The sequence below is a fragment of the Romboutsia lituseburensis DSM 797 genome (assembly GCF_900103615.1).
GTDB lineage: Bacteria > Bacillota > Clostridia > Peptostreptococcales > Peptostreptococcaceae > Romboutsia_F > Romboutsia_F lituseburensis.
The window spans coordinates 60,349-118,019 of sequence record NZ_FNGW01000008.1; the positions used below are offsets into that span (position 1 = coordinate 60,349).

Genomic DNA, 57,671 nt, shown 5'->3' on the forward strand with positions numbered 1-57,671 from the left:
CATGAGCCTGCACATGCTGGATTTATAGGTAACGGAATGTTAGATGCAGCAGTATGTGGTGATGTATTCGCATCTCCCTCTCAAATACAAGTTTATCAAGCTATTAAAGCTACAGCTAGTGAAAAAGGTACTTTACTAGTAATAAAAAATTATAGTGGAGATATGATGAACTTTAAAAATGCTGCACATTTAGCTAGTGAAGATGGAATTAAAGTAGATTATGTAAAAGTAGATGATGATATAGCAGTAGAAGATAGTTTATATACTGTAGGTAGAAGAGGTGTAGCTGGTACAGTTTTAGTACATAAAATAGCAGGAGCTGCAGCTCAAAGAGGAATGTCGTTAGAGGAAGTAAAAACAGTAGCTCAAAAGGCTATAGATAATGTTAGAAGTTTAGGATTTGGATTAACATCATGTACAGTTCCTGCAAAGGGAACACCAACTTTTGATATAGCAGAAGATGAAATGGAATTTGGAGTAGGTATACATGGTGAGCCTGGAATAAAAAGAGAAAAAATAGCTACAGCAGATGAACTTTCAAAAAGAATAGTGGAAGCTATAGTTAATGATATGAAGTTAAACACAGAATCTAATGAAGAAGTTGCATTACTTATAAATGGATTTGGGTCAACACCATTACAAGAGTTATACTTATTAAATAATTCTGTGGTAAGTGAAATAGCAAAAAGAAATATAAAAATATGCAGAATATTTGTTGGAAACTATATGACAAGTATAGATATGGCGGGTGCATCTGTATCAATTATGAAACTAGATGATGAGCTTAAAGAATTATTAAATGATAAGAGTGATACTCCAGCATTTAAAGTAGATGGACCTGTTGAAGAAGTGAAATACACAGAATTAGAAAATAATGATAAAGAAGAACAAGTATCATACAATGTTGAAACTGATGAAAAATTTGCTAAGATAAACAATGAAAAATTAAGCTTAGAAAATATGATATACATAGTAGACAAAATGAGTGAAGTTATAATCAAAAACGAAGTTCCATTTTGTGAATTAGACTCTCATGCTGGAGATGGAGATTTTGGTATGAGTGTTGCTAAAGGATTTAAACAATTAAAGAGAGAATGGAAAGAAATATTATCAACTGAAAATCTGAATATTGGTAAATTTTTAGAATTATGCTCTATGGTTATAATGGAGCATTGTGGAGGTGCTTCAGGTCCAATATGGGGATCAGCATTTAGAGCAGCTGGAAAATCAGTTGAAGATAAGATGGAATTAAATATAGTAGATTTTGCTAATATGTTACAAGCTTCGGTTAATGGAATACAAGCAACAGGAGAGCGTTCATTTGGTAGAGGTGCAGTAGTGGGAGACAAAACACTAATAGATGCATTAGTTCCATGTGCAGATTCTTGGACAAGTAGTGCTAGTCAAAATGATAATTTTGAAGTTGCTTTTGAAAAGGGTGCTAAAGAAGCTGTAAAAGGTGCTAAATCAACAGAAGATATAGTTGCTCGTATGGGAAGAGCGGGTACTGTTGGAGATAGAAGTTTAGGATATCCAGATGCAGGAGCACATGGTTTAGGTGTTATATTCACTGAAATATCAAACTCTATAAATATATAATTATATAAAAAAACTCAAGGTGTATATTTAATAACGCCTTGAGTTTTTTGTTATTTCCAAGAAATTTGAGCATCTTTTCTCGGAGTAGTTCTTTGATATTTAACGCTAGGATATCCAACAACCATACAAGTTACAATTTTTTGATTTTCTTCTAAGCCTAAGAATTCCATGATTTTTTTGTTACCTTCAGCAGCTTTTGTGAAAAATCCACTGAAGAATGTACCAAGCCCTAATGCATTAGTCATAAGTTCCATATTTGAAGAAGCTAAACTAGCATTTATAGGATTATCAGAAACTACAAGAATTACAGCTGGAGCATTAAAGAATAAATTATCTCTACCAGTTGGGTTTGATTTGAACTCTTCATACATTCTTACCCACATCTGTGCATATCTTTTATATTTCATTGTTTCTGGTGTTAAGTTATCAAGCATGTATTTACCCATGTTACTTAGTCTTTCTAAAGACATTTCTTTAAGCTCTTCCACGTTATCTTTAACTACTACATAAGATACATCTTGTGAATTTGTTGCTGTTTGAGTAAATCTACCAGCTTCTATAATTTTAGTAAGTTTTTCAACTTCTACATCTTGCTTTTTAAAATGTCTTACACTTCTTCTAAATTTAATAAAGTTTAATAAATTATCAGGATCAATAGAGAAATCATCACTATTATAGTTTTTTACTTCGTCCATATCATAGTCATCAGTTGATACTGCATTTTTAGGACAAATTGCTATACAGTGGCCACATTTAAAACAAGCAACATTATTAATTTTAGCTTTTCCATCTATAAGCTCGATATCTCTTACAATACAATCCTTAACACATAAAGAACAACCTATACAAAGGTCTTTATTAACTTTCATCATAACTAATACTCCTTTTATTTTTATTTATATATTAGATTTTAATTTCTATTTCTGTAATTTAATAAATTTGATATACTAATAAGTAAAATTCATAATTAAATGTAAAAATATTTATTGTGAATGATAGTAATTATAGCACCTTTGTAAAAAAGATGTCTAATTGAAAAAAATCATAGATCGATAACTTTTAGTTATAGTTTTATTTTATAAATAGGAGGATACAATGAATTTACAGCAACTAGAATATTTTAAAGTAATAGCTGAAACTGAAAATTTTACTACAGCATCTAAGTTACTACTAGTTACTCAACCGGCATTAAGTAAATCAATATCAAAGCTAGAAGAAGAATTAAATGTTCCTTTATTTGAAAAAAGAGGAAGAAATGTTAAATTAACTAGATATGGAAAAATATTTTTAGTTCATGCAGAGAGAGCATTACTTGAAATTGGAAAGGGAATAAAAGAATTAGATGAGATGGCTAGTGAGAATATAGATAAAATATCTATATCATCTACATCTAGAGTAGGAGCTTATTTTATGAATTTTATAATTAGTGATTTTCTAAATGAGAATCCTAATACAAAATTCCAGTTTAACCAACAATCTATAATGGAAATAATAGATGATTTAAATAATAGAAAAATTGATATTGGTTTTTATGATAACCATACGGAAGCAATTTTAGATAGTAGCATAGAGTGTATTCCAATAAAAAAAGAAGAATATATACTCATAGTTCCCAAAAATCATGTTTTAGCAGATAGAAAAATTATATCATTAAAGGAACTAGAAAATGAGTCATTTATTGCATTTTGTGAAAGTAGTAAAGATAAGATTCTTTCTTATAAAGACATGTTAGGTTATACTCCTAAAATATCAATTGAGCCTAAAGGCGCAAATATAGGAAGTGCAGTTGAGGGGCTAGTTTCTGCCGGAGCAGGTATATCTATAGTACCAAATTCCCCAACTATTAATACAAATTTATTATCAAAAATAAGCATAAAGGAACCTATTAAAGAAAGAGTAATATATATGAGTTTTTTAAAAAGTGAATATGTATCTCCTATAATAAAGTTATTTAGAGATTATATATTAAAACATATTGATAATAATTAGATGATGATAATATATAAAATATAAAAATAATAAGGAGTAAAAATTTTACTTTTTACTCCTTATTATTTTTAGTAGAGAGGTTAATGTAAAGACAAATATTAGCCTGCTACAATAGATGCTATAAATAGAGCCAATCCCATACCTAAAATAAACCAAAGTTGAGTAAATGAAAATCCTAATATTCCTAAAAACAAACCTATAAAACCAACTATAAACTTACTATAATTAACAGGACCATTCTTCAATATAAACACTCTCCTTTATAGGATAAAAACAGTTTTTAATGTATTTAATTAATTTTATATAAAACTAACTATTATTATATATGCATAAGATAGACTGAAAGGTTCTATAGACATAGGTTTTATAAGTGGTTACAAAAAAGTACCTAATTGAGGGGATGATTTATGTCTGATATATTAATAGACATAAACTATATAAAAAGGGAGATTAAGAGTATGTCAAAAAAAATAAAAACAAGTGAATTATAATTCACTTGTTTTTATTTTTTATTTTGTAGAAGTTATTTCAGCTGACTTTATTGTATTTTCAGGATATTCATAGATGTATCCTTTTAATTCTATATCATAATTACACAAAGGGTTTTTACACACAACATAAGATAAAAATTCATATTGATTTTCTAAGTCAGAAGAACTTTTATTAAGACTTAATTCTTTAAGTTCATCTAATCTTAGATCATATAAACAGCTATGTTCACATTTAGGACAAGTAATATTAAAGTTATGATTTATAGGAGTCTTTAAACTCATAAAAATATACCTCCGAGTTTATAATTTTAATTGTAATTTAGCATATAAATATATTTCCCTATATTAAAGTATAAAATCCATAAATAGATAAATTTAAAATTTAATATGTTACTTCAAAATAAGATTTTTCATAGTATATAGTAAATATCATTAAAAATATATTTGCGATAACAATAGGAGGAATTAAAATATGAAAATTAATTTACAAAAAATAGTTCCTAACTTTACATGTTCAGAAGATATAGATACTTTAAAATACTTCAAACAGTTTAATGTCTATGAGACAATAAATTGCAACAAAGAGATATGTAAAAATATAAATTATAAAAATCACTCATGTGAAACAGCATGTCCTAGTGAACTATTTTATAGAATGCATAAAATAGAATACACCTGTCCTAAGTTAAATGTAATATCTACAAAGATAGTAAATACAATAGAAGGCACATCTCTAGAAGGTCAAAATTTAACTGGTAAAAAACTAATAATTATAGGTGATGTAAAACTTAGCTTAATTATAATGTACTCTGATGAATGTAATAATTGTAATAAACTTATAAGAGAGGTAACTATTCCATTTAGCACATTTATTATAATACCTAAATGTTTATGTACAAACGAAATAAACTTAAAATATCTAATAGAAGATGTAAGTATAGCTCGTTTATGTAGTGATAAAATTTTGGTGAGTATTACTTTATTGATGCAATATATTGATGAATATTAAATATCTATATAAAGGTGAAAAGGTGATTTTATGAAAATAATAAACGAATGCAGAATAGATTATAAATATAGATTTTCACCACAAAGTCCTGAAATAAGAAAAACTATTTTTAGTAATATTGTATCAACCCAAGTTATAAAAGATACATTAGAAATAATCAAAAGTGTTAATAAACAATTAACATTTCCATTTGATGTATTAACGTATACTATTTTTATTTATAACATAACTAATCTAGATATAGAAAATATATTCTTTAAAGATAACATACCCCAAAATACAAGATTTATTGAAAATTCAATAACTATAAACAATATAAAATTGGAGTGTGAGAACCCACAAGTAGGATTTTTTATAGGTAATTTAGAAGGTGGAGGAATAATAAAAGTAGCATTTAAAGTATTAGTACTTCCAACATGTTTTTGTAACTTAATAGAAAATTACTCTACAATCGAATATGATTATATATACAATGTAGAGAAACCTCCTTATAGAGCAAATAAAATGAGCAATAAGGTAATAAGTAGATGTGAAAAAAGAGTATTTAAGCAAATACTAGTTGAAGAAAACATAGAAACTTGTAATGACATATGTTTTATAGAAAATTATAGATACAATTTACAAATAATTGAAACAAAACTTATAAACCAAATAAACTCTAATTTGGGTACGCTTTTGGTTATTGGAAAACTTTCATATGAAATAAATTATATATCTGATGAATGTACTAGATATATTGATGATGTATTTGGATTTTCTGCGTGCATGATAGTTCCAATAGGCATTTCTTTAGAAAGTAAGGAATATATAAAATATGATATAGAAGAACTATCTATAAACTTAATAAACTCAAATAATATATTTTTAAGTATGAGCTTATTATTATATTATTAAAAACATCGATTACACAGTGTATAATCGATGTTTTTTATTTAAACCAAGTTAAAATGGATTAGGATCTATATTTAAAACTGTTTTTTCAGGATAAGGTGTAGTTTTTGATTTAGCTGTAACTGTAAAATCGTATCTAACACCTAAAGACTGTCCAATAGGAATAGTAGCCGTAATTTTTATTACTTTAGAAGTATTAGGTGCTAAATTTGCCATTGATGATAAGTCCGCTTGATAAAGTGTATTCGCTGGAATATCTGTTATTTTAATATCATCAATATATAAGCTATAAGGAATAGCAACTTTTTGTATTATCAAAGTAAAATCATCATATCCGCCACCAGTATTTTTAAAATAATCAAGAATTACAGCAGTGTTACCTGGAGGTGTAACATAGAACGAAGTTGATTCATTTATTTTATATAATGGATCAGGTAATAAAGAAACACCAGGAGGTAAAATGCATATTAAGATATTACTTTTTTCACCTGAATATACTTTAGTAGGAGAAATATCATTATAGTATGAAACAGCTGTTGCTTGTGTGTTTATAGAAGTTCCAGATCTTAAATTAGATTGAGGTATTACTGTGAAAGTTATATATCCAGATACAGATGGACCTAATAAAGGTACTGTGATTATTATTTTTTTAGAAGTTATATTATAAGTTGCATTACATAAAACCATTGTATCTATAGAATAAAATAAAAAGTTATTATCTATAGGAATTTCTATAGTACCATTTAATAAATTAATTATACTGTTGTTTTGGAATGTTAATTTAAACTGCATTATAGAATTAGTATTTATATTTGCTGTTTGTGTATATATAGTGGATGTTGTTTTATCTGTGGCACTTAGAGCCATTACTAGATTAGGGTGATTTATGGTTATAGTTAAACTTTTACTAATAGTATTAAAACTTCCACTTTGAACCTGCTGGTATAAGCATTGGAACGTATTTGTCTGTGTTGATGTTGTGGCATTGACACTTTTATTAGCATTGCTTATTTTAGCTGTCATCACATATGAAATAGTTTGAGTAGATAATCTAGCATCAACTGTTCCTTCTGTAGGGAAGGTAATCGTATTTGATGAAACCGTAGGAGTAATAAGAGACCCGTTTCTGTAAGTCGGCCCTAAATATACTTGACCTCCACTTGGCAGTATATCTTTTCCGTATAATCCATAGGCTATTGTACCTTGAGGGACAGTAATAGTAAGGGTATAGGTTACAGATGATCCTACTTTAAACGTATCAGGGAAATTTGTCTTTGTAATACTTATAGCTAATGATGATAAAGTAACAGAAGCACTTTTATTTAAATTGCTATATTGAAAGTTGCTGGAACTTGCATTATACACTTGTGAGTAAGGATTAGTATTAGTAGCAGTAGTAGTTATACTAACTCCAGGAGCTAAGACAGAACTTATAGTTACTTTATACGTTAAAGTTAGAGATTGACCTGGTGATAACTTATTTATATAAACAACTATATTGTTACCCTGAACAGTTGGCGTATTATAGCTACCTGAGCCAGAAACATTTATACTATTTTGATCAAGTGTAAACCATGTAGAGGATAAAGTGTCATTAAGAGTAAAATCAAAAGCATCTGTTTCAGTACCAAGGTTATTTGAATTACTTATTGTAACTGTATAAGTATAAATTTCATTTGCTTGGATTGCGCTTTTATTAGGGCCAGATACAGATTTTGTCAATGATAAGTTAGGAGTACCTATATTAATAGTTACTTGTGAACGGTTACTATAAGCATATCCGTAGGTATTTATCCCTTTTAATTTCATTAAATTTGAATTTTGGGATGACGAACCGAGAAGAGCTATAGGAACCTTGAAGTTAATAGTGCCTGATGATAGTCCTGGTAAATCACCATAGTAAAAATCTACTCCATGAGGACTAATTAATTGTGGTGGATTAATAGGTGTAATACCTGTATATAAATAATTTAAGTTATTTATAGGATCTGCTGATAAAGGGAAAAAATCATCTATATAAACTTGTTTTTGTATGGCCTTTAATGTAGATGCATTGTAAGTTAGTGTATATTCAGCCAAATCTCCTGGAGCTAAAGCATTTATTGATTTAGGTGTTCCATCTTTGTAATATCCTTTTATAAATTGTTTAGTTATAGTTCCAACACCTATACTAGAACTTACACTAGCGTTATCTGTAACTTGAGTTAGTGGTCCTATAAGTGTTCCTAAAATATCGGTAGTAGCTAAAAATGGATCAGAAGCAACTACAGGTAAATTTAAAGATTGACTATCTTTTTTGTATCTATAATAACTATCAACTTTAGCATTTATAGTAATTGTTTTTGTGGAATTTTGAGTAGCTAAAGAAAAATTATAAGTTAGGTAATAGCCTTGAAGCGTTGGGTCATCTACAACTGAAGTTGGTGTAGAGGAGCTAGATATATAAAATATTCCATCGGGTAAAAAATAGTGAACTACTATATCTTGAATATTATAGTATTGTCCTACTTTATATACATAAGTGTAAGTAAAGCTTGTTTGAACATCTATTGTAGATTTACTTGTAGACGTAGTGATAATTAAATCCATAGCAGCAAAACTAGTACTACTGTCTGAATTTGATGTAATCAAAGGATCAGCTGATGACATATTAATTAGCATATTTAAAATAGTTCCATGTACTATGAAGTTACCTTGATTGTTATTATACTTATTCCATATAGCATAATTAAATGTTAATGTTGTATTACTACTTATAGAGAGATTGATATTACCATAATAAATTTGAGTATAAATTTTACCATTAATATTTACTGTGCTTATAGTAGGGGAAGTAAACTTAGAAGCATCCGTGCCGGATACTGTAATATTTCCAATGTATCTTATACCATCTTCTAATAATATTGATATATTTACAGCAGAGGTTGAAATTGAGTTGTTAGAAAATTTACAAGTAGCTGTATTCACCTGAGTATAATCATTTAAAGAAAGTGAAGTCCCAGCGCCTTTTAAAACTTTACCAGCAGTTGTTATAGTACTAGTAAATCGAACCGTTACATAAGTCATAGAGATTTGCTGTGTAATTACTTCATTTCCTATATCATAAATTCCTCTAGGCATTGTGTCTACTTGACATCCTACACTTATTCCAGAAAAATTATATCCAAATGGAATAGTGCTTCCATTTTTAAACTTGGTATTGCACTTTATTGTAATACTAAATTTAAAGTTTATTTCCAGAGGTGCAAGATCTTTTAGATTTACCCATGAATAAGTAATACTGTTATCTGCATTAGTTACACTAGATGTTTGAGGAATAGTAGATGTTGAAAGTACTAATCCATCAGGTAATGTTAAGGTAATTCCTAAATTATATAATCTTTGGATAGAACTTAGATTTTTAATACTTATATCAAAAGAAGAAGTATTTCCTATTATAATAGGTATATTCTGAGTTTTATCGATGCTCATAGTTAATATGCTAGAGGGCATAGTATCACTCCTTAAAAGTTTATTGATACATTATATTAAAATAATTTATATTGTGTTACGTCTAGATTAGACAAATTTTTTATACTAATAAAAATTTAGGAACCAAAAAAAAATATTTTACTATTATATATTAAGGCCTTTTAATCAAAGACCGAGAATTGTTAAATTTAATAAATAGGAGGAAATAACGTGGCACTAACACAGCGTTTCTCAGCAATTGATAAAGCAATTTTAGTAGCTACCGGAAACAGTTTAGTAGTATGCGGTAGCACAACTGCCCCTGCAGTGAATACTTCTGATATTATAAAAATAGATGGAACAACGACTAGAGATTGGACTGAATCAGGTAGTACAGCTAATTTAAATATATTAGCAAATAGTACAATTCTTTATGCTGAACTTGTATGGTATTCTACAGTATACAGTAATGTATCAGGGGCTTTAGACCTTAGAAGTATACAAGACAATCCGATAACATTTACCACTTCAAAAGGAAATTTTCAAATAACCCCTCAATATTCAGAAAGTTATACTGGACTATCAGGAACTATAGATAGATACAGGGCAGCTGATGTAACAAGCTATATTCAATCTGCTTTATCAGGAAGCTATACAGTATCAAATGTTCCTATAAGTGTACCTAGTACAGGGCTAAGTAATTCAAGAGCTGGATGGTCACTATCAGTTATATATAGAAATAATGCATTTAAACCTCAAAAGGTTATTTATAACTCGGGTATATCTGTAGCAACACCAAATACACCACTACAAACGACTTTAACAGGATTTACAACTTCATCAGACCAATCAAGCTTAAAAGGTAACGTATTTTTGGCTTGTGCTAATGGCGGTCCTATAGATGGCATAGAAACTGTAATGGCAGGTCCATCATTTGCTCAACTTAGTAATATTGGTAATGTTGTAAATAGTCCGAATCCTAATCCAGGAACATCACCAAACAACCCAGGGAATAATTTCTTCTCAGGGGCAATAAATGTAGCAGATCCGTTAAATTCTAGCAATGGTCTTTTAAATATAAACGGTACTAATGGAAATAATAATAATGATGGATTCGTACCTACCCAAAAGTTAGGTGCAAGGAATAAATGGGATATAACAAATGTAGATATATCTAACACATTAGTTACAAATCAAACATTGCTAGCAGGTCAAATTACTGAAGGTCAGACAGGTGATGGGGTTCAGCTAGTAGCTCTAGGAGCTCAAGTTTTAGCGAAGGCTCCAAATATAATAGCAACATTAGATTCTTATGATATAGATGGTGACAATGAGTACAATGTAGAAGTAGGAGAGCCATTAGTTTATGCTATTCATATAAAAAATGATGGAGATGTACCAGCAAACAATGTAATAGCATCAGCAGCACTAAATTCATCTACTACATTTGTACCTGGTTCAGTTACGATAAATGGAGTATCAAATCCTACAGCTGATATACAAAATGGAATAAATACTGGAACAATTGCTGCAAAAGGTATTGTAACTGTATTATTTACAGTAATGGTAAACTCAGTACCATCTGGAGGATTAATGTACCAATCAGTAAATTATAATTATCAGTTTGTTTCAGGATTAGACACTATTACAAACTACGGTCAAACTAACACTGTAGAAGTTATAGTACAGGATGGAAAGCTTAAAATAATAAAATCAGCATCAAAAACTACAATGAATATAAATGATATTGTAGACTATACAATAAACATAACTAACATTGGAACAGAAATCGCTAAGAATTTATTCTTCCAAGATAAAATAGATCCAAGTTCTTCATTTGTATCTGGAACTGTAGTTATAGATGGAACAGCTTATCTTGATTATGATCCTGTAGCAGGATTTTCTTTACCTGATTTACCTGTTGGAGGTAGCACTCAAATAGTATTTAAGTTTAAAGTTAATTCATTGCCTGCATCAACAAAAGTAAATAATATAAGCTGTATAACATTTTCATATATATTCAATCAATATGGATATTCTAGAGAAAAAACAACGTTTAGTAATTCTACAGTTATACAAGTTCAATATATAGATATAATAGGTGAAAGATGTAATAACAATAATTATCCAAATGTAGGGGATACAGTAACTTACACTTTAAGCTTAACTAATATTGGGAATGAGCCAGCACCAGATATTCAAGTAATAGAGCCGCCAATACCTGGAGCTACATTTGTAAGTGGAAGTGTCAAAATCAATGGAACTATAAAGCCAACTTTAAATCCATTTGATGGATTTATACTACCAGATCCTATAGGTCCTCAACAAACTACAAATGTAGAATATAAAGTTTTAGTCAATAGTATTAACCCTGCTGACTTGATAGAAAATATAGCTCAAGTTCCATTTAAATATCAAATATCACCAGGTGGGACTGTTATAGAATCAGAAAAAGATTCTAATAAGGTTGATACAGTTGCAAACTATGTATGTATGAATGTTACTAAGTGTGTAGATAAACAATATGCTGAGATAGGAAATACGTTATACTACAAAATAGAAATAAGTAATAGTGGTAATATTAATGCTATAAATACGGTATTTTTAGATACGATACAACCAGAAGCATCATTTGTACCAGGATCAGTAGCTATTAACGGTATCTCATATCCATCATATGACCCAAATCAAGGGTTCACATTGGGAACTATATGCTATGGAGATATAATAGAAGTTACATTCCAAGCAAAAGTTAATACTCTTCCAAATCCAAATATAATATACAATAAATCTAACTTAGTATATAGCTATAAGCCAGATCCTAATGGAAGTACTTTGACAAATACTATATATAGTAATACAGTTCAAACAACTATAAATAAAGCTCAATATACAGTAGTTAAAAGTGTAGATAAAACATATGCACAAGTAGGAGATGCACTTGTTTATACAACAACTATACAAAATACAGGAACAGTACCTTTAACTAATATGAAGTTTGTAGATTTTTTAGGCATATATCTAGAGTTCTATCAAGGTAGCTTATATATAAATGGTATAAATTATCCTAACCTTACACCAAATATACAATTCCCTATAGATGATATGCAACCTGGAGAGACAACAACTATAGTATTTGGAGCTACAATAAAAGATAATCCACCAGTTGGATATATACCAAATACGTCAGAAGTAACAATGACATATAAACAAAGTCCTGATAGCCCAGTAATAACTAAAACCATATACTCTAATACAGTAATAACATATGACCCATATGCACAAATAAATTTAGTAAAAACTGCAGATAAATCATATGCAGCAGTTGGAGAGACTTTAACTTATTCATTTACAGCTACGAATACAGGAAATACAGCAGCAATTAATACATTATTTGCTGATATAATACAATCAGAAGCATCATTTGTACCAGGATCTGTATTAGTAAATGGAGTAAGTAAACCAGATTATAATCCACAGACAGGATTTACGCTAGGTACAATGCAAATGGGCCAGGTAGTAACTATAGAGTTTAAAGTAACTGTAAATTCGTTACCAGTTCCTAACACTATTAAAAATAACGCAACAATATCATTTATCTACTATGTAGATCCTACTCAACAGCCAGTAACTAAGACATCAACAAGTAACACAGTAACAACAGTCATCAATAGTTATTCAGCTACCTTAACAAAATCAGTAGATAAAATGTATGCTACAATAGGTGATGTATTACATTATACAGTGACAGCAACTAATACAGGTACAATACCTCTAACAAATGTTAATTTTAAAGATATAATACAAAATGGAGCTACATTTGTATCAGGTTCGGTAGTAGTAGATGGAACAAGCTATCCAAACTATAATCCTAATACAGGCTTTACTATAAGTAATGTATTACCAGGTGGAAATGTTGTTGTAATGTTTAGTGCAACAGTAACTAGTGTTCCAGTTCCGCCAAAAATTGATAATACAGCTAATATTACCTTCAAGTATCAATTAAGTCCAACTTCACCTTATATAGATGGTAGTCTAACAAGTAATACAGTAACCACTAATATAAACAAAATGGCGGTTACTAATACAAAGAGTGTAAACAAGGCTTATGCAACTGTAGGAGATACTTTAACTTATACTTCAGTAATAGCTAATAATGGTAACGTAAATATATCAAATACTCAATTTATAGATACTGTTCCAGAACATACAACATTTGTAGCAGGAACGGTCAAAATAGATGGAACATCTTACTCAGATTATGATCCTAATTTAGGTTTCACAGTAGGAGTAATAACTCCAGGATCACATGTAACAGTTACTTTTGATGTAACAGTAGATAGTGTACCAAGCAATGGATATATAACAAATACATCTATCTTAAACTATCAATATAAGATAGACCCAAATGGCCCATATATATTAGGTAGTTCGACAAGTAACACTGTTACAACTTATATAAACTTAGGTGATTTAACAGTAACTAAATCAGCTGATAGAAGTGTAGTTAGATTAACTAATGTAATCACTTATAGTTTTGTAATAAATAATACTGGTAATACAGTTTTAAAAAATCTATTATTTAAAGATACGATTCAATCTGAATCTTCATTTAATACAGGTACAGTTTATGTAAATGGTATAAATAAACCAAATTATAATCCTAATACAGGATTTAGTTTAGATGATATACCTGTAGGTCAACAGGCTGTAGTTAGTTTCCAAGTAACAGCTAACACATTACCAACTGATAATAAATTACTAAATAAAGCAGATGTAACATATTCATATTATGTTGATCCTAATGGAAACCCTACAACTAAAACTAAAACATCTAATACAACTACAGTTTATGTTTATGACACTATAGTATCTGCTAATAAATCTGTAGATAAAACATTAGCTAAAATAGGAGATACATTAAACTTTACTATTACTATAAAGAATGAAGGAAATACTTCTGCACAACATGTATTCTTTGAAGATATATTAGATTCTCATATATCGTTTGTACCAGATTCTGTATATATAAATCAAGTTCAAATGCAAGGCTATAATCCAAATACAGGATTTGATTTAGATGATATTATAGCAGGAGCAACTACAACTGTAAGTTTTGCAGCTACAATATTAAGCAGACCAAGTGATAATATAATATACAACTATGCAACTATTGCTTATGATTATACTGTAGGTCAAGAAATAATAACTGCAGCTATAAATACAAATACAACTCAAACATATGTTGCAGCAGGTGAATTAACAGTTAATAAATCAGTAGATAAGTTATATGCAACAGTAGGAGATAATATAGCGTATACAGTAGTAGTAAAAAATACTGGATCAGTAAATGCCACTAATATAACTTTCAAAGATTTAATACCACAATCAACATCATTCAACACAGGTACAGTGGCAATTGACGGAACACCACAGCCAACATTTAATCCAAATACAGGATTTGCTTTAAGCGACTTAATACCAAACCAATATCATACAATAACATTTAGTATTCATGTTGATTCATTACCTCAAAGCGAAAAAGTAGAAAATACAGCAGATATAACTTTCACTTATAAATTAACTCCAACAGATAATCCTGTAACTATAACAACTAATTCAAATACTGTAACTACTATTATAAAAATAGGAATTTTAACAGCAACTAAATTAGTAGATAAAGCATATGCAACTATAGGAGATACTTTAAATTATACAATAAATATAATAAATTCAGGAAATGCTAACTGTTTTGATGTATTCTTTAGAGATATAGTACAATCAAATGCTAGTTTTATAGCAGGATCAGTAAAAATCAATGGAGTAACTTATGTTGATTATGATCCAAATACAGGATTTAATTTAAATGATATAACTGGATATGGTAATTCTACAGTAACATTTGCAGTAAAAGTTTTAACATTACCGACAGATTACACTATATATAACCATGCAACAGGAAGTTATAAGTATTATGTAGATCCAGCTAATCAACCAGTTGTTAAGGAAGGTACAACTAATACTGTAACTACAATAATAAATGTAGGTTCATTAACAGCTACTAAATCAGTTAGCAAAGCGTATGCTACAATAGATGATGTATTAACTTATACAGTAAATGTTGTAAATACAGGAAATACACTTGCTAAAAATGTAAACTTTAGAGACGTTATACCAAATGGATTGACTTTTGTAAATGGATCAGTAACTATAAATGGTGTAAATTATCCAACTTATGATCCTTATTCAAGTTTCTCTTTAGGAAATATAGTATCTGGAGATACAGTAATTGTAAAATTCAATGCTGCAGTAACTTCATTACCAGTACCATCACTAGTAAGCAATACTGCAAATCTATCATTTGTATATCGTATAGATCCAAATGGATCAGATATACCTGCTCAAGTTAATTCAAATACAGTAACTACACAAATTAATGTAGGATCAATATCTCTTAATAAGAGTGTAGACAAATCATACGCTACAATGGGAGATACATTGACTTATACAGTTGTTGTTACAAACAATGGAAATGTAAGAGCTGATAATGTAATATTTACAGATAGTTTACAAACTGATGTAACATTTAATGAGGGATCTGTAAAAGTAAATGGAACAACATATCCAGACTATAATCCAAATTTAGGATTTAGTTTAGGAAATATAGATCCATTAGATCATGTAACAGTAGTGTTTACAGTTAATATAATAGATTCTCCAACTCATCAATCAGTATTAAACTATGCAGTAGGAACATTCTCTTATAAGGTAGATCCAAATGGTCAATATTATAGTAAATCAACTCAATCAAATACAGTATCAACTATAATAGTAATGCCTAAATTAACAGCAACTAAAACAGTAGATAAAATGTATGCAACATTACAAGATATCTTAAGTTACGGTATTTTGATTAAAAATGATGGTAATACAACTATATCACAACTATTCTTTACAGACTTCTTATCAAATGGTGCAGTATTTAAATCAGGAACTGTAATAATAGATGGTGTAAGTTACCCAAATTATGACCCAATACAAGGATTTAACTTACCAAATAATCTTATAGCTGGAAATACTTGTTTAGTACAATTCCAAGCTACAGTAGCTACACTTCCATCACCACCACAGATAACAAACTATGCTGTATCAAATGGGTTATATCGTATAGACCCTCAAGGTTCAACATATCCGATAACTGCAACATCAAACACAGTAACTACTAATATAAATGTTGGTAGCTTATCAAACACAAAAACAGTAGATAAAATGTATGCTAAAGTTAATGATACAGTAACGTATACTTCAACAATAATAAATACAGGTAATGTAAATGCAACTAGTTTATTCTTTACAGATATATTACAATCTGCTTTAACTTATATATCAGGAACTGTAAGTATAAATGGTATAGTATATCCAGCATTAGATCCAACTGTTGGATTTGAATTATCTAATTTAGCACCAGGTCAAACTGTTACTGTTGCATTTAATGCAAAGATAAACTCATTACCAACACCAGCATATGTAACAAATAATTCTAATATTCAGTTTAGTTATAAGATAGATCCTAGTGGAGCTGTAATAACTAAAGATCAATTGAGTAATACAGTAACAACAAATGTAGTATTAGGTAAAATAACAGTTGTTAAGTCTGTAGATAAGCCAATAGCTACTATAGGAGATGAATTAACTTATACAGTTACTTTAACTAACGTAGGAAATGTTATAGATAGTAAAGTATTCTTCCAGGATACACCATCAACTGGTGTAACATTTAAACCAGGAAGTGTAAAAGTTAATAATGTAAGTCAGCCGACTTATAATCCAACTGTTGGATTTAGTTTAGGAGATATAGGTATAGGTAATGTGGTAACAGTATCATTTGTTGTAACTGTTGTATCCGTTCCTTCAACTAATCAAGTAACAAACCAAGCAGTTATAACATTTGAGTATGTAGTAGATCCAAAACAGCCACCATATAGTGATACAACTTATTCAAATACTGTAACAACTAACATTGCATATGGTAGTTTAAATGTAACTAAGTCTGTAAATAAAAAATACGCAACTATAGGAGAACAACTAACGTATACTGTTACAATAGTCAATACAGGTAACATTGATGCTACTAATGTTGTATTTTTAGATCAAACACCTCATAATTCAGTATTTGTATTAGGTTCAGTAACTATAAATGGAGTATCATATCCAGACTATAACCCATCTGCTGGATTTAATTTAAATACAATGACACCAGGTCAAATTATAACAGTAGTTTATAAAGTTCAAGTTGTAGATTTATGCTAGAGTTAAAATAAGCTATTAGAAAAGAGATCCCTTAATATTTTAAGGGATCTTTTACATATATTCGGAGATATATAAATTTGATTATACTCAAAATACGTTTATAAAGATAACTCTATAGGATATATTAAAAAGTAATATCATGGATATGATATAATGTACAAAATGGTATAGAGTATAAACTAATTTATTTTGGAGGATAGATATGGATAAAAAATTTTTTGATTATTATGATTCACCAGTTGGTATTTTAGAGATATGCACAACAGAAAATGAGTTGATTTCAGTTTTATACGTAGATGAAAGAAAAAAATCTTCAGAACATCCTCAGATTTTGAAAGAGGTTATAAAACAATTAGATGAATACTTTACAGGATCTAGAAAGGATTTTGATATAAAGTTCAAACTAAAAGGAACTGAATTTCAAAAGAAGGTATGGACTGCCTTAACTGACATACCATATGGTGAAACTGTTTCATATAAAAATATTGCTACTAAAATAGGAAATGAAAAAGCAGTAAGAGCAGTAGGAAGTGCTAATGGAAAAAATATTATAAATATAATTGTTCCTTGTCATCGAGTAATTGGAGCTAATAAAAGTTTAACTGGATATGGTGGCGGACTTCATAGAAAATCATGGCTTTTAAAACACGAGGGAAGTATAGAATAATTAAATAAATTAGGAGAAGCTTAAAGTATGAGTTTAGCTATAAAAAACATTGATGAAAGTAATAGAGAAGAAATCCTAAAGTTAAAAGTATCTAAATCACAAGAGAGTTTTATAGAAACTATAAAAGAATGTTTAGATGAAGCAAGTGAAGACTCAAAATGGAGAACGGTTGGAGTATATGATAAAGACACAGCAGTTGGTTTTGCTATGTATGCTTTATTTTTAGATGAAGGTAAAAATGGACGAGTATGGCTAGACAGATTTTTAATCTCACAAGAACATCAAGGCAAAGGCTATGGTGAGAATGGTATTAAGCTTTTAATAAAACAATTATACGATGAATATGGATATAAAAAAATATATTTAAGCGTATATGATATAAATAAAAAAGCTATAGCTTTATATAAAAAAATAGGATTTGATTTTAATGGAGAAGTAGATTTAAAAGGTGAAAAAGTAATGGTTATAAATTTAGATAATACGGATAATTAAAAATACATATGTTTATATATGTATTTTTTTGATTATATTATTAATCAATTCAATTGAATGAGTATATCTTAATTTGAATTTCATGATATAATAAATAAAATTGTAAGATATTGAATTAATATGAGGTGATCTAATGAATATAGAAAAATTTGAAAGTTATCAAGAACAAATACAAAGGACAAGAAGTTTTAATGAAACAGAGCTTGCTAATTATACATTGGGATTAGTTTGTGAAGCTGGAGAATTTGGCGATTTGATAAAAAAGCACCTATTCCATGGTCATGAATTAGATGAAGAAAAAGTAAAATCTGAATTAGGAGATGTGCTTTGGTATCTAGGAAATATATGTAATATACTAGATATAAAATTAGAAGATATTGCATCTGGAAATATTCAAAAACTAAAAAATAGATATCCAAATGGATTTTCTGAGCAAGACAGCATAAATAGAGCAGAGTAAAAAATAAAGGATTTATTGCATCAATAAGGAATAAGGTTATAGATAAGTAGATTATTTTAATAATGGAGGTATTTAATTTATGAAAGTAACATTACCACAAACAGCTATTGAAGTGTTAAAAGGAATATTAAATGAAAATGAAGATAAACCTAAAAATATAAGAGTTTATTTTGCAGGATTTGGATGTAGTGGGGCATTTTTCGCGGTAGCTTTAGATGAAAAAAAAGATACTGATTTAGAATATGAAACAAATGGATTAAAGTTTATAATGGATAAGGCTGAGTATGAAGAATATGGAGATATTACTATAGATGACACAGGACATGGTTTCTTAATTAGTGTAGAAAATATGCCTAAAGGTGGCTGCAGCTGTGATGGAGGTTGTACAGGGTGCGATAATTAAAACAATATGATAAAGTTTATTAAGAATACTTAGTTTTATACTAGTATTCTTTTATTTTGTTTAAAATAAGTATACAAAACTCTACGGTACGTTTATTGAATACTTTTACTAATTAGTTTAAATTAATATAAAGAGGTGATAACAATGGACTGTAATAAAATTGGTAAATTAATATTAGAACTTAGAAAAGAAAAGGATATGACACAAAAACAAATTGCAGACTTATTAAATATTAGTGATAAAACCATAAGTAAATGGGAAAGAGGTCTAGGATGCCCAGATATTTCTTTACTTCCAGAATTATCACAAGTACTAGGTGTGAGTATTGATGGAATTTTATCAGGTGAAATAAATTTAAATGAATTAGTAGGAGGAAATATGAATAAATTAAAATTTTATGTATGTCCACAGTGTAATAATTTAGTTACATCTACAGGAGATGTTGGAATTACATGCTGTGGTAAAAAATTAGATGCTTTAGTAGCTAAAAAATCAGATGAAAAGCATATACTTAATATTGAACCAGTAGAGGATGAACTATATGTAACATCTGAACATGAAATGAAAAAGGAACACTATATTTCATTTGCGGCATATGTCAAAGGTGATAGAGCATTTATAGTAAAACAATATCCAGAATGGAACTTACAATTTAGATTTAAAAAGCAAGGTCATGGTAAGCTATATTACTATTGCACAGAACACGGTTTATTTTATACTATAATATAATGATAAAATACTATAAATGTATGCATTTATAGTATTTTTTTGTTTTTTTATATCAAAAAATTAAATATAAGTTGGAATATTAAAAAATTTAATTATATCTATATACAAGTATTAAAATGGAGTTTAAAATATACTTATTGGAAAAATTGCGATTTTAAGTTACTGATATTTATAAAAGAGTCGTAAAATCAACTTTAAAGTGTTAGGTGATTATAATGAACAAGAAAAAAATAGCAATTTTTACTACAATTATTTATGTAATTGTTTTGGGGAGTGGATTATATTTATATAGTTGGTTTGCTGGAAACAAAGTTGATGAAATTGAAAAATTATTAGTATCACTAATATCACAAATTATGGCTGTAATATGTATAGTATATATAGTTAATAAGCATTATGGCTGGAAAAACGTAGGTTTTAGAAGAATAAAATTAAAAAATACAATATGGTTTTTTCCATACATAGCGATATTAGTACCCATGGTTTGGGAATTTTTAATAAACACTTTTAAAAATGCTGCATCATTTAGTGCTTCTACATGGGCAGGATTGTTTATTACATTTTTAGGTGCTTTATCAGTAGGTTTTTCAGAAGAAGTTATATTTAGAGGCATATATTTAGAGAGTTTTAAATCAGATAAAACAGTTATTAAAGCAATGATAATAAGTTATTTAGGATTTTCGGTTTTTCATATCGTAAATTTATTTTTAGGAAATTCATTTGCACAGGTATTTATAACAATTATAGTTTCAAGTCTATTAGGATTCTCATTTATTGCATTAGCTATTAAATTAGAAAGTATATGGTTAAATATAATTTTTCATACAACTTGGAATTTTATCTTGATTTCATCTCAGACATTAAACTTTTCGGTTTCTAAGACATCAGGTCTCATAAGTGAAGTAAATATTTTAGTAGGGAGTATTTTATGGCTTATGATAATAAAAAAAGAAAAAACAAAAACAAAAACAAAAAACAAAAAAACTACAGTGTAAGGGGACTGTAGTTTTTTATTTGGGGGAGATAGGTTTACTTTTTTCCGTTCATATTTTGAGTATGGTCCAATTATATATTTTATATACAAGAATTATAAAAAATTATAGTTAAATATTAATATAATTGGGTATTTATTAAAATAGTGTAGTACTTTAGCTCAAATAGTTAGCTAAGCATAAGATTTGATTTTATAGTTTTTGGCTGGATGATTATATTTAATTTAAATATATACCATTCAGTCACTTTTTTTAATTTGAATTTTTAAGATTAGTATATTATTTTATATTTTGATTAAGATAGAAAATAATCATAGAAATAAATAATAAATGTTAATAGCAAATATATATAGATTAGATTACTTACTATAAAATAAAATTTATTATAAAAATAAAATTTAAAAAAAATTATTTTTGCATGTATGAAAAATAATATAAACATATAATAAAAAAATTTTATAAAAAATAAAATTTATAATATAGATTATTTTGTAGAAATATAATATATTTAAATAGTCATCGATAGGAACGGACACAGACAGTTATATATAGACAGCAAGTATCGACAAACAAAAGACATAATTGATAGTCATAAAAAAGAGGAGATATCAGAACTCCTCTTCCCTAAACAACAACAAATAATAAGGATATATTATCTACCCCCTTGCAGATAATATTAAATTCCAACCCCAATTAAAAAGACTGTTGCGGAAGCAGTCTTTATTTTTTTTCTTAAATTAAAATTTTGGCGGTGTAACTGAAAACATAATTTTAGCACATTTCTCAGATGTATTAACCCATTTATGATTCATGTTAGGTAATATTCTTACACTATCTCCACTTTGTAGATTAATAATTTCAGTATCTAAATGTAAATCAACACATCCATCTAATATTACAGCAACTTCTTCCCCTTCATGATTCATAAGTTCATTAGACGTAGACGCATTTATTGGGAGTTCTAAAAGCATACTTTGAATAACACCATTAGAGCTAGGTGATAAAAGTTCATATGATAAATTGTTATTCTCAGGAAACGTAAGTTTAACTCTATTTTCTTTTCTGATAACTAAATTATCGCTACATTTATCTTCTTTAAAAAAGTTATATAAAGGTATATCAAGACCCTTAGAAATCATTTTTAAAGTATTTATAGATGGATTAGATAAACCACGCTCTATCTGACTAAGTAGAGAAGATGTAACTCCTACTATTTCAGATAGTTCTTTTATAGATAAATTTTTTTTATTTCTATATTCATAAATTTTTTCACCAATATTTATGTCATGCATTAAGATACCTCCGGATATAATAAGTATTGTTTAACATTTACATTATAGCAATACTAAGATAAATTTCAAGGCAATAAAGAATTGTAAATTAATTAAAATTTAATTGTATTTAATAAAAACGATTAAAATTAAATATTTGTTAACGAAAAATATTGACTTAGTAAATTTAAAATGTTATAAATTAAGTATAAGTTAATAAATAAATAATAAATTAAATTACATTAAATGTAAAAATGATGAATAAATAATAATTAAATCTAGAAAGGAAGAATAGATATGAAATTAAATGAATTATCTACACCTAACTTTATATTAAATTTAGATGCTTTAGAAAATAACCTAAAGGTAGTACAAGATTTATGTAATAAAAATAATAAACAACTATGGCCTATGACAAAAACTCATAAGTCTACTAAATTAGCTAAAATGCAAATAGAATACGGAGCAAAAGGGTTATTAGTTGGGACAATAGATGAAGCAGAGGCTTTTGTTAATGGAGGAGTAGAGGGTATAACTTTTCCATATCCAATATCAAATATAGCTAATATAAAAAGAGCAATAGAACTTACAAAAAAGGCTAGAATCATACTTAGTTTTGACAACGTAGATGCAGCTAAGGCTTGGAATGATGAGTTAAGTAAACAAAATATTACATTAGAATATTTTATATTAATAAATTCAGGTCTTAATAGATTAGGTGTTAAGCCAGAAGACGTAGCTTCTTTAGCTAAAGAGTTAAAACAATTTAATAATTTAAAATTAATAGGAATAAGTACTCATCCAGGCCATGTATATGGTGTTATGTCAGCAGAGGAAGTATCACCTATATCTAAACAAGAAATAGAAGTTATGTCAAAATCAAAGAGACTATTAATAGAAAATGGATTTGATGTAGAGTTTGTTGCCACTGGAAGTACACCAACATTCTTTGATGTAGTAGATAATGAAGTATTTGATATATTAAGACCAGGAAATTATCCATTCTATGATAATATACAATTATCTTTAGATATATGTAAAGAAGAAGACTGTTCTTTAACAGCTCTTGGAACAATAATATCTAGACCTAGTAAAAATTTATTTATAGTTGATGTTGGAAGTAAGTGCTTAGGCTTAGATAAAGGAGCTCATGGTAGTGCTTTAATAACTGGATTTGGAAAAGTTAAAGGACATGAAAATTTAAATGTAATAGGACTTTCTGAAGAAGTTGGAAAGATAGAAATAGTTGGAAATACAGATCTGAAAGTTGGAGATAAAATAGAAATAATACCAAACCATTCTTGCTCTTGTGCAAATATGACTAGTTATGTTGTAGGATATAGAGGAGATGAAGTAGTAGAAATAATAGATATAGATGTTAGAGGTAATTCAAAAAAGCCACTGCTATAATTTTTAGTTCATCCTTAAAAACACATAGGCTTATATAAAAATTAAGGCTAGTTTATAATTTATAAACTAGCCTTTTTATCTAATCAAATTTTATTGTTTTACGCTAATCAATCCTCTAACTTTATTTAAAAACTTATCCCATACAAGTGCTATTGATATGAATTGAACAGGTACCATAACTAAGCTTTTTATTATACGAGTTGGTAATAAAGCCATATATCCTTTGCCCATTAATATAGAAAGCCATAGTGTGTCTAGAACTAGATTAAGTAATAGACATACAATTAAAGTAGAACTAAGTATTCTTAATGGAGATTTAGATTTATTATATAATAGTGCGCCATAAGTGAATCCTGTAAGGAACGCAGTTAATGTAAATCCAGGGAAGTATGTTCCACTAGGGAATAAAACAAATCCTAACAAATCAGATATAGTAGCACCAATTCCTCCAATCCAAGGACCAAATAAAATACCCATAATGGCTATTGGTAGAAATCCAAACCCTATTCTAACTATAGGTGTCTGGATAGATAAAAATCTTGTAAGAATTACTTGTAAAGCTATTAGTAGACCAAGTTGTGTGAGCATTTTTGAATTAAAATTTTTACTTTTTTCTTTACTCATAAAAACCACCTCATCATTAGAATTTATCACATATAGGCATTTTTCATGATATATACATAGTTGTAAATTACAAGCGTATATGTAAGTTATTTATACAAAAATTATAGCATAATAGCTATTAATTTTCATAAATTTATCAAATGATTGAATTTTCTAACAAGTATGTATTAGAAATCAATTTTATTTACATGTAAAATAAAAATATTAAATAGAATTAGTTATTTATAATATATATTTAAATTAGTGAAAAGAGTGTATAAATGAGTGATTATGATAATTATTATCATTTACAAAGAATAGTTTTTGTGCTATAATTAAAGTAATCCAAAATATAAGTGGTGTTAGTGGATATTTAAACTATTGCACTCTTAATTTACTAAATATAATTATACTTCTTAAATTGAAGACCACGGTATATATCGTGGTTTTTAATTTTAAACAAAATGATAATGAAATTCATTTACAATATTAAAAAAATATGATATATTAAAAATAGGCTTAAAATTATCGCGGCAAATTTTCTGATTTTAGAGGAGATGATAATTATGGCAAAAATGATGGGACCAAGATTTAAACAATGTAGAAGATTAGGATTAAATGTATGTGGACATCCTAAAGCAATGGATAGAGCTGTAAAAGGCACATCTAGAGCTGACAGAAAGCTTTCACCTTATGGAGTACAATTATTAGAGAAGCAAAGGTTAAAAGCTTACTATGGTGTACTAGAAAAGCAATTTGCTAATTATGTTAAAAAGGCAATGAAATCTAAAAATTCTACAGGAGAAGTACTAATTCAAATGTTAGAATGTAGGCTGGATAACTTAGTTTACAGACTAGGATTAGCTAGTTCAATAAGACAAGCTCGTCAAATGGTTGTGCATGGACATATATTAGTCAATGGAAAAAAAGTTGATAGACCTTCATATGAGATAACTGTAGGAGATGTTATTTCATTAAGAGAAAAATCACACAAGAATACAATGTTTAAGGAAGGTTTTCAACTAAATGCTATTAGCCAATATCCTTACTTAAATAAGGATGTAGAAAATTTTTCTGGGACTCTTTTAAGAAAACCTGAAAGAAATGAAGTACCAATAGAGATCGATGATATCTTAGTGGTTGAATACTATTCAAAATAATCTAATTAAAAGCAACCATATGCTAATAGGTATATGGTTACTTTTGTATATATAGTAAAAATAAAAAGATATTTATTATGATAATTTGGGATAGTATATTAATAAAAAGTTTAAAACAACTATATAGTAGGATATAATATATAATTGTAAATAAAAAATAAGATGTGGTAAGGTGTGTTATAAATGGATGAATTAATAAAAGCGATTGATACAATAACAAATGACGAAATTATAAGATTAGTTATAAGTAATAAAAAAAATAAAGAAATAGAATACAATAAGATAAATTTCATTTTAAAAGAAAAAAATAAAAAACAGTATTATCAAATAGAAAAATATACTGATAAGCAAGTGTTTCATGAAAATATAGATAAAGAGTTAATAAATACAAAGATAATTGAACATATGAAAGATGACTATAAACAATTATCAGCTTGGTCAAATGACAACACTTTCGATTTAAAGGTATCTAAAAAAGGAAAAATATTTTTAGGTAAAAAGAAATCGGACAATAAAAAATTTGCAAACAAAAGCCATAATAAAGAAAAAAATTATATACTTAAAGAAGGTACTATAATTCAACCTCTTATAGATTTAGGTGTATTTACAAAAGAAGGAAAAGTTGTTAACTCAAAATATGATAAATATAAGCAAATAAATAGATTTATAGAAATAATAGATGATGAAATTAGAAAAAATAATCAAGAAGAGCTTACTATATTAGATTTTGGATGTGGAAAATCATATCTTACATTTGTACTTTATTATTACTTTGTAGAGATAAAAAAAATAAATGTAAAGATGATAGGATTAGATTTAAAACCAGATGTAATTAAGAAATGTAATGATATAGCCAAAAGATATAACTATGAAAATTTAAAATTTGAATTAGGTGATATAAATGGATATAAATTTACAGATAAGGTAGACATGGTAATAACTCTACATGCTTGTGATACAGCAACAGATTATGCTTTATACAATGCAATTAAATGGAATACAAAAATGATATTTTCTGTACCATGCTGTCAACATGAATTTAATAGCCAAATGAAATCAGATAATTTATCTCTATTAACTAAGTATGGTATTGTTCAAGAGAGGGTTGCAGCTCTTATGACCGATGCAGTGAGAGCAAACTTATTAGAATATTTAGGATATAAAACTCAGCTTTTAGAATTTATAGATATATCTCATTCTCCTAAGAATATATTAATAAGAGCTTCTAAGTCTGGAGTGACAAAAGAGAAGAGAGAAAAAGCATTAAATGAAGTTAATAATTTAATTAAAGAATTTAATTTAGATCCTACTTTATTAAAATTATTAAAAAATGATAATTTAATATAAATTATATTATGAAAACATTCTATTTTTAGAATGTTTTTTTATGTTTATTTTAAAGAAAATAATAAAATTTAGTTGGCAATGTACGGAAAATAAACTTATATGGATTTATAAAAATAAGTTGAAATATGAAACAACTTTTAAAAACATTTTAGGTTAGAGGGTGATGTTATTTCTAGGCAAATAGAAAATCCAAAAGAAATTATATTTAAGGTATCGAAAGAAATTGCTTATAGGGAAGGTATTTCTGGTATAAATATGAGAAAAGTAGCTTCTCAGTGTGAACTATCGCTAGGAACTATATATAATTATTACACTACTAAGGTTGATATAATATTTGATATAATAGAAGATCTTTGGAATGAGTGCTTTGGTGAAATCGATAAAATTTATAATTCAAAAGAAGGCTTTTTTAAACAAACGGAATTTTTATATTTTCATACATTACAGTATTTAAATAAATTTGAAAATAATTGGATAAAGGATTTAAATATCTTAACTTCAAATGATAAAGAAAAAGCCAAAGAAAGAGAATGTGAGCTAGTACAGAAGTTTACGCAAATTTTAAAACATTTAATAGAAATAAATAAAAATGATTTAAATATAGAAGTTTTTAATAAGTTTAGTGAAGATAAAATTTTAGAGTTTATTTCATATGAATTTTTTATTATGTTAAAAAGGTTAGATAATGATTATAGTTTTTTTGATTATACATTAAAAAAAATATTATTATAATCATCAAAAGTAAGCAATATAATTTAAATTATATTGCTTACTTTTAATTACACAAAGATGAATTACTTTTGTCTAAGTTTAACTTTTCTTTAAAATAAGGAAGTTTTGATAAATGAGATAATAAATAATTAGCTGATAAACCAATAAATACTCCAGTTACGATTCCTATTGTAGATAATACTGGCAAATATAAAAACATATTTATATTTTCAAGTATAATGGAAGCAGCTAATAACTGTCCTATATTGTGAAATACAGCAGCTGAGGCGCTAACACCTATAATTGATACATTTTTACCCCCGATTTTTTTTACTAAAATGCTAGCCATAAAACTAAAGATACCTCCAGTAGCGCTATAAAGTAAAGTAGACATATTTCCACCTAATAGAGCAGATAAAAAAATTCTTAGTAAAAGAACTATAAAAGCATCCTTATAATCATCCAAAGTATAAATTGATATTATTATTATTAAATTTGCTAAGCCCAATTTAGCTCCAGGCGTTATAAATGGAATTGGCATCATGCGCTCAATTAAAGATAATATTAAAGCCATAGAAACTAATAGTGCCATATAAATCATTTTAGATGTCTTATTTAATTTCATAATCTAATGAGATAGTATCATATCAGAAGAACTATCTTTCTCATCTCCTTTTATTTCAATAATTAATTTATGAGGCAGGCAAATAATGCTTTCTCCTACCTTAGAGATTTCTCCTTGTTTAACACAAAGATCATCTTTACAATCAGCAGAAATAACTTTAATAATATTATCACTTATTAAAATGCTATTATTTCCTGTGGCAGTTTTTATATTTGATTTTTTTTCTCCTTTATTAGTAGATAAAGGAATATTATCATATAACTTACCATCAATCTTTATGCTAGCATATACCAGTTTATTTGAGTTAGATATAGTCTTAGAAAAAATAATATTGGGAGTAAATGATAAAATAAAAAGTAAAATAATTATTACAATATCTAATTTTTTTAAAGTTTTCATTGATATATCTCCTATAACGTACATTTGAAAAATAAGTTTGCATATACTTGAATTTTAGTTTATATACACCATAAATAGCAATAAAAATAAAATATTTAACTTAAAAGTAAACAAGATATTTTTATAAACTCGGTGTATAATTTAAATATGACAATTGATGCAAATATATATTAGTTAAATGAGTGTGTAAAGTTAAAAAGGAGAGATAAAGTATATGGGGAAAAAAATAATAGGATTTTTACTTGTAATAGGATTAATGATTGGAACTTCAGGGTGTACAAGTTCATCAGATAAAGAACCATTAACAAGAACAGATATAGTTATGGGTACACCTGTGACTATATCTATTTATGAAGGTGGAAGTGAGGATATATTGCAAAAATCTTTTGATAAGGTATCACAAATAGAATCTTTATTAAGTATAAATAAATCTGGAACAGAGATAGATAAATTAAACGAAAATGCAGGGATTAAAAAGATAAAATTAAGTGAAACTAGTTATAAAATAATAAAGAGGGCAGTTAAATACTCACATTTATCTGATGGAGGTTATGATATATCAGTAGGGCCACTTGTAAAGCTTTGGAGCATAGGTCTTCCAGAAGCTAAAGTTCCAACACAAAAAGAAATTGATGAGGTTATTAAGCTTGTAGATTACAACAACATAGAATTAAATGATTCAACTCAAGAAGTATACTTAAATAAAAAAGGTATGATACTGGATCTTGGTAGTATAGCAAAAGGTTATGCAGCAGATGAAGTTGCTAGTTTATTAAAGAAAGAAGGCGTAACGAGAGCTATAGTAAATTTAGGTGGAAATATATATGCGGTAGGTAGTAAAAATGATAATGAAGATTGGAATGTTGGAATACAAAATCCATTTAGTGATAGGGGAGAGGTTGTAGGAACTATACATATTTCAAATAAATCAATAGTGACAAGTGGCATATATGAAAGGTTTATAGAAAAAGATGGCAAGAAGTATCATCATATTTTAAATCCTAAAACGGGGTATCCATTTGAAACGGAAATAGCAGGAGTATCTATAATATCTAAAGAGTCTATAGATTGTGACGCATTGTCGACATTAGTATTTACTAAAGGACTAGATGAAGGATTAAAATTTGTAGAGGGAATAAAGGATGTAGATGCAGTATTTGTTACAAAAGATAAAAAAGTATATATAACAAATGGAATAAAAGACAACTTTAAAATAACGAATAAAGAGTTTATTCTATCTAACTAAGTTTGATGGTATAGACATTAAATTAAAAAAGAGGAACATTAATTAATGTTCCTCTTTTTATATTTACATTTATATTTACATTTATAAAAATTATCAATATTACTTAAATTAGATAAGCACTAGAAACATATCCATAACTAGTATTAAACTTTATTCTAGTCCATCCTGAATTTAAATGATAAACAACTTCTACTTTTTCCCCTTTTTTTAATTTACCTATAATCTTTTCAGATTTAGATGGCTCACTTCTAATGTTTAATACGTCTGTATTGCATTTCATAAATTTTGGACTTGATGGAGTAGATACCGTATTAGATATATATTTTGTATTTACATATGCATATCCACCATTAAAGTTGATTTTAGACCATCCATTGGTTAAATTCATTACAACGTTTACCTTATCTTTGTATTTTAATCTTCCTAAGACTGGTTCAGTTGAATCAGGCCCTTTTCTTATGTTTAAAGAATCAACATTACATTGCATAGTTAAATTAACATTAGTATTTTCATTTATATCTTTTAAATATTTAGAACTAACGTATCCATATCCATTAGCATATTTAATTCTAGTCCATCCATTAGACGTATTATATGATATATATACTCTATCTGTTTTGTCTAATTTTCCTATTATAGAATCAGAAATAGATGGACCTTTTCTTACATTTAGATTACCGGTAGTACATTCCATAAGCTTTAAAGAATTACTAGGTAAATCTTCATTTTCAGAAGGCTTATTATTAATTGATGTATTTTTTAAATAATTAGAAGATACATATCCAATTGAGTTGTTATACTTTACTAGCGTCCAATTTTTAGATGATTCAACTACTTCAACAATAGTACCTTTTTTTATTGTTAATATTATGGAATAACTTGTACCAGGACCTGTTCTTAAATTAAGATTTTGTAAAGTTTGTGATTGAACCGATTGAGCGCTTGCAGGAGCTATACTAGATAAAGTAAGTGCAAGTGCTCCTAAAGAGCCTATTGATAATTTTCTTTTCATTTTCATTATAAATCCCCCATATTAAATTTTAGTCATTTGTATTTATTTAATATTACTTTCATTTTAGTAATCGTCATTATTATATTTATCATCATCATAGTACTTATTGTATTCGTGATAATTATTACCTCGTTCATCGTCATCATCATGATGGTGTCCGTTATTATTCTTATCATGACCATAATGATTACCGTTATTATTATTTGGTCTATTGTGGTTATGGTGATTACCATTATAATTAGGCTTATTGTGCCCTGGAGCATTCCCACTATTACCAGGTCTATTATTACTAGAAGAATCACCATTGCTATTATTAGAGTTATTACTGCTAGAAGAACTACTATTGTCATTATCGCTAGGTTTATTCTTAGAAGAATCACCATTGCTATTATTAGAGTTACTACTACTAGAAGAACTGTTATTGTTATTGTCACTAGGTTTATTCTTAGAAGAATCACCATTGCTATTATTAGAGTTATTACCACTAGAAGTATTATTATTGTTACTATTAGTAGGTTTATTACGGCTATTAGTATTAACAAATGAATTATTATTAATAGATATATTTTCTTCTTTAGTTTTTGATAAGTTACCACTATTTATATTTTTTGTAGAATCATCAGATGTTTTATCAGAGTCTTTAGTGTTATCCTTAAATTCTAAAATTTTATCATCGATATCTACAACAGACTTATTCTTATAATCATCAACTGTGATACTTTCATCAAAAGATATTAACTCTTCAATTAAATTCATTTTACCAACACTTATATCCATTTTTTGCGAAGCATCTCTTTTAGACAAATCTTCATCGTAAGAGTAAATAGTTCCATCTATAGATTTCTTAGACAAATGATTATTTATAGAGTTTTTTAAATCGTTTTTTAAACTATTTCTTAATTCATAATCATTTGAAATAGATGCAACGGCGATAGCTGTAGGTTTATTATTAGAAATATATTTCTCTTTTATAGCACTATCAATAATTCCATTGACAATGCTATAAACACTTTTATCATCTGAGTTTATATCGTTCAGTAAAATTTGACCGTCTTTATTTAATGCTGAAGTAGATACAACATTATTAAATCTGTTTACACTAAGCTCTATACTAGGATTTATATCTAATGATACATAAGCAACAGGTAACTTTATATATGTATAAGTTCCAAAACCTAAAAATAAAATAGATAAACTACAGGCAAATGCTATTTTATTTCGAACTAGATTTGATTTTATAGTATCTTTTATTTTGTTAAGATAACTTTTTTTAGAAGGGATTAAATCAAATCCAGCTTTTGTTATTACAGAACTCTTAATACGATTTTTAATTTTGTTATCTATTGGCATAGAAAAATCTTGATCTAATAGTAGTGAAACCTCTTCAAGATCTAAATCATCAAGTATTTTAAGTATATTGTCTTCCAATTATAAAACCCCCCTTAAGATTTTTTTTAGTTTATTCATACATCTTGAAGACTTTTTATCTATGGTATTAGCTTTAATACCTAATACTTTGGAAATATCTTTAGAACTTTCTCTAAAGAAAAATTTCCTTATTATTATTTCACTATCTGGTTCCCCTAAAGACTTAATAGCATCAATTAAAAATTTATTTCTTTCATTATTAGAAACCGAATCAGATACTGAGTCAAATTCTTCGAAAGTATTTTCTCCAATAGAATCAAGTGGTACTTTTAAATCTATAGTTTTTTTATGTTTTCTATATAAATCTATAGATTTTCTTTTAGCTATGACGGCTAAAAGAGCTTTAATTGACCCCTTTTGTAGATCTATATTGTCTTTATAATTAAAAACATATAAAAATACATCACTAACGCATTCTTCTATATCTTCACTCGAAAGCACGCTAGACAATTGGTTGTGTACTATTTTATATACAAGGCCCATATAATTTTCCATCATAGCCTCTAAGCCATCATTAGGATTATTATGTAACAGGTTTAATAAATTAGAATCTGAAACCAAGTTGCACCTTCTTTCTTAACGTATATATTGGTCACAATATATACGTTCGTTTTTTTTATACAAAAAATGACAAAAAATATGGGAAAAAAAGTAAAAAAATTAAAAAATGAAAGTAATAGACACTATTAATTTAGATGAAAATCATAATAAAAAAAACAGGTAAAATATGTAAATTAAAATTTAATGCAAAAAAGAGAGGATATAATAGTCCTCCCTTTTATTTGAATAATCAAGTATTTTAATCTCTGTAGTTATAAGAATTTATTAAATTATCTAGTTTAAATTTAGGATATATTGGCTTAGATTTCCATACTGATTTTGTTAGAATATAATGTTTGTATTCATTAGTGCCTTCTTTAAAATATTTATTTATTGATAGTTCGAGCATATCTTCTTTATTACTAAAATTCATGTAATTTAGATATGAATCTTTTAGATTTGGATGTTCAATAGTTAAATTATAGAATTTTCTTTCAACTACTTTTAATTCATCAATTAGTTTTTGTGTTCTTAAGTCAATTTCTTCGTTTATATAATTGTAATCTCTAGAGCTGTTAGTTAAGTCTGACATAATTTCGTACTGTGTATTTTTTATAAGTCTGTTAAGCATAAAAGATAAGCAAAATAATTGGCCAAGCTCTTTCTCCTTTTCAAACTCACCATTTAGTAGTAATCTTATAGATGATAAGTCTTTAGGTGAGAAAATTTTAAGCTGAGTACCTTTTCCAAAAACGATATGTAATGGGAATTTTAATTCACTAGATGGGATAGTTTTAGTTAATATTCCATCTTCAACAATAAAAAATTCACTGTTTTGATAGATAGCAAAGTTTTCACCATAGTTGTAGTAAAGCGTTTTAGTAGGTACCTTATCTCCAAAATTAAATTCTTTTAAATCTTCATTACATTTTATAATCTCATCATGTTCATTTAGCGTTGGATAATAAAAACATTCAAATTTCATAATTAGCCCCCTATACCTATTTGAAATTTATTCCATCACAATAATTATAGCGCTAAAAAAGCCCTTTGTGACAATAAAATATAATATAAAAAAATAAGTAATGTAAACTGAATTATAAAAGCTTAATGTTATAATAGTATTAAAATACTTTAAGGAGAAATTATGAAAATTTTAATAGATGCAGATGGATGTCCTGTAGTAGATATAACGATAGAAGTAGCTAAGGTGTTTAATATAGATGTATTAATAATGTGTGATACATCACACGTATTTAATAAGCCAGGAATAGAAACAATTGTCTTATCTAAAGGAGCAGATTCGGTTGATTTCGCATTAGTAAATAAAGTTGCTAAAGGCGATATTATAGTAACTCAGGATTATGGATTAGCGGCAATGGTTCTTGCAAAAGGAGGATATCCAATTAGTCAGAATGGAAAAATATATACTAATGAAAATATAGATCAATTATTATTTAATAGACATATATCTAAAAAAATAAGGAAATCTGGGGGTAAAACAAGAGGTCCTAAAAAAAGACAAAAAGAAGATGATATATTATTTGAAAAAAATTTAATACAATTATGTGAAAAACTTATAATTAATTAATTTAGATAGCTTAAATTTTTTATGCTTAAGAATATTATGATACTTCATTTTCTATGGATAATTCATAAAAGTAAGCTATATCAACAAACTGGTTTTGAGCATAAAAAATATTTTGAGCAACGGACAAAGTCGTTGCATACAGAAAGTGTAGCGCACACGCAGTAGCTTAAGCGAAGCGACTTTTTTATGTTTCATGTGTTACATATTATGAGAAAAATTTAAAGTAAAAAGATTATGTTATAAGAAACAGATGATATAGTTATTCAAATCAAACCTAGCACTTATGTAGTGAATTAATCCAGTGGATTTTTACAACTTAACTAGAAGTTAAAAAACTTGAATTTAGGTTAACTATTGCTCCATTGTTAAATGATTATCTATAAATTATACTAGAGTTATAATTTATAAAGGAGGTACTGCAATGGATAAACTAGAAATAGGGAAAGTAATAAAGGTACTTAGGAGGGAAAATGAAATAACACAGGAACAGCTAGCAAATTTTATAGGGGTATCAGTTGCAGCGGTTTCAAAATGGGAAAGTGGTACAACTTATCCAGATATAACAACATTACCATTACTTGCAAATTTTTTTAATGTTACCATAGATACATTAATGAATTATAGAATAGATTTGACAGATGAAGAGATAAATAAAATTGGGCAAGAGTGTGAAATGTTTATAGTAAAAAATAAAATGGATGAAGGATTAGAGTTAACTGAAAAATATTTAAATAGATATCCGAATAATTGGAAACTAAAATATAGGTTATCTAATATATATACTCTAGTATTGGTAAAAGTTAATAAAAAAGAAAAACAAAATGAAATGATAAATAGATATATAAAAATTCTTGAAGAAATATCGAATAATACTACAAATATAGAATTGAAAGAAGCTTCATTAGTAAGTCTTAGTTCTGGTTATATGATGAATAATCAACCAAACAAAGCAGAAGAGGTAATAAAAAAAATATACAAACCATCTTGTGATCCTAATGTAATCTTACCGCTTATATATATGCAACAAGATAAAGTAGAAGAAGCTAAAAAGTTAATGCAAGAAAACTTATACAAGTCATTGAAAGAAGCGCTAGTATCTTCTATGAGCTTAAGTTCTATAAATTATAATTATAAAGATGATATGGATGAAAAGTATATAGATTTTGAAAAGGCTCAAAAATATATAAAATTGAGTGATAGCATAAGAAAATTATTACCAGATCAAAGAAGTAATCATGATACATATATATACTTATATGATCTAGAGAGTAAACGTGGCCGATTAGATAAAGCATTAGATTATTTAGAAGAGATGATAGATGCTATAAGAGATATAAATTTAAACAAACATAATTCTTTAAATGAACATTGGTGTTATGACAAAGTTGAAGATAAAAGTATAGATATAAAATTAGACATATACGACATGTTAATTACAGCATTAAAAGAAAGAGAAGATTTATTTAAAGATAACAAAAGATTTGAAAATATAATTAAAGAATTAGAAATATTAAAAGAAAAAAATCAAATTTAAATAAAGTTAATAATTAGTTTAAATCTGATAAGGGAGTAAAAGATGAAAGATATAATAATGTTTTTATTAGGTGTTGGGGTTATTTTCTTGATAGCATTATCAGTAGCTATTTATGATAATATAAATAAATTAAGATATATCAAAAAAAAGATAATCCAAAATTATGGAAAAGAAATTGATTTAAGTGAAGTTAGTATAAATATGAATAGTGTATCAAGCTATTTTAGAAATAAAAATGAAAAGAATATAATAGATGATATAACTTGGAATGACCTTAATATGGATGATATTTTTAAAAAAGTTAATAATACACAAAGTACTGCTGGATCAGAAGTTTTATATGATATACTTAGAAATCCTTTATATAATCAACAAGATTTAGATAAGAGAAATAATATTATAGAGTATTTTAGAAATAATGAAGATAAAAGAAAAGAAGTCCAATATATACTTGGAAAATTGGGAAGTAGTGATGATTTATATACAACAAATTGCCTATATAATGAAATTGATATTAGAGGTAATAAGTTATCTAAATATAGATTATTAGCTATAATGCCTATAATAAGTTTATGTTTAATATTTATTAGTAGATACTTTATAATTTTATTTGTAGCATCTATAATTTTCAATATATATATTAGTCAAAATAATAAAAAATATCATTATAATACAGAAGGATTTACATATATAGTATCAGTTGTAAAGGCAGCAAATAAAATTAAAAGTTTAAAAATAGATGATATTGAAAAAAATTTACATGACATAGATAGTGATTTAGATGAAGTTAAAAAAATAAGAAAAAAATCTATAAAACAAGATGCTAATATCGCAATAGCTGACGTAAATGTATTTAGTGAATATACAAAAATGATATTTCTTACAGACTTGATAACTTATGAAAAAGTAAAAAATACTGTAATCAAAAAAAGTAAAAATTTAAAATTAATATATGAGTTCGTAGGCACTATAGATGCATTAATTGGAGTGGCATCATTTAGAGATAGCTTAAAATATTATTCATTACCACAACTTATAAAAAGCAATAAAAAAGAAGATAATTCATTAGAATTTATAGAAATATATCATCCATTAATTTTAAATCCAGTAACTAATAGTGGAAGTTTTTATAATGGTATTTTATTAACCGGATCAAATGCGTCAGGGAAATCTACATTTATAAAAACAGCAGCAATAAATGCTATATTAGCTCAAACAATATATACATGCTGTGCAAAGAATTATAAATCTTCATATTTTAATATATGCACTTCTATGGCATTAAAAGATGACATATTTAGTAATGAAAGTTATTATATAGTTGAAATAAAATCATTAAAACGAATAATAGATAATATAAATGATAATACACCTTGTTTATGTTTTGTAGATGAAATTTTAAGAGGAACAAACACTGTAGAGAGAGTGGCATCTTCTTGTGAAGTATTGAAATATTTAGGAAATAGAAATTGTATATGCTTTGCAGCAACTCATGATATAGAACTTACACATTTATTAAATGATAATTTTGATAACTATCATTTTGAAGAAATTATAACCGACAAAGATATAAAATTTGATTATAAACTTTATAAAGGAAGGGCACAAACTAGAAATGCTATAAAATTGCTTGAATTTATGAAATATGATGCTTCAATAGTATTAAATGCAGACAAAAGAGCTAAATTATTTTTAGAAACAGGAAAATGGTCATAAATATAATTAAAAAATAAAAACCTATATGAAAATTAAATTTTCATATAGGTTTTTTAGTTTAAATAATGCATAAGCTGTCCAAACTAATAATAAGAAAAATTAAATAGGGGGGACAAGTATGATAGTTTTAAGTAGAGAAAGTATAATAGAAGGTTTAATAGAATTAAGAGAGAAACGAGATACTGAAAATAAATTAATTATAAATAATATAAAAGGAATAATAAACAATCCAGAAATTAATGATATAGATAAACTAAAACTTATAAACAATGAAATGTCAAAAGTGGTATTAGGATAAAAAAGATATTAACATATTATAAATAAAAAATTAAAAAAATTTCTATAAAATGTTAATAAGTAGATAAATATGTTAACAATTCTGAAAATAAATTCTTTAATAGAAGAATGGTTGCAGAGTAGAACTAATAGAAGGATATAATAAATAAAATATTAAAGATAATAGCGTTAATTGTAAAATTTTAAAAAATTAAAAAATAATAAAAAGTATAGAATATAGTTAAATAATTAAAGCTATATTCTTTTTTTAATGAAAAATATAGCCCTGATAGGTTAGAGGATAAAAAAAATGATGAAAAATGTTTTCCACTAGATATGTGTTGATTTGTGGATATAAAATTAATTGTAGTAGTATTTTAAAATAGAAAATACTACTACTTATCCACAAATAAAAAGAAATACAACAATTAAATAGGAATATAAATAATAATATAGAATTAATATTATAAAAACATATGTAAATGGGGGAATTTATGGAGACATGTAAAATAAATAAAAAACAGATTTATACAATGCTAATTGCGTGTATAACACCAATAGTAATTTGTGCGTTATTAAATATATCTTTAGTATATGCTTTTTTACTAAGTGTTTTATTTGCACTTATTATATCATTAAAAAATGGATTTACAATAAAAGAACTAAAGCATATGATATTAAAAGAAATTAATGAGTGTAAAAGCTTATATGTAGTGATTTTATTAATAGGAGCTACTGTTTCTGTTTGGCTATCATCAGGTGTTGTTCCATCTATGATATTTTATGGTTTGAAATATATGAATGGTATGAACATATTATTTTCAAGTTTTTTATTAATAGCTATAAGCTCAGTTTTTATGGGAACTGCAGTTGGCACAATTAGTACAATTGGAATTGCAATATTAGGAATAGGTAAAGGATTTGAAATTCCAACTGGATTACTAGTTGGAGTAATTGTTTCTGGTGCATTTTTAGCTGACAAAATATCACCTATATCAGGTTTATTAAACCTAACATTAGCAACTACAGAAACTAGCTATAAGGAAATGGTTAAATCATCTTTGAAAACTATTATTCCTACTATAATAATTTGTGCATTAATATACTATTTAATTGGTACTAAGTATAGTAATGTTAGCGGATCTAAAAGTTCAATAGAATTAATGCAGTCTATAAAAAACGAATTTTTCATATCTCCATATTTTATATTAGTACCAGTATTAATAGTTATATTATCTATCATAGGAATCAAATCAATATATTGCATGATGTCCGGTGTGGTTATGGGAAGTATAATAAGTATTGTATTTCAAAATCTGAAACTATTAGATTTAATTAAGTATATATTTTTAGGGTTTAGCATAAATTCAAATTCTGCGGTTATTAATGAAACCTTAAATAGTGGTGGAGTTATATCAATGATATCGGTAGTTATTATAGTTATGGGTGCAATTGCTTTAGCAGCAATAATGCAAGGTACTGGTGTTATAAATTACTTAACTAAAGATTTAATATATAAAATAAAAAATAAAAAAGATTTAATTTTAAAAACAGGTATAATTAGTGGGCTTCTTACTGTTATTACTTGTGATCAGACGATAGGCATTGTTGTACCATCAAGATTATTAAAGAATAAATATGAAGAAATAGGAGTAGATAAAAGTATATTAGCTAGAACTATATCAGATACGGGGACGATAATAGCGCCTCTTATGCCATGGAATGTAAATGGATTAATAGTAAGCTTAGTTACAGGTGTTTCATGTTTAGCTTATGCACCTTTTGCATTATTATGTTTTATAGCTCCTTTAATGACTGTAATAGTTTCCAATATAAATAAAAGAAAATAAAAGCATTTCTCTCATTTTTATTTTAAATGAGAGAAATACTTACTAGACCAATCTTCTAAAGATTCAAGCACTATAGCTAAGTCTTTACCCATATCAGTTAAGAAATATTCAACTCTAGGAGGTACTTCAGGATAAACAACTTTAGTTATTAATTTATCTTCTTCAAGCTCTTTTAGCTTTTCTGTAAGAACTTTTTGACTGACACCGCATGTTATTCTTTGAAGCTCTAAAAATCTTTTCTCCCCTTTATTTAAGTGGCAGATAATCACAGCTTTCCATTTTCCTCTTATCAGTTCCATAGCTAAATCAAGCAAACAAACATGATTTTTTCCTTTATAAGATATCATAATACCATCCTTTATTTAAATTTTAAAAATAGTTTTTACTCTAAGCAACTATTATACTATAATAATTTAAAAATTATTAAATTAATTAATATATACAATAAATATGCATCTAATAATATATATAAAATATGTAAAGTAAACATATTTTTTAATATATTAAAGGTTACCTATAGGTAAGTAACAAACCTAAAAGTATGTATTGTATATATATGTAAATTAAATATATACTTATAATATATAAATATAATAAAATAAGGAGTGTAATGTCTTGAAAAATCTTTTTGATAATACCAAAATATTAAACATAAATTTAAAAAATAGATTTTTTAGAAGTGCTGTATGGGAAAACTTAGCAGATGATAAGGGACATTTGACAGATAGATTAAAGGTAGTTTATGAAGATTTAGCCAAGGGTGGAGTAGGAACTATAATAACTGGATATGCTTTTATTACAGAGGAAGAGCAACCAAATCCAGGTATGATGGGAATTTATGAAGATTCTTTTATAGAAGAATATAAAGAATTGACTGAAAAAGTACATGAACTAGGAAGCAATATAGTAATGCAAATTGTATATGGCGGATTTATGAGTAGTTTTAATATACATGATAGGATTATATTTGGACCATCGAATATGACTTGTGAGACTACAGGAGCTAAAGCTAAAGAGATGACAAAACAAGAAATAGATTATGTAGTTAAGTCTTTTGCAGATGCAGCACTAAGAGTTAAAAAATCAGGATTTGATGGTGTTCAAATACATGCAGCACATGGATATTTACTAAGCCAATTTTTATCTCCATATTATAATAAAAGAACTGATGAATATGGTGGTTGCATAGAAAATAGAGGAAGAATAATTTTTGAAGTGTATAAGGCAATAAGAAATAAGGTTGGGGAAGAATTTCCTATATTTATTAAGCTAAATTCAGAGGATGGATTAGATTCTGGTGGACTTACAAGAGATGATAGCTTATATGTAGCTAAAAAGCTATCAGAATTAGGAATAAATGCTATAGAGGTTAGTGGTGGAAATAGTGCTATAAAAAAAGTAGCTCAAAATAATCTAGGAGCTGGTAGAAAAAAAATATTAGGTAGTAAAGAAAAAGAGTCTTATTTTAAAGAATATGCAAAACAGTTAGCATCACAAATAGATATACCTGTAATATTAGTTGGGGGAAATCGAAGTTTGGATGTTATGAATGAATTATTAAATGAACATGATATAGAATATTTTAGTCTAGCAAGACCATTAATATCTGAACCAGACTTAATTAATCAGTGGAGTGAAGGTAGTAAAAAATATCCTAAGTGTATTTCTTGTAGTAATTGCTATAAAGAAGAAAAACCTTGTATATTAACTTAATGTGGGTAATAATATCAAGTAAATATAAATCAGTTATAACTTTAAAATATTTCTAATTAAACTAATAATTTAAAAGTTTTACTGAGTTATATTTATTGAAATAAAAATTAATTATAATAAATTTGGAGGAGAAAAAATGAAATTTAAATTTTGTCACAATAATTTTAATGTATTAAATCTAGAAAAGAGTATAGAGTTCTATGAAAAGGCGTTAGGTCTAAAGGAAACTAAAAGATCAGTAGCTGAAGATGGAAGCTTTATATTAGTATTTTTAGGTGACGAGGAGACAAATCACAAGTTAGAATTAACTTGGTTAAGAGATTGGGATAGACCATATAATTTAGGAGATAATGAATTCCATTTAGCTTTAAGAGTTGATGATTTTGAAGCAGCACATAAATTACACAAAGATATGGGATGTATATGCTATGAAAATGAATCTATGGGAATATACTTTATAGCAGACCCTGATAATTATTGGATAGAGATAATTCCAGCTCAAAGATAGTATTAGTTTTAAAGTGTGCCTTGACGTAGATAACTGTAACAGTTAATAATATAATAAATAGAACAATAAAGTGAGGTACATAATTATGAATAAAAATATAGTAGCAATATGTGAAAATGAAACAAGTGCTAAGTCGTTACAACAAGCAGCTTTAGAATTAGGATTTAATGTTAAGTATGAAGTTCAAGCAAAATCAGCTATAAAAAATGAATTATCAGAAAAAGATATAAATGAAGCTGCAATAGTACTTTTTGTAATAAGCTACGATGTAGAAGATATAGAAAAAATAGAAAGATTTATAGATCGTGAATATTACGAAGTTGAGCCAAAATTTGTTATTAATGACGCAAAAGCAGTTCTTAATGAAATATCATCAGAATTAAATTAATGAAAAGCTAGAATGCTAAGATTACTTAGAATTCTAGCTTTTTTTGATTAATTAGCACTAAAAATATAATATTGCATGATATTATTTTAGTACTTAATATTATATAATATCGTTTTTCATGAAACATTATCAATTAAAGATGCTTATAAAGAGAAAATGGATAATTCATCTTATAAACTAGCTAAGAAATATTAATTTAAAGAATATGTAACTTGCGAATGGTTTGGAATAATTGTATAATCAATAGTACAAAAGTCTAAGGGTATTAATATATATCTTTAGACTTTTTTTGTAACTGAAATGACAAGAAAATAGTTTAAGATATTTTCATAGACTCAAATAAAGAGAGGTAAGACATAATGAAAATCATAAATAAAATATTAAAAATAGTATTAGTATTTATAGTTTCTATATTAATATTATCAGCAGCTCTGTTCGGGTATTCAAAGTATGTAGAACCAAAGTTGTTAACAGTTAAAAACTATGAAATAAATGAAAATAAAGATAAAAGTACTAAAATGATTAAGGTAGTTCAATTTACAGATAGCCAGCTAGGTGATTTTTATAAATTATCTCAGTTAGATGATGTAGTTGAAAAAATAAATAATCAAAATCCAGATGTAGTTGTTTTTACTGGGGATTTGATTGATAAGATGAGTGAGTATGAAGAAAAAGAAGATGTTTCTAATGCACTTTCAAAAATAAGTGCTAATTTAGGCAAATTTGCTATATGGGGGAATCATGATTATGGCGGAGGAGGTCATAAGTATTACGAAAACATAATGGAAAAGGCAGGATTTAAAGTTTTAGTTAATGAAACGATAGAAATAGCATTAAATAATAATCAAAGTTTATCAATTTCAGGACTAGATGAAGCAATGTTTGGGAGTCCAGATTCTGAATTATTAATTAAAAATATGAAAAAAAGTGACTTTAATTTGCTATTACTGCACGAACCTGATTTAATAGATGAATTTAAGAATTCAAATGTTAATTTAGCTTTAGCTGGGCATAGTCATGGTGGTCAAGTAGCAGTACCTTTTATGGGAGCGATAATTACACCTCCTATAGCTAAAAAATATACAAAAGGGTTTTACGATATAGAAAAAGACATAAAACTATATGTAAATACAGGGCTTGGAAATACGAAAATGCCATATAGATTTATGAATATACCACAAATATCGATATTTAATATAAGTATTTAAATAATATCACATTATCAATTCACCTGAATATATTAGTTGTAAGAGGTGAATGAGATGAATTCTAAAATAGATAAAGATGGATTTTTATTCAATATATTTGGAAGTGTTAGAAAAATAATTGCACTTTTATTGACTATAGTTTTTTGTTACTTAAGTATAGACGGTAAAGTTACTCAAGAACAGTTTATACCCGTATTTAGTATGGTTCTTGGTTATTACTTTGGTCGTTCTACAGCTTTAGATATACCTGGAAAGAAAAAAAACCAAATTGAAAACTCTACAGATATTATTCCACCCACTGATCAAGATGAAGAAGATCAAAAATAATTATATAAATTTACAAATAAGTGCCTATTATAAAAGTTACTAGGCACTATTTTTGTGTAAATAAGTATATCTATAATAAACTAATGTAAAATATATATAATACACAAAAAATATAAAAGGTATATAATTTATACAGTGATAAATTGTTCTGTTGGAGTTGAAAAATAATATACATTAAAATGTTAATGTTAGCAGAAAGGGATGATCATATGGACAAAAAAACAATTTTATCAAAAACCATGTTATTTATTTTCATAGTATCATTTGTAGTTTTTTTCAAAACTATATTTGGAGATGAAAATACACTTGTAGGTGTTACAACTATTACAGCAACATTAATGCTTTTACAAAGAGACCTAACTTTATCACCTCTAAAAAATACATTTAGATTAATAATATTAAACTTATTTATAGGTATAGCATCAGTTTTGGCAGCTTCAAACATGTGGATAGGCATACCAGTAAACTTTATAACTTTATTTACTATAAGTTACTTACTTTGTTATAGTTTAAAAAATTCAATGTACTTACCGTTTTCGTTACAGTATTTATTTTTATTAGCAAATCCAATACCTCAAAGCTTGATACCTATTAGGCTAGCATCATTAGTATTTGGAGCATTGGTTATAATGTTTGCTCAAATAATTGCTAATAAAAATAAAATGAAAAAAAGTGGAGATAGAATATTAATCAATATATGTGATAGCATACTAAATAAAATTGAATTATTAAAAACTAATGAAGATATTAGTTCTTTAAGAGATGATATAAATTTACAATTAAATTCTTTTAGAAGTATGATATATGATAAAAGAGAATCGGATTTTTACTTAACAGAAGAGGCCAGGATAAAATTAAACCTATCAGTTTCTTTAGAATCAATAAATATGTTATTAGATAAAATAAACGATTTATCAGAAGTAGCTTTTATTATAAATAATTTAGAATTATTCTTAGAAGAAGTTAAAGCTGTATTGCAGGATAATAATTACGAAAAATTATCAAAAAAGATGAAATATTTATTAGCTGAATGTGAAAATGAAGGTATAGATGATTTATATTCATTACAAATGCTAGACAGTATAATTTTATTATGTGATAGTATTGGAGAGCTAAGAAAACTAGATAAATCTAGTTTTAATAAGATACATAGAATAGGAAAAAAACCGGAAAATTTCAAGCACAACATATTTAAAATAGCTTTTTCAAAAACTAAATCTATAAGATTTTGTTATGCTATCAGGGTGGCAACAGGTATAACTCTTGGTGCATTTATAATGGATTTTTTTAAATTTACAGAAGGTCGTTGGATAATATTTACATTGTTATCATTGATAAATCCTATTTATGAGGTATCTAAATCAAAGACAAAAGATAGAATTATAGCAACATTGATAGGATCTGTAATTATATTAGTGCTATTTGGAATTTTTAAAGACTCTACAAGCAGATTAGTTATAATAATGTTAACTGGATATATATCTAATTATACTGTTCAATATAAATATAGTATGATATGTACTACGGTATCGGCTATAGGATCAGCTGCTTTGGTAGGAAATGTACAGGAATTAACAATAGATAGAATTTTATTCGTTTTAATTGGTATGGCTTTAGCTATATTAATTAATAAGTTTGTACTGCCTTATAGACTAGAGGATTCTATAAATGAATTAAAAAAAATGTATGATAGTGTAATTAAAGAAATGATAGCAGAAATATACAATATTGCTAATGGAAATAAACAGATAAATACTATCAAAAACTTATTTATAATAACTTCATTTATAGAAAATAAAGCTATGATGAATAGTCAAATATCAAAAAATGAAATAAGTGGGAAAATAATAAATGAACAAAGACTATTAGTTACAAATGTATATGAGTTATACACTTGGATAGCTAAAGAAAAGATAAACCCTAAATATGCAAATCAAATTTTGTCATCTGTAAATCAATTGATAATAAATCAAGGAGAGTCTTTAGAGAATAAATTTGATACAATACAAAAATATATAAGTGAAATTAACGATTTAAAAACAAAAATAACACTAAGTAGTGTATTAATAATATTACAAGAAATAAAAGAAATACAAAATTTAAATTTAAAAGCTCAGATTTAATCTTCTGAGCTTATTTCTGTTAACACTTCTCTTAAATTTTCTAAAGAAATAAGTAGCTTATCTTTTTGACCTTCTGGTAAAGGTGATAATCTTTCTTTTAAAGTTAATTTAACGTTTTCAAATTTTGCATCTAAATAAGTATGTCCTTTTTCTGTCAAATCAATATTTATAATTCTTCGATCTTTTTGGTCTGGAAATCTTTCTATCATGCCTTCATCTATAAGTTTATTTAAAAGTTTGGTCATATTAGGGGTTGAAATTAATAATTTTTTTGCTACCTCAGATATAGGTTGCTTACCAGTATCTTTTAAAACTGCCATTACTTGAAATTGAGAATGATTAAATGTATCATGTGCAAACCCACAATTTCTTCTTATTAATTTTTTCTGAAACAGTGGCATAATAGTTATGAAATTGTGAACTATTAATTCTAATTTTGTATCATTCATTAATAAATACCTCCATTGTATTATTCTTATTATAATACATTAAATTATACTTAAGTTGCATTTTAAGAGACTAAATATATAACGTACCTACTATAGGTTTTATAATTAAATATAATTTTTAACAATGACTCTATAAATTACTTAAAGCAATTTGTTATGAACTAAAATTTTAACATTAAAATCATTGTTATGTAAATGTATTTGTATAAATTTTAACTATATAATAAGTAAACATAAGTTGTTAAAAATGTGTAAACGTTATATCAAATACGGCTACAAAAATTTAATATAAAATTCATATTTAAATCATTGACTTTTTTGTAAACTTATATATACTTAAAAAGTATAATAGTTAAAAAATATAACTATTAATTAATATAACTAATAATATTATATACTAAAATTATTTTCAATAGATAAAAAATATAATTTTTTTAGTTTATATTTAAATTTAAGTAATATGGAGGCAGAGGACGAGGAATGTTTAAGATTTTTAGGTACTTAAAACCATTTATAGTTTCGATTGTGGCAGTAGTTATGCTACTAGTAGTTCAAGCGGTATGTGATCTTTCATTGCCAGACTATACATCAAATATTGTAAATGTTGGAATTCAGCAAAGTGGTATAGAAAATGCAGTTCCTAAAGTGATTCGTGAAAGTGAATTAAATAAAAATACACTGTTCATGAATAATAGTGATAAAGAAAAAATAGAAGAAAGCTACACATTATTAGATAAAAATAAATTGAGTAAAGAAGAGTATGATAAAGAAGTAAAGCAGTATCCAGCTCTTAAAAAGCAACCAATTTATAAATTAAATACTAAAGATGAAGCAACTATTGATGAACTTAATAAAATAATGAGTAAATCAATGATGAGAGTAGCTGGTATTGAAATGGCAAGTGAAAAAGGAGCAATTCCAAATATTCCTCAAAATATGGATATATGGACAGTTCTTGAGCAAATGCCTGCAGATCAGTTAAATCAAATGACTAAAGAAATAGATAAAAACATAAATAAATTAGATGATAGCATGTTAACTCAAGCATCAATAAATTCTGTTAAATCAGAATATGAAAAAGTTGGTTTAGATGTAGAAAAATTACAAACAAATTATATATTCAAATCAGGAGGAATAATGCTGTTAGTAGCTCTTATAAGTATGGCTGCAACAGTAACTGTTGGATTCTTAGCAGCAAAAATAGCTGCTGGAATGGGTAAAAATCTTCGAAAGGATGTATTTAGAAAAGTTGTAGGATTTTCTAATGTAGAATTTGATAAGTTTTCTACAGCATCATTGATAACTCGTAGTACTAATGATATACAGCAAATACAAACTTTAATGGTAATGCTAGTTAGAATGGTATTTTATGCTCCTATATTAGGTATAGGTGGGGTAATAAAAGTTTTAGATACTGACACATCAATGGCATGGATAATAGGGGTTGCAGTAGTTGCAATATTATCTCTTGTATCAGTTTTATTTGCTTTAGCAATACCTAGATTTAAAAAAGTTCAAAAGTTAGTCGATAAATTAAACTTAGTAACACGTGAATCTTTAACTGGAATGTTAGTTATAAGAGCTTTTGGTACACAAAAAATAGAAGAAGAAAGATTTGATGAAACAAATGGACTTCTTAGAAAAACAAACACATTTGTTAATCGTATAATGTCAATGATGATGCCTATGATGATGTTAATAATGAACATCATAACTATATTAATAGTATGGGTAGGTGCTCATAATGTTGATGCTGGATCTATGCAAGTTGGGGATATGATGGCATTTATACAATATGCTATGCAAATAATAATGTCATTCTTAATGATATCAATGTTATCTGTAATATTACCAAGAGCATCTGTATCAGCTACTCGTATAAGTGAAGTGTTAAATACGGACATAAGTATAAAGGATACTAAGAATACTAAAAAACTTGATGAGTCAAAAGAAGGATATGTAGAATTCAAAAATGTATCATTTAAATATCCAGATGCAGAAGATGATGTAATAAGTGACATAAACTTTACTGCTAAGCCAGGTGAGACTACAGCATTTATAGGAAGTACAGGTAGTGGTAAGTCTACACTTATAAATTTAATACCTCGTTTCTTTGATACAACTTCAGGGGAAGTATTAGTAAATGGAGTCAATATAAAAGAAGTAAGTCAACATGAACTTAGAGATAAAATAGGATATGTCCCTCAAAAAGGAGTTTTATTCTCGGGAACTATAGATAGCAATATAAGATATGGTGTACAAGATGCGACTAAAGAAGAAATAGAAAAAGCATCAACAATAGCTCAAGCTATGGAGTTTATACAAGATAAACCAGATAGATTTGAAACTGAAATAGCTCAAGGTGGTACTAATGTGTCAGGTGGTCAAAAACAAAGACTTTCAATAGCTCGTGCTTTAGCTAAAAAGCCAAGAATATTTATATTTGATGATAGTTTCTCTGCTTTAGATTTAAAGACTGATGCAAAGCTTAGAAGAGATCTAAAGCCTGAAACTAAGGACTCAACAGTATTAATTGTAGCTCAGAGAATAAGCACTATAATGAATGCAGACCAAATTATAGTTCTTGATGAAGGTAAGATGGTAGGTAAAGGTAAACATGAGGAACTTCTACAGGATTGTGAAGTATACAAACAAATAGCACTATCTCAGCTTTCAAAGGAGGAGTTAGCACATGAGTAATCCAAGAGGAAAAAGAGCAGGAGGTCCAATGGGTGGCCCTATGGGTCACGGCATGGGTGGAACTGAAAAAGCAAAAGACTTTAAAGGAACAATGAAAAAATTATTACAACATTTAAAGCCATATAAGATAGCTATGATATTTGTTGTAATATTTGCAATAGGAAGTGCAGCTTTTAATATAGTTGGACCTAAAATATTAGGTAATGCAACAACAGAAATATTTGAAGGGTTAGTTAATAAGGTTAGTGGAACAGGTAATGGAATAGACTTTGATTCTATATTAAAAACATTAACTATGTTAGCTGTATTATATGTTATAAGTGCAGTATTCTCATTTATACAAACTTTTGTAACATCAGATATATCTCAAAAAGTATCTTATAACTTAAGAAAAGAAATATCTGAAAAAATAAATAAATTGCCTCTTAATTATTTTGATAAAAAAACTCATGGAGAAGTTTTATCAAGAGTAACTAATGATGTAGATGCAATAAGCCAAAACTTAAATCAGATATTATCTCAGATGATAACATCAATAACAACTATTATAGGTGTACTTATAATGATGTTATCGATAAGTGTAAGTATGACATTAGTAAGTTTAGTGATAATACCTATGTCTTTAGTATTTATAATGATAGTAGTAAAAAAATCACAAAAACACTTTAAATCACAACAAGAATATTTAGGTCATACAAATGGTCATGTAGAAGAGATTTATAGTGGTCATACTATAATGAAAGCATTCAATGGTGAGGAAAAAGCTATAGCTGAATTTGATGAGCTAAATGATACTTTATATAACTCAGCTTGGAAGTCTCAATTCTTATCAGGAATGATGATGCCAATAATGGCATTTATAGGTAACTTAGGATATGTAATGGTTGCCATAATGGGTGGATACCTAACAATAAAGAAAACTATACAAGTTGGTGATATATTATCATTTATCCAATATACTAAGTCATTTACTCAGCCTATAGCTCAAAGTGCTCAGATAGCTAATGTAATGCAAGCAACAGCAGCTGCAGCTGAAAGAGTATTTGAATTTTTAGGAGAAGAAGAGGAAGTGGTTGATACAACAAATCCTGCTTCAACTGAAAATATAAAAGGTGAAGTTGAATTTAAAAATGTTCACTTTGGATATAACGAAGATCATACAATAATAAATGATTTTTCTGTTAATATAAAACCAGGACAAAAAGTTGCTATAGTAGGTCCAACAGGAGCTGGTAAAACAACTATAGTAAAATTACTTATGAGATTCTATGAATTAAATAGTGGTAATATACTAATAGATGGTCATGATTTAAAAGATTTCACTCGTGATGATTTAAGAAGTATGTTTGGTATGGTATTACAAGATACGTGGTTGTTTAATGGTAGTATCATGGAAAATATCAGATATGGTAAACTAGAAGCTAGCAATGATGATGTAGTAAAAGCTGCTAAATTAGCTCATGCACATCACTTTATAAAAACATTAGCTGATGGATATAATATGGAAATAAATGAAGAAGCTAATAATATATCTCAAGGTCAAAAACAGTTATTAACAATAGCTAGAGCAATACTTGCAGATCCTAAGATATTAATACTTGATGAAGCAACAAGTTCTGTAGATACACGTACAGAAGTACTAATACAACAAGCAATGGAAAATCTTATGGCAGATAGAACAAGCTTTATAATAGCTCATAGACTATCAACAATAAGAAATGCAGACTTAATATTAGTAATGAAAGATGGAGATATAGTAGAACAAGGAAGTCATGAAGAGTTATTAAAGACAAATGGGTTCTATTCAGAACTTTACAATAGCCAGTTTGAAGAAACTGAAGCTTGCTAAGAATAAATAATTTTAATTAAACACCTATTTAGTTAAAGTAGTCTAATACAAGAATACTTTTAACTAAATAGGTGTTTTTTACGCTTAAGTAATTCACGATACTTCAAAAACTGTTTATAAATTATAAATCATAGTCATGCCAATACATTTATGAAAGTAAAAAATGACATTTTGAGCAACGGACGAAGTTGTTGGCGATAGGAGGGAAGCGACTTTTTTATTAGTAAAAATTTATTTGAATTTATGGTTGTATAAAAAGTAAATTTAACATATAGATACTTATAAAGAGAGACATACAGTTAAAATACAAAAAGACAAATACAAAAGACAAAATTACAAATACATAAAAGATAAAGGATACTACAATTAAATTATAAAAAGGAACGATTTCCTGAAATTGTAGAACGAGTAATCATATTTAATTTATAAGGGGTGGAGATTATGCCAAATATAGTACTAACAAGAATTGATAACAGATTGATACATGGTCAAGTAGCCACAATGTGGTCATCAAGTGTTGGAGCCAACTTGTTATTAGTTGCTAACGATGAAGTTGCAACTAATGAATTTAGACAGGGACTTATGGATATGGCAGCGCCGAGTTTTGCTCAAACAAGATATTTTAGTATAGAAAAAACTATAAATATAATACATAAAGCAAGTGATGCTCAACACATAGCAATAATATGTGAGAATCCTCAAGATGTACTTAAATTAGTACAGGGAGGAGTACCTATAAAAAAAGTTAATATAGGAAATATGCATATGGCAGAAGGTAAAAGACAAGTATCTAAGGCTGTATGTGTAAATGATGATGATGTCAAAGCATTTAAGAAACTTAAGGAATTAGGGGTAGAGCTAGAAATCAGGAGAGTTCCTAGTGAGTCTGCTGAGAATATAGATGAATTATTTAAATAAGGGGGTAAATGTTTATGGAATTAAGTTTTATCCAGATTGGTCTTATTCTAATAGTAACAATGATAGCTGCAGTGGATCAATTCAATTTCTTGGAGTCTTTATATAGACCTATAGTGATTGGACCGATAGTAGGGGCTATAATGGGGGATTTACAAACAGGACTTATAGTTGGTGGTTCTTATGAACTTATGATGATAGGAGCGATGCCTGTTGGAGGGGCTCAACCACCAAATGCTGTTATAGGTGGAATAATGGCTACAGTATTTGCTATTCAATCAGGACTAGATACTGCAGCAGCATTACCTTTAGCAATACCATTTGCATTACTTGGTCAATATGCTGTTACAGCGTTATTTACAGTAATGTCACCTTTAATGGGATTATGTGATAAGGCAGCAGAAGAAGGTAATCCAGCTGGTATAGATAAAGTTAACTATATGGCTATGGGAATATTAGCAGTATTATTTGCATTAATAGTTTTAGCTGGATTATTAGCAGGTCAAACGATAGGAGAAACTTTAACTAAAGTATTACCTATACAAGTTTGGAATGGATTAACTGCAGCTGGAAAAATGATGCCTGCACTAGGATTTGCAATGTTACTTAAAGTTATGTTAAGCAAAGAATATGCAATATTTATGATATTAGGATTTGTATTAGTAGCATATGGAAAATTACCACTTTTAGCTATAGCTATGGTAGGTATAGCAGCAGCAGTTTATGACTTCCACATAAGTATGAAAACTAAAAATACAGGAGGAGGTATGACAGATGGCATCTAATACTGAAACTATGATGAGAGGACAGAAAGAATATATAGACAAAACTGAAGGTCAAAACCTTGATAATAAGACGTTAAATCAAATGGCTTGGAGATCTATGTTTTTACAAGCATCATTTAATTATGAAAGAATGCAAGCTGGAGGTTGGTTATATTCAATACTTCCAGGATTGAAGAAAATACACAAAAATAAAGAAGATTTATCAACATCAATGAAACATAATTTAGAGTTTTTTAACTGCCATCCATTTTTAATAACTTTCGTTATGGGAATAGTATTATCTCTTGAGCAAAAAAAATCAGATGTTCAAACTATACGTGCTTTAAGAGTTGCGGCAATGGGTCCTCTAGGTGGAATAGGAGATGCAATATTCTGGTTTACCCTATTACCAATATCAGCTGGTATAGGAGCCAACCTTTCTCTTCAAGGTAGTATTTTAGGACCGATTATATTCTTTATATTATTCAACGTTGTTCATTTAGGATTGAGATTTGGATTGATGCATTGGTCATATAAAGTAGGTGTTGAAGGAATAGCTAAGCTTACTAAAAATGCTAAGGAATTTACAAGAGCAGCTACAGTACTTGGGATGATAGTTGTAGGCGCTTTAATAGCTTCATATGTAAGTGTAACATTAGTTACTCCAGAATACTTAAGCATGTCAGGTACTATAGATTTACAAAAAATATTAGATTCTATAATGCCGTGTTTACTACCTCTTGCTGTAACATTTGGTATGTATGGATTAGTTAAGAAAAATGTATCTCCATTAATAAATATATTAGTATTAGTTGTAATAGGTATAGCAGGTGCATTTATAGGTATATTCTAGGGGGATAAAAATGATTATAATAACTGGTCATGGAAAGTTTGCATCAGGATTAAAAACTAGCTTAGATTTAATAGTAGGAAATTATGATTTTGTAAAACCTATAGATTTTACGGAAGAAAAATCTCCAGAGAGTTTAAAATCTGAAATGAAAACATTTGTAGAGAGTATAGAAGATAAAGTATATATTTTTACAGACTTAGTAGGAGGAACTCCATTTAAAGTAAGTAGTGAGTTAACTCTAGAACATTCAAATATAGAAGTTCTTTGTGGAACTAATTTGCCAATGCTTGTAGAAGCTACAATGATGGTGTCTTTAGGATGTGATTTGGATAGTGAATCTATAAAAGATGCTGGGGTGAATAGTATAAGGCCACAAGTAAAAAAAGTAGTATTTTCAGAAGATGGAATATAATTCATATTAATAAAAAGAGATACCTTAGGTATCTCTTTTGTTTTTTGGGAAAAATGATATACTGAATATAAAAATATTTAGGAGGAAAATTATGAAAAAAATATTATCGATAATGATTGCAATTATTTTAGTTGTATTTAGTGTAGTTGGTTGTTCGAAAAAAACTAATGAAGTCGTCAAAAAAGACGTCTTAAGTAAAACTCAAGATGAAATTATTGAGTCGGCAAAAGGAAGTACTGTTAGTTTTTATGGTTATGGTGGAGATGAGGTAATGAACAAATGGTTTGACAAAAATGTAATACCTCAAATGAAAGAAAAGTATGATATTACAGTTAAAAGGGTTGGAATGGATATTGATAGTATACTCAACCAATTAATAACTGAAAAACAAGTTAAAAATGCTGATGGAACCATAGATGTAGTATGGATAAATGGAGAAAACTTTAAAAATGCAAAAGAAAATGATTTATTATTAGGAGCATTTACTAAAAAACTTGAAAACTTTGAAAAATACGTAGATACAAAATCAGATGATATTACTGTTGATTTTGGTACAAATACTTCTGAGATGGAAGCTCCTTGGGGTAAATCTCAGTTTACTATATTAAAAAATAATAAAAATGTAAATGAAAGTATAAAAAGTGCAGATGAACTAAAAAAAATAATAAAAAAATATCCAGGTAAATTTACATATCCAGCATTACCTGATTTTACAGGAAGTGCATTTGTAAGAAATATAATTTATGATGTTGTAGGATATGAAAATATAAAAAATCTACCAGAGGATGAAGCTAAAGTTAAAGAAGCTATAAAGCCAGCAATAGATTATTTAAATGAAATAAAGCCATATCTATGGAATAAAGGTACTACATATCCATCTACATTATCACAATTAGATAATATGTATTCAGACAATGAGGTTTATTTTACAATGACATATGCACCATCAAGTGTATCTAAGAGAATAGAAAGTGGCGAATTTAATAAAGAAACAAAAACAATTAAATTTGATAAAGGAAACTTAGGAAATACTCACTTTTTAACTATTCCAAACACAAGTCCAAATCCTGACGGTGCAATAGTTTTAATTAATTACTTATTAGGGTTAGAAGCTCAATCTTCAAAATCAAATATAAATAATTGGGGCGATGCATCGATTATAGATATTAGTAAGTTAAATAATGATGATAAGAAGATGTTTGACAACTCTATAGTAATAGAAAATTCAGTTCCAGAGCTAAAGGCTGGACTAGTACCAATAATAGAGAAAATATGGACTGAAGAGGTTCTAGAAAGTGCTAAATAAAATAAAACCATATATATATATAACTCCCGTAACGATGCTACTAGCTTTTGTTATGGGAGTTGGAATATTCACTTGTGTAGGACAAAGTTTGGGATATTTTCCTCAAATTGGATTAAATGATTTGACATTTAAATACTATGAGGAAATATTTAGAGATAAAACTTTTATTAGGTCTTTTTTATTTACATTAAAAGTTTCTTTGATATCATCTGCTATATCTGTTTTTATAGGAGTTTTAGTTTCCTATTTTTTATCTAAAACTAAACATACTAAATTTAGAGAAGCAATATTTAAATTACCTATAATAGTTCCACATATTGTAGCTGTAGTAATTGTAATTATTATATTTTCACAAAGTGGAATTATATCTAGATTATTATATAATTTAGGGATAATAAATGATTCATCTCAATTTATGCAATTAGTATTAGATAAAAAAGGATTGGGAATTATTATGACATACATATGGAAAGGTATTCCATATGTGATAATAACAGTATATAGTATTTTAAAATCTAAAAGTGAAAAAATGGAGTTAGCAGCTAAAAATTTGGGAGCGAGTGAAATACAAGTATTTAAACGTATAGTTCTGCCAACAGCTATGCCTAGTATGATATCATCTTTTTTGATATTATTTTCATTTTCATTTGGATCATTTGAAGTGCCATTTTTAATTGGGCCATCATCCCCAAAGACACTTCCGGTATATGCATATTTAATATATTCCAGCTCTGATTTATGCCAAAGACCGCTTGCGATGGCAATAAATGTAATAATATCATTATCAAGTATTATTTTATTAATTTTATATAATAAAGTATTTAATAAACTATATAAATTTAAAGTATAGGAGTTTTTATGAGCAATAAATTAAAAAAATTAGTTATATATTTGGCAATGCTAAGTATATTTGTTCCAATAATAATTCTTGCAATATGGGGATTTACTAGTTCTTGGGTATATCCAAAGTTAACACCAAGTGAGTATTCGTTAAGAGGAATAGAATATATTTTAAATAAAGAAAATTTAAGAACTATGGTAAATAGTTTGATTATAGCTATTGTGGTATCTTTAATTACCATTTTAATTACTGTACCGGCAGCGTATTCTTTAACTATATACAATTTTAAAGGAAAAAAATTAATAGAATTATTGATACTATCGCCGATAATAATTCCATTGATTTCAGTTGCTATGGGAATACACATAACTTTTTTAAAATTAAATATAGCAAATACACTATTAGGTGTAATTATTATAAATATTATTCCCTGTATCCCTTATTCCGTAAGAATACTTAGCGATACTTATAAAATTATAGGCAATAAGTTTGAAATACAGGCAAAAACTTTAGGAGCAAATAAAAAAGAAATTTTTATAAAAATTACACTACCGCTCTTAGCTCCAGGGATTATGAGTGCATTCAGTATGTGTTTTATAATTTCATTTAGTCAATATTTTTTAACGATGCTTATAGGTGGAGGTAAAATTATAACTTATCCAATGGTTATGTTTCCATATATACAAAGCGGAGATAGACTTTTATCATCCTTGTATAGTTTAGTATTTATAGCTATAAGCTTAATAGTATTATTTATCATGCAAAGTATAGTTAATAAATTTTTTAAGTCTCAAATTAAATTAATAGATTAAACTAGAGAGGAAATAGAATGTCTGAAGTTAAAATTTTAAGTGTGAGTAAATCATTCAACTCAAGTAAAGTATTAAATAATATAAATATTGATATAAAAAATGGAGAATTGATATCTTTGTTAGGTCCATCAGGTTGTGGTAAAAGTACGACATTGAAATTAATAGCAGGCATATTAAATCCAGATGAAGGAGATATCTTGTTTGATAATAAATCAGTTTTAAAATTAAAAACAGAAAAAAGAGATGCAGCAATTGTTTTTCAAGAATATCTTTTATTTCCTCATATGAATATATATGAGAAT

The 57,671-nt window shown here is 27.2% G+C and carries 51 protein-coding genes (2 of these 51 only partly in view); 37 read left to right on the forward strand and 14 right to left on the reverse strand.

The window, feature by feature from the left end:
- On the forward strand, nucleotides 1-1,599 hold the 3' portion of the coding sequence (gene dhaK / locus BLP75_RS14060; RefSeq protein ID WP_092727174.1) for a dihydroxyacetone kinase subunit DhaK. It extends 162 nt beyond the left edge of the window; the window shows 1,599 of its 1,761 coding nt (coding positions 163-1,761); its start codon lies off the left edge, out of view; it ends in the stop codon at nucleotides 1,597-1,599.
- 50 nt (nucleotides 1,600-1,649) lie between these two features.
- Here dhaK and BLP75_RS14065 read toward each other — a convergent pair whose 3' ends face one another.
- Nucleotides 1,650-2,471, reverse strand: a complete 822-nt coding sequence (locus BLP75_RS14065; RefSeq protein WP_092727175.1) for a nitroreductase family protein — start codon at nucleotides 2,469-2,471, stop codon at nucleotides 1,650-1,652.
- A gap of 223 nt (nucleotides 2,472-2,694) precedes the next feature.
- Between BLP75_RS14065 and BLP75_RS14070 the strand changes: the two genes are divergently transcribed.
- The gene (locus tag BLP75_RS14070; protein ID WP_092727176.1) at nucleotides 2,695-3,588 is read left to right on the forward strand and encodes a LysR family transcriptional regulator; all 894 of its coding nucleotides are present in this window, start codon (nucleotides 2,695-2,697) and stop codon (nucleotides 3,586-3,588) included.
- Between the two features lie 98 nt (nucleotides 3,589-3,686).
- Here BLP75_RS14070 and BLP75_RS18195 read toward each other — a convergent pair whose 3' ends face one another.
- A complete protein-coding gene (locus BLP75_RS18195; protein WP_170139049.1) occupies nucleotides 3,687-3,833 on the reverse strand; it encodes a hypothetical protein in 147 nt (48 codons plus the stop codon).
- A 264-nt stretch (nucleotides 3,834-4,097) separates the two neighbouring features.
- Nucleotides 4,098-4,361, reverse strand: coding sequence for a hypothetical protein (locus BLP75_RS14075; protein ID WP_092727177.1), 264 nt, complete (start codon nucleotides 4,359-4,361; stop codon nucleotides 4,098-4,100).
- A 190-nt stretch (nucleotides 4,362-4,551) separates the two neighbouring features.
- Between BLP75_RS14075 and BLP75_RS14080 the strand changes: the two genes are divergently transcribed.
- Together BLP75_RS14080 and BLP75_RS14085 are read left to right on the forward strand one after the other, a co-directional pair.
- Nucleotides 4,552-5,088 (forward strand): SPOCS domain-containing protein, encoded by a 537-nt coding sequence (locus BLP75_RS14080; RefSeq protein ID WP_092727178.1) that lies wholly within the window; start codon nucleotides 4,552-4,554, stop codon nucleotides 5,086-5,088.
- 30 nt (nucleotides 5,089-5,118) lie between these two features.
- On the forward strand, nucleotides 5,119-5,982 hold the full coding sequence (locus tag BLP75_RS14085; protein WP_092727179.1) for a DUF11 domain-containing protein: 864 nt from the start codon (nucleotides 5,119-5,121) through the stop codon (nucleotides 5,980-5,982).
- Between the two features lie 48 nt (nucleotides 5,983-6,030).
- On the opposite strand, the gene BLP75_RS14090 is transcribed toward BLP75_RS14085, so the two are convergent.
- Nucleotides 6,031-9,471, reverse strand: coding sequence for an isopeptide-forming domain-containing fimbrial protein (locus BLP75_RS14090; protein ID WP_092727180.1), 3,441 nt, complete (start codon nucleotides 9,469-9,471; stop codon nucleotides 6,031-6,033).
- 189 nt (nucleotides 9,472-9,660) lie between these two features.
- On the opposite strand from BLP75_RS14090, the gene BLP75_RS14095 reads away from it, so the two are divergent.
- From BLP75_RS14095 to BLP75_RS14125, 7 genes are all read left to right on the forward strand, one after another.
- Nucleotides 9,661-17,739 carry a DUF7507 domain-containing protein gene (locus BLP75_RS14095; protein ID WP_092727181.1) on the forward strand — a complete coding sequence of 2,693 codons (8,079 nt, stop codon included), beginning with the start codon at nucleotides 9,661-9,663 and terminating at the stop codon, nucleotides 17,737-17,739.
- Nucleotides 17,740-17,941: 202 nt separating this feature from the next.
- Complete coding sequence (locus BLP75_RS14100) at nucleotides 17,942-18,406, forward strand: methylated-DNA--[protein]-cysteine S-methyltransferase (protein WP_092727182.1); 465 nt, start codon at nucleotides 17,942-17,944, stop codon at nucleotides 18,404-18,406.
- 27 nt (nucleotides 18,407-18,433) lie between these two features.
- Entirely contained in the window at nucleotides 18,434-18,898 is a 465-nt protein-coding gene (locus tag BLP75_RS14105; RefSeq protein ID WP_092727183.1) for a GNAT family N-acetyltransferase, read from the forward strand.
- Between the two features lie 133 nt (nucleotides 18,899-19,031).
- On the forward strand, nucleotides 19,032-19,358 hold the full coding sequence (locus BLP75_RS14110) for a nucleoside triphosphate pyrophosphohydrolase family protein (RefSeq protein WP_092727184.1): 327 nt from the start codon (nucleotides 19,032-19,034) through the stop codon (nucleotides 19,356-19,358).
- A gap of 79 nt (nucleotides 19,359-19,437) precedes the next feature.
- Nucleotides 19,438-19,761, forward strand: coding sequence for an iron-sulfur cluster biosynthesis family protein (locus BLP75_RS14115; RefSeq protein WP_092727185.1), 324 nt, complete (start codon nucleotides 19,438-19,440; stop codon nucleotides 19,759-19,761).
- 144 nt (nucleotides 19,762-19,905) lie between these two features.
- Nucleotides 19,906-20,490 carry a helix-turn-helix domain-containing protein gene (locus BLP75_RS14120; protein ID WP_092727186.1) on the forward strand — a complete coding sequence of 195 codons (585 nt, stop codon included), beginning with the start codon at nucleotides 19,906-19,908 and terminating at the stop codon, nucleotides 20,488-20,490.
- A gap of 215 nt (nucleotides 20,491-20,705) precedes the next feature.
- Entirely contained in the window at nucleotides 20,706-21,485 is a 780-nt protein-coding gene (locus BLP75_RS14125; RefSeq protein ID WP_092727187.1) for a CPBP family intramembrane glutamic endopeptidase, read from the forward strand.
- Between the two features lie 734 nt (nucleotides 21,486-22,219).
- Here BLP75_RS14125 and BLP75_RS14130 read toward each other — a convergent pair.
- Nucleotides 22,220-22,774: a helix-turn-helix domain-containing protein gene (locus BLP75_RS14130; protein ID WP_092727188.1), complete on the reverse strand. Its 555-nt coding sequence runs from the start codon at nucleotides 22,772-22,774 to the stop codon at nucleotides 22,220-22,222.
- A 276-nt stretch (nucleotides 22,775-23,050) separates the two neighbouring features.
- Between BLP75_RS14130 and BLP75_RS14135 the strand changes: the two genes are divergently transcribed.
- Entirely contained in the window at nucleotides 23,051-24,163 is a 1,113-nt protein-coding gene (locus BLP75_RS14135) for an alanine racemase (RefSeq protein ID WP_092727189.1), read from the forward strand.
- A gap of 90 nt (nucleotides 24,164-24,253) precedes the next feature.
- Here the strand turns inward: BLP75_RS14135 and BLP75_RS14140 are convergent, their stop codons facing one another.
- On the reverse strand, nucleotides 24,254-24,787 hold the full coding sequence (locus BLP75_RS14140; protein WP_092727190.1) for a folate family ECF transporter S component: 534 nt from the start codon (nucleotides 24,785-24,787) through the stop codon (nucleotides 24,254-24,256).
- Nucleotides 24,788-25,332: 545 nt separating this feature from the next.
- Between BLP75_RS14140 and rpsD the strand changes: the two genes are divergently transcribed.
- From rpsD to BLP75_RS14155, 3 genes are all read left to right on the forward strand, one after another.
- Complete coding sequence (gene rpsD / locus BLP75_RS14145; protein WP_092727191.1) at nucleotides 25,333-25,926, forward strand: 30S ribosomal protein S4; 594 nt, start codon at nucleotides 25,333-25,335, stop codon at nucleotides 25,924-25,926.
- Nucleotides 25,927-26,109: 183 nt separating this feature from the next.
- Nucleotides 26,110-27,273: a class I SAM-dependent methyltransferase gene (locus tag BLP75_RS14150; protein ID WP_092727192.1), complete on the forward strand. Its 1,164-nt coding sequence runs from the start codon at nucleotides 26,110-26,112 to the stop codon at nucleotides 27,271-27,273.
- A 255-nt stretch (nucleotides 27,274-27,528) separates the two neighbouring features.
- Nucleotides 27,529-28,005: a TetR/AcrR family transcriptional regulator gene (locus BLP75_RS14155; RefSeq protein ID WP_092727193.1), complete on the forward strand. Its 477-nt coding sequence runs from the start codon at nucleotides 27,529-27,531 to the stop codon at nucleotides 28,003-28,005.
- A 43-nt stretch (nucleotides 28,006-28,048) separates the two neighbouring features.
- On the opposite strand, the gene BLP75_RS14160 is transcribed toward BLP75_RS14155, so the two are convergent.
- Both BLP75_RS14160 and BLP75_RS14165 read right to left on the reverse strand, forming a co-directional pair.
- Nucleotides 28,049-28,609: a Gx transporter family protein gene (locus tag BLP75_RS14160; RefSeq protein ID WP_092727194.1), complete on the reverse strand. Its 561-nt coding sequence runs from the start codon at nucleotides 28,607-28,609 to the stop codon at nucleotides 28,049-28,051.
- A gap of 3 nt (nucleotides 28,610-28,612) precedes the next feature.
- Nucleotides 28,613-29,008 carry a NusG domain II-containing protein gene (locus BLP75_RS14165; RefSeq protein ID WP_092727195.1) on the reverse strand — a complete coding sequence of 132 codons (396 nt, stop codon included), beginning with the start codon at nucleotides 29,006-29,008 and terminating at the stop codon, nucleotides 28,613-28,615.
- Between the two features lie 214 nt (nucleotides 29,009-29,222).
- Between BLP75_RS14165 and BLP75_RS14170 the strand changes: the two genes are divergently transcribed.
- Nucleotides 29,223-30,254, forward strand: coding sequence for an FAD:protein FMN transferase (locus BLP75_RS14170; protein WP_092727196.1), 1,032 nt, complete (start codon nucleotides 29,223-29,225; stop codon nucleotides 30,252-30,254).
- A 103-nt stretch (nucleotides 30,255-30,357) separates the two neighbouring features.
- On the opposite strand, the gene BLP75_RS14175 is transcribed toward BLP75_RS14170, so the two are convergent.
- The 4 genes from BLP75_RS14175 to BLP75_RS14190 all read right to left on the reverse strand — a co-directional run bounded on the left by BLP75_RS14175 (nucleotide 30,358) and on the right by BLP75_RS14190 (nucleotide 34,219).
- Nucleotides 30,358-31,272, reverse strand: a complete 915-nt coding sequence (locus BLP75_RS14175) for an SH3 domain-containing protein (RefSeq protein ID WP_092727197.1) — start codon at nucleotides 31,270-31,272, stop codon at nucleotides 30,358-30,360.
- Nucleotides 31,273-31,329: 57 nt separating this feature from the next.
- Entirely contained in the window at nucleotides 31,330-32,694 is a 1,365-nt protein-coding gene (locus BLP75_RS18015; RefSeq protein ID WP_139149849.1) for an anti-sigma-I factor RsgI family protein, read from the reverse strand.
- Nucleotides 32,695-33,255, reverse strand: coding sequence for a sigma-70 family RNA polymerase sigma factor (locus tag BLP75_RS14185; RefSeq protein ID WP_092727198.1), 561 nt, complete (start codon nucleotides 33,253-33,255; stop codon nucleotides 32,695-32,697).
- Nucleotides 33,256-33,493: 238 nt separating this feature from the next.
- A complete protein-coding gene (locus tag BLP75_RS14190) occupies nucleotides 33,494-34,219 on the reverse strand; it encodes a hypothetical protein (protein WP_092727199.1) in 726 nt (241 codons plus the stop codon).
- A 162-nt stretch (nucleotides 34,220-34,381) separates the two neighbouring features.
- Here BLP75_RS14190 and BLP75_RS14195 point away from each other — a divergent pair, with 162 nt between their 5' ends.
- From BLP75_RS14195 to BLP75_RS14215, 5 genes are all read left to right on the forward strand, one after another.
- Nucleotides 34,382-34,825, forward strand: coding sequence for a YaiI/YqxD family protein (locus BLP75_RS14195; protein ID WP_092727200.1), 444 nt, complete (start codon nucleotides 34,382-34,384; stop codon nucleotides 34,823-34,825).
- Nucleotides 34,826-35,246: 421 nt separating this feature from the next.
- Complete coding sequence (locus tag BLP75_RS14200; RefSeq protein WP_092727201.1) at nucleotides 35,247-36,359, forward strand: helix-turn-helix domain-containing protein; 1,113 nt, start codon at nucleotides 35,247-35,249, stop codon at nucleotides 36,357-36,359.
- Between the two features lie 42 nt (nucleotides 36,360-36,401).
- Nucleotides 36,402-38,075 carry a MutS-related protein gene (locus BLP75_RS14205; RefSeq protein ID WP_092727202.1) on the forward strand — a complete coding sequence of 558 codons (1,674 nt, stop codon included), beginning with the start codon at nucleotides 36,402-36,404 and terminating at the stop codon, nucleotides 38,073-38,075.
- 118 nt (nucleotides 38,076-38,193) lie between these two features.
- On the forward strand, nucleotides 38,194-38,373 hold the full coding sequence (locus BLP75_RS14210) for a hypothetical protein (protein ID WP_092727203.1): 180 nt from the start codon (nucleotides 38,194-38,196) through the stop codon (nucleotides 38,371-38,373).
- 472 nt (nucleotides 38,374-38,845) lie between these two features.
- Nucleotides 38,846-40,201, forward strand: a complete 1,356-nt coding sequence (locus tag BLP75_RS14215) for a Na+/H+ antiporter NhaC family protein (RefSeq protein ID WP_092727204.1) — start codon at nucleotides 38,846-38,848, stop codon at nucleotides 40,199-40,201.
- Nucleotides 40,202-40,218: 17 nt separating this feature from the next.
- Here BLP75_RS14215 and BLP75_RS14220 read toward each other — a convergent pair whose 3' ends face one another.
- Nucleotides 40,219-40,548: a winged helix-turn-helix transcriptional regulator gene (locus BLP75_RS14220; protein ID WP_092727205.1), complete on the reverse strand. Its 330-nt coding sequence runs from the start codon at nucleotides 40,546-40,548 to the stop codon at nucleotides 40,219-40,221.
- Nucleotides 40,549-40,816: 268 nt separating this feature from the next.
- Between BLP75_RS14220 and BLP75_RS14225 the strand changes: the two genes are divergently transcribed.
- From BLP75_RS14225 to BLP75_RS14250, 6 genes are all read left to right on the forward strand, one after another.
- Nucleotides 40,817-41,914 (forward strand): NADH:flavin oxidoreductase, encoded by a 1,098-nt coding sequence (locus tag BLP75_RS14225; protein ID WP_092727206.1) that lies wholly within the window; start codon nucleotides 40,817-40,819, stop codon nucleotides 41,912-41,914.
- A 136-nt stretch (nucleotides 41,915-42,050) separates the two neighbouring features.
- On the forward strand, nucleotides 42,051-42,422 hold the full coding sequence (locus BLP75_RS14230) for a VOC family protein (protein ID WP_092727207.1): 372 nt from the start codon (nucleotides 42,051-42,053) through the stop codon (nucleotides 42,420-42,422).
- Nucleotides 42,423-42,507: 85 nt separating this feature from the next.
- Nucleotides 42,508-42,810, forward strand: a complete 303-nt coding sequence (locus tag BLP75_RS14235) for a PTS sugar transporter subunit IIB (protein WP_092727208.1) — start codon at nucleotides 42,508-42,510, stop codon at nucleotides 42,808-42,810.
- Nucleotides 42,811-43,169: 359 nt separating this feature from the next.
- Nucleotides 43,170-44,018: a metallophosphoesterase gene (locus BLP75_RS14240; protein ID WP_092727209.1), complete on the forward strand. Its 849-nt coding sequence runs from the start codon at nucleotides 43,170-43,172 to the stop codon at nucleotides 44,016-44,018.
- Between the two features lie 54 nt (nucleotides 44,019-44,072).
- Nucleotides 44,073-44,345, forward strand: a complete 273-nt coding sequence (locus tag BLP75_RS14245) for a hypothetical protein (protein ID WP_242872444.1) — start codon at nucleotides 44,073-44,075, stop codon at nucleotides 44,343-44,345.
- 209 nt (nucleotides 44,346-44,554) lie between these two features.
- The gene (locus BLP75_RS14250; RefSeq protein ID WP_170139050.1) at nucleotides 44,555-46,468 is read left to right on the forward strand and encodes an FUSC family protein; all 1,914 of its coding nucleotides are present in this window, start codon (nucleotides 44,555-44,557) and stop codon (nucleotides 46,466-46,468) included.
- Here the strand turns inward: BLP75_RS14250 and BLP75_RS14255 are convergent.
- Nucleotides 46,465-46,917 carry a MarR family winged helix-turn-helix transcriptional regulator gene (locus BLP75_RS14255; protein ID WP_092727211.1) on the reverse strand — a complete coding sequence of 151 codons (453 nt, stop codon included), beginning with the start codon at nucleotides 46,915-46,917 and terminating at the stop codon, nucleotides 46,465-46,467. The two genes, BLP75_RS14250 and BLP75_RS14255, sit on opposite strands and share 4 nt — an antisense overlap.
- Nucleotides 46,918-47,397: 480 nt before the next feature.
- On the opposite strand from BLP75_RS14255, the gene BLP75_RS14260 reads away from it, so the two are divergent.
- The 10 genes from BLP75_RS14260 to BLP75_RS14305 form a co-directional block, all read left to right on the forward strand.
- Complete coding sequence (locus BLP75_RS14260; RefSeq protein ID WP_092727212.1) at nucleotides 47,398-49,617, forward strand: ABC transporter ATP-binding protein; 2,220 nt, start codon at nucleotides 47,398-47,400, stop codon at nucleotides 49,615-49,617.
- Nucleotides 49,610-51,466, forward strand: a complete 1,857-nt coding sequence (locus BLP75_RS14265) for an ABC transporter ATP-binding protein (RefSeq protein ID WP_092727213.1) — start codon at nucleotides 49,610-49,612, stop codon at nucleotides 51,464-51,466. The genes BLP75_RS14260 and BLP75_RS14265 overlap by 8 nt, the downstream gene beginning before the upstream one ends.
- Nucleotides 51,467-51,907: 441 nt before the next feature.
- Entirely contained in the window at nucleotides 51,908-52,384 is a 477-nt protein-coding gene (gene agaB / locus BLP75_RS14270; RefSeq protein ID WP_092727214.1) for a PTS galactosamine transporter subunit IIB, read from the forward strand.
- 14 nt (nucleotides 52,385-52,398) lie between these two features.
- A complete protein-coding gene (locus BLP75_RS14275) occupies nucleotides 52,399-53,166 on the forward strand; it encodes a PTS mannose/fructose/sorbose/N-acetylgalactosamine transporter subunit IIC (protein ID WP_092727215.1) in 768 nt (255 codons plus the stop codon).
- A complete protein-coding gene (locus BLP75_RS14280; protein WP_330385822.1) occupies nucleotides 53,156-53,998 on the forward strand; it encodes a PTS system mannose/fructose/sorbose family transporter subunit IID in 843 nt (280 codons plus the stop codon). Before BLP75_RS14275 ends, BLP75_RS14280 begins: the two co-directional genes overlap by 11 nt.
- Nucleotides 53,999-54,008: 10 nt before the next feature.
- Entirely contained in the window at nucleotides 54,009-54,410 is a 402-nt protein-coding gene (locus BLP75_RS14285; protein ID WP_092727216.1) for a PTS sugar transporter subunit IIA, read from the forward strand.
- Nucleotides 54,411-54,501: 91 nt separating this feature from the next.
- Nucleotides 54,502-55,716 carry an ABC transporter substrate-binding protein gene (locus BLP75_RS14290; RefSeq protein WP_092727217.1) on the forward strand — a complete coding sequence of 405 codons (1,215 nt, stop codon included), beginning with the start codon at nucleotides 54,502-54,504 and terminating at the stop codon, nucleotides 55,714-55,716.
- Entirely contained in the window at nucleotides 55,706-56,566 is an 861-nt protein-coding gene (locus BLP75_RS14295) for an ABC transporter permease (RefSeq protein WP_092727218.1), read from the forward strand. Before BLP75_RS14290 ends, BLP75_RS14295 begins: the two co-directional genes overlap by 11 nt.
- A gap of 8 nt (nucleotides 56,567-56,574) precedes the next feature.
- Nucleotides 56,575-57,369 (forward strand): ABC transporter permease, encoded by a 795-nt coding sequence (locus tag BLP75_RS14300; RefSeq protein WP_092727219.1) that lies wholly within the window; start codon nucleotides 56,575-56,577, stop codon nucleotides 57,367-57,369.
- Nucleotides 57,370-57,386: 17 nt separating this feature from the next.
- Nucleotides 57,387-57,671: the 5' end (the start) of an ABC transporter ATP-binding protein gene (locus tag BLP75_RS14305; RefSeq protein WP_092727220.1), read on the forward strand. The gene runs 744 nt beyond the window's last position; the window shows 285 of its 1,029 coding nt (coding positions 1-285); the start codon lies at nucleotides 57,387-57,389; the stop codon falls past the right edge of the window.

What these genes read in the sequence shown, in the direction of transcription:
- BLP75_RS14125 (WP_092727187.1), top strand. Translation starts at nt 20,706, where the DNA reads ATGAACAAGAAAAAAATAGCAATTTTTACTACAATTATTTATGTAATT.
- BLP75_RS14195 (WP_092727200.1), top strand. Translation starts at nt 34,382, where the DNA reads ATGAAAATTTTAATAGATGCAGATGGATGTCCTGTAGTAGATATAACG.
- BLP75_RS14070 (WP_092727176.1), top strand. Translation starts at nt 2,695, where the DNA reads ATGAATTTACAGCAACTAGAATATTTTAAAGTAATAGCTGAAACTGAA.
- BLP75_RS14220 (WP_092727205.1), bottom strand. Translation starts at nt 40,548, where the DNA reads ATGATATCTTATAAAGGAAAAAATCATGTTTGTTTGCTTGATTTAGCT.
- BLP75_RS14155 (WP_092727193.1), top strand. Translation starts at nt 27,529, where the DNA reads ATGAGAAAAGTAGCTTCTCAGTGTGAACTATCGCTAGGAACTATATAT.
- BLP75_RS14090 (WP_092727180.1), bottom strand. Translation starts at nt 9,471, where the DNA reads ATGCCCTCTAGCATATTAACTATGAGCATCGATAAAACTCAGAATATA.
- BLP75_RS14135 (WP_092727189.1), top strand. Translation starts at nt 23,051, where the DNA reads ATGAAATTAAATGAATTATCTACACCTAACTTTATATTAAATTTAGAT.
- BLP75_RS14100 (WP_092727182.1), top strand. Translation starts at nt 17,942, where the DNA reads ATGGATAAAAAATTTTTTGATTATTATGATTCACCAGTTGGTATTTTA.
- BLP75_RS14105 (WP_092727183.1), top strand. Translation starts at nt 18,434, where the DNA reads ATGAGTTTAGCTATAAAAAACATTGATGAAAGTAATAGAGAAGAAATC.
- BLP75_RS14190 (WP_092727199.1), bottom strand. Translation starts at nt 34,219, where the DNA reads ATGAAATTTGAATGTTTTTATTATCCAACGCTAAATGAACATGATGAG.
- BLP75_RS14275 (WP_092727215.1), top strand. Translation starts at nt 52,399, where the DNA reads ATGGAATTAAGTTTTATCCAGATTGGTCTTATTCTAATAGTAACAATG.
- BLP75_RS14265 (WP_092727213.1), top strand. Translation starts at nt 49,610, where the DNA reads ATGAGTAATCCAAGAGGAAAAAGAGCAGGAGGTCCAATGGGTGGCCCT.
- BLP75_RS14230 (WP_092727207.1), top strand. Translation starts at nt 42,051, where the DNA reads ATGAAATTTAAATTTTGTCACAATAATTTTAATGTATTAAATCTAGAA.
- rpsD (WP_092727191.1), top strand. Translation starts at nt 25,333, where the DNA reads ATGGCAAAAATGATGGGACCAAGATTTAAACAATGTAGAAGATTAGGA.
- BLP75_RS14165 (WP_092727195.1), bottom strand. Translation starts at nt 29,008, where the DNA reads ATGAAAACTTTAAAAAAATTAGATATTGTAATAATTATTTTACTTTTT.
- BLP75_RS14150 (WP_092727192.1), top strand. Translation starts at nt 26,110, where the DNA reads ATGGATGAATTAATAAAAGCGATTGATACAATAACAAATGACGAAATT.
- BLP75_RS14130 (WP_092727188.1), bottom strand. Translation starts at nt 22,774, where the DNA reads ATGCATGACATAAATATTGGTGAAAAAATTTATGAATATAGAAATAAA.
- BLP75_RS14250 (WP_170139050.1), top strand. Translation starts at nt 44,555, where the DNA reads ATGGACAAAAAAACAATTTTATCAAAAACCATGTTATTTATTTTCATA.
- BLP75_RS14255 (WP_092727211.1), bottom strand. Translation starts at nt 46,917, where the DNA reads ATGAATGATACAAAATTAGAATTAATAGTTCACAATTTCATAACTATT.
- BLP75_RS14210 (WP_092727203.1), top strand. Translation starts at nt 38,194, where the DNA reads ATGATAGTTTTAAGTAGAGAAAGTATAATAGAAGGTTTAATAGAATTA.
- BLP75_RS14245 (WP_242872444.1), top strand. Translation starts at nt 44,073, where the DNA reads ATGAATTCTAAAATAGATAAAGATGGATTTTTATTCAATATATTTGGA.
- BLP75_RS14115 (WP_092727185.1), top strand. Translation starts at nt 19,438, where the DNA reads ATGAAAGTAACATTACCACAAACAGCTATTGAAGTGTTAAAAGGAATA.
- BLP75_RS14170 (WP_092727196.1), top strand. Translation starts at nt 29,223, where the DNA reads ATGGGGAAAAAAATAATAGGATTTTTACTTGTAATAGGATTAATGATT.
- BLP75_RS14110 (WP_092727184.1), top strand. Translation starts at nt 19,032, where the DNA reads ATGAATATAGAAAAATTTGAAAGTTATCAAGAACAAATACAAAGGACA.
- BLP75_RS14080 (WP_092727178.1), top strand. Translation starts at nt 4,552, where the DNA reads ATGAAAATTAATTTACAAAAAATAGTTCCTAACTTTACATGTTCAGAA.
- BLP75_RS14290 (WP_092727217.1), top strand. Translation starts at nt 54,502, where the DNA reads ATGAAAAAAATATTATCGATAATGATTGCAATTATTTTAGTTGTATTT.
- BLP75_RS14240 (WP_092727209.1), top strand. Translation starts at nt 43,170, where the DNA reads ATGAAAATCATAAATAAAATATTAAAAATAGTATTAGTATTTATAGTT.
- BLP75_RS14300 (WP_092727219.1), top strand. Translation starts at nt 56,575, where the DNA reads ATGAGCAATAAATTAAAAAAATTAGTTATATATTTGGCAATGCTAAGT.
- BLP75_RS14065 (WP_092727175.1), bottom strand. Translation starts at nt 2,471, where the DNA reads ATGATGAAAGTTAATAAAGACCTTTGTATAGGTTGTTCTTTATGTGTT.
- BLP75_RS14140 (WP_092727190.1), bottom strand. Translation starts at nt 24,787, where the DNA reads ATGAGTAAAGAAAAAAGTAAAAATTTTAATTCAAAAATGCTCACACAA.
- BLP75_RS14280 (WP_330385822.1), top strand. Translation starts at nt 53,156, where the DNA reads ATGGCATCTAATACTGAAACTATGATGAGAGGACAGAAAGAATATATA.
- BLP75_RS14235 (WP_092727208.1), top strand. Translation starts at nt 42,508, where the DNA reads ATGAATAAAAATATAGTAGCAATATGTGAAAATGAAACAAGTGCTAAG.
- BLP75_RS14120 (WP_092727186.1), top strand. Translation starts at nt 19,906, where the DNA reads ATGGACTGTAATAAAATTGGTAAATTAATATTAGAACTTAGAAAAGAA.
- BLP75_RS14160 (WP_092727194.1), bottom strand. Translation starts at nt 28,609, where the DNA reads ATGAAATTAAATAAGACATCTAAAATGATTTATATGGCACTATTAGTT.
- BLP75_RS14085 (WP_092727179.1), top strand. Translation starts at nt 5,119, where the DNA reads ATGAAAATAATAAACGAATGCAGAATAGATTATAAATATAGATTTTCA.
- BLP75_RS14075 (WP_092727177.1), bottom strand. Translation starts at nt 4,361, where the DNA reads ATGAGTTTAAAGACTCCTATAAATCATAACTTTAATATTACTTGTCCT.
- BLP75_RS14200 (WP_092727201.1), top strand. Translation starts at nt 35,247, where the DNA reads ATGGATAAACTAGAAATAGGGAAAGTAATAAAGGTACTTAGGAGGGAA.
- agaB (WP_092727214.1), top strand. Translation starts at nt 51,908, where the DNA reads ATGCCAAATATAGTACTAACAAGAATTGATAACAGATTGATACATGGT.
- BLP75_RS14175 (WP_092727197.1), bottom strand. Translation starts at nt 31,272, where the DNA reads ATGAAAATGAAAAGAAAATTATCAATAGGCTCTTTAGGAGCACTTGCA.
- BLP75_RS14285 (WP_092727216.1), top strand. Translation starts at nt 54,009, where the DNA reads ATGATTATAATAACTGGTCATGGAAAGTTTGCATCAGGATTAAAAACT.
- BLP75_RS14215 (WP_092727204.1), top strand. Translation starts at nt 38,846, where the DNA reads ATGGAGACATGTAAAATAAATAAAAAACAGATTTATACAATGCTAATT.
- BLP75_RS14260 (WP_092727212.1), top strand. Translation starts at nt 47,398, where the DNA reads ATGTTTAAGATTTTTAGGTACTTAAAACCATTTATAGTTTCGATTGTG.
- BLP75_RS14205 (WP_092727202.1), top strand. Translation starts at nt 36,402, where the DNA reads ATGAAAGATATAATAATGTTTTTATTAGGTGTTGGGGTTATTTTCTTG.